The organism is Arthrobacter sp. UNCCL28 (assembly GCF_900102805.1).
In the GTDB taxonomy this organism is placed as follows: domain Bacteria; phylum Actinomycetota; class Actinomycetes; order Actinomycetales; family Micrococcaceae; genus Arthrobacter; species Arthrobacter nicotinovorans_A.
On sequence record NZ_FMWE01000002.1, the window covers coordinates 178465 to 235468 of the forward strand.

53 protein-coding genes (1 of these 53 cut by a window edge) are annotated in these 57004 nt (G+C 62.8%); 16 read left to right on the forward strand and 37 right to left on the reverse strand.

Annotated features, from left to right (window positions below):
• Positions 1 to 499: 499 nt before the first annotated feature.
• The 3 genes from tyrS to BLQ01_RS05485 all read right to left on the reverse strand — a co-directional run bounded on the left by tyrS (position 500) and on the right by BLQ01_RS05485 (position 4834).
• Positions 500 to 1810, reverse strand: coding sequence for a tyrosine--tRNA ligase (tyrS, locus tag BLQ01_RS05475; RefSeq protein WP_091550522.1), 1311 nt, complete (start codon positions 1808 to 1810; stop codon positions 500 to 502).
• Between the two features lie 37 nt (positions 1811 to 1847).
• Positions 1848 to 4076, reverse strand: a complete 2229-nt coding sequence (locus BLQ01_RS05480) for a HelD family protein (protein WP_091550524.1) — start codon at positions 4074 to 4076, stop codon at positions 1848 to 1850.
• 92 nt (positions 4077 to 4168) lie between these two features.
• Positions 4169 to 4834, reverse strand: a complete 666-nt coding sequence (locus tag BLQ01_RS05485; protein ID WP_091550525.1) for a DNA-3-methyladenine glycosylase — start codon at positions 4832 to 4834, stop codon at positions 4169 to 4171.
• Between the two features lie 83 nt (positions 4835 to 4917).
• Here BLQ01_RS05485 and BLQ01_RS05490 point away from each other — a divergent pair, with 83 nt between their 5' ends.
• Positions 4918 to 6414 carry an AlkA N-terminal domain-containing protein gene (locus BLQ01_RS05490; protein ID WP_091550527.1) on the forward strand — a complete coding sequence of 499 codons (1497 nt, stop codon included), beginning with the start codon at positions 4918 to 4920 and terminating at the stop codon, positions 6412 to 6414.
• A gap of 223 nt (positions 6415 to 6637) precedes the next feature.
• Here BLQ01_RS05490 and BLQ01_RS05495 read toward each other — a convergent pair whose 3' ends face one another.
• From BLQ01_RS05495 to argC, 9 genes are all read right to left on the reverse strand, one after another.
• On the reverse strand, positions 6638 to 7375 hold the full coding sequence (locus BLQ01_RS05495) for a maleylpyruvate isomerase family mycothiol-dependent enzyme (protein ID WP_091550528.1): 738 nt from the start codon (positions 7373 to 7375) through the stop codon (positions 6638 to 6640).
• A 76-nt stretch (positions 7376 to 7451) separates the two neighbouring features.
• Positions 7452 to 8867: an argininosuccinate lyase gene (argH, locus tag BLQ01_RS05500; protein WP_026541619.1), complete on the reverse strand. Its 1416-nt coding sequence runs from the start codon at positions 8865 to 8867 to the stop codon at positions 7452 to 7454.
• Complete coding sequence (locus BLQ01_RS05505) at positions 8867 to 10072, reverse strand: argininosuccinate synthase (protein WP_026541618.1); 1206 nt, start codon at positions 10070 to 10072, stop codon at positions 8867 to 8869. Before BLQ01_RS05505 ends, argH begins: the two co-directional genes overlap by 1 nt.
• A 71-nt stretch (positions 10073 to 10143) precedes the next feature.
• Entirely contained in the window at positions 10144 to 10680 is a 537-nt protein-coding gene (locus tag BLQ01_RS05510) for an arginine repressor (protein WP_011774347.1), read from the reverse strand.
• Positions 10680 to 11684 carry an ornithine carbamoyltransferase gene (argF, locus tag BLQ01_RS05515; protein WP_091550530.1) on the reverse strand — a complete coding sequence of 335 codons (1005 nt, stop codon included), beginning with the start codon at positions 11682 to 11684 and terminating at the stop codon, positions 10680 to 10682. Before argF ends, BLQ01_RS05510 begins: the two co-directional genes overlap by 1 nt.
• Complete coding sequence (locus BLQ01_RS05520; RefSeq protein WP_254779243.1) at positions 11681 to 13021, reverse strand: acetylornithine transaminase; 1341 nt, start codon at positions 13019 to 13021, stop codon at positions 11681 to 11683. Before BLQ01_RS05520 ends, argF begins: the two co-directional genes overlap by 4 nt.
• Complete coding sequence (gene argB, locus BLQ01_RS05525) at positions 13018 to 13977, reverse strand: acetylglutamate kinase (protein ID WP_026547362.1); 960 nt, start codon at positions 13975 to 13977, stop codon at positions 13018 to 13020. Before argB ends, BLQ01_RS05520 begins: the two co-directional genes overlap by 4 nt.
• Positions 13978 to 13987: 10 nt before the next feature.
• The gene (argJ, locus tag BLQ01_RS05530) at positions 13988 to 15154 is read right to left on the reverse strand and encodes a bifunctional glutamate N-acetyltransferase/amino-acid acetyltransferase ArgJ (protein ID WP_091550531.1); all 1167 of its coding nucleotides are present in this window, start codon (positions 15152 to 15154) and stop codon (positions 13988 to 13990) included.
• Positions 15151 to 16182, reverse strand: coding sequence for an N-acetyl-gamma-glutamyl-phosphate reductase (argC, locus tag BLQ01_RS05535; protein ID WP_091550533.1), 1032 nt, complete (start codon positions 16180 to 16182; stop codon positions 15151 to 15153). Before argC ends, argJ begins: the two co-directional genes overlap by 4 nt.
• A gap of 167 nt (positions 16183 to 16349) precedes the next feature.
• Between argC and BLQ01_RS05540 the strand changes: the two genes are divergently transcribed.
• From BLQ01_RS05540 to BLQ01_RS05555, 4 genes are all read left to right on the forward strand, one after another.
• Positions 16350 to 17438: a fatty acid desaturase family protein gene (locus BLQ01_RS05540; protein WP_091550534.1), complete on the forward strand. Its 1089-nt coding sequence runs from the start codon at positions 16350 to 16352 to the stop codon at positions 17436 to 17438.
• 85 nt (positions 17439 to 17523) lie between these two features.
• The gene (locus BLQ01_RS05545; protein ID WP_026547358.1) at positions 17524 to 18489 is read left to right on the forward strand and encodes a quinone oxidoreductase family protein; all 966 of its coding nucleotides are present in this window, start codon (positions 17524 to 17526) and stop codon (positions 18487 to 18489) included.
• Between the two features lie 118 nt (positions 18490 to 18607).
• Positions 18608 to 22564 (forward strand): Pls/PosA family non-ribosomal peptide synthetase, encoded by a 3957-nt coding sequence (locus BLQ01_RS05550; protein WP_175493358.1) that lies wholly within the window; start codon positions 18608 to 18610, stop codon positions 22562 to 22564.
• Between the two features lie 11 nt (positions 22565 to 22575).
• The gene (locus BLQ01_RS05555) at positions 22576 to 23919 is read left to right on the forward strand and encodes a M1 family metallopeptidase (protein WP_091550536.1); all 1344 of its coding nucleotides are present in this window, start codon (positions 22576 to 22578) and stop codon (positions 23917 to 23919) included.
• Here BLQ01_RS05555 and BLQ01_RS05560 read toward each other — a convergent pair.
• The 3 genes from BLQ01_RS05560 to BLQ01_RS22065 all read right to left on the reverse strand — a co-directional run bounded on the left by BLQ01_RS05560 (position 23916) and on the right by BLQ01_RS22065 (position 25804).
• Entirely contained in the window at positions 23916 to 24554 is a 639-nt protein-coding gene (locus tag BLQ01_RS05560; protein WP_091550537.1) for a 4'-phosphopantetheinyl transferase family protein, read from the reverse strand. The genes BLQ01_RS05555 and BLQ01_RS05560 overlap by 4 nt on opposite strands.
• A 212-nt stretch (positions 24555 to 24766) precedes the next feature.
• Entirely contained in the window at positions 24767 to 25231 is a 465-nt protein-coding gene (locus BLQ01_RS05565; protein WP_091550539.1) for a barstar family protein, read from the reverse strand.
• Between the two features lie 150 nt (positions 25232 to 25381).
• A complete protein-coding gene (locus BLQ01_RS22065) occupies positions 25382 to 25804 on the reverse strand; it encodes a hypothetical protein (RefSeq protein WP_139183443.1) in 423 nt (140 codons plus the stop codon).
• A 635-nt stretch (positions 25805 to 26439) separates the two neighbouring features.
• On the opposite strand from BLQ01_RS22065, the gene BLQ01_RS05575 reads away from it, so the two are divergent.
• Positions 26440 to 26967: a DUF4265 domain-containing protein gene (locus BLQ01_RS05575; RefSeq protein ID WP_139183444.1), complete on the forward strand. Its 528-nt coding sequence runs from the start codon at positions 26440 to 26442 to the stop codon at positions 26965 to 26967.
• Positions 26968 to 27047: 80 nt separating this feature from the next.
• Positions 27048 to 27428, forward strand: a complete 381-nt coding sequence (locus BLQ01_RS05580) for a hypothetical protein (RefSeq protein ID WP_139183445.1) — start codon at positions 27048 to 27050, stop codon at positions 27426 to 27428.
• Positions 27429 to 27464: 36 nt separating this feature from the next.
• Here BLQ01_RS05580 and BLQ01_RS05585 read toward each other — a convergent pair whose 3' ends face one another.
• Both BLQ01_RS05585 and BLQ01_RS05590 read right to left on the reverse strand, forming a co-directional pair.
• Positions 27465 to 27956 (reverse strand): hypothetical protein, encoded by a 492-nt coding sequence (locus tag BLQ01_RS05585; RefSeq protein WP_139183446.1) that lies wholly within the window; start codon positions 27954 to 27956, stop codon positions 27465 to 27467.
• Positions 27957 to 28209: 253 nt separating this feature from the next.
• Entirely contained in the window at positions 28210 to 28488 is a 279-nt protein-coding gene (locus BLQ01_RS05590; RefSeq protein WP_026547351.1) for a hypothetical protein, read from the reverse strand.
• 340 nt (positions 28489 to 28828) lie between these two features.
• On the opposite strand from BLQ01_RS05590, the gene BLQ01_RS05595 reads away from it, so the two are divergent.
• The 3 genes from BLQ01_RS05595 to BLQ01_RS05605 are packed head-to-tail and all read left to right on the forward strand — an operon-like array spanning position 28829 to position 31731.
• Positions 28829 to 30847, forward strand: a complete 2019-nt coding sequence (locus BLQ01_RS05595) for an alpha/beta hydrolase (protein WP_091550545.1) — start codon at positions 28829 to 28831, stop codon at positions 30845 to 30847.
• Complete coding sequence (locus BLQ01_RS05600) at positions 30844 to 31365, forward strand: hypothetical protein (RefSeq protein WP_026547349.1); 522 nt, start codon at positions 30844 to 30846, stop codon at positions 31363 to 31365. The genes BLQ01_RS05595 and BLQ01_RS05600 overlap by 4 nt, the downstream gene beginning before the upstream one ends.
• Before the next feature lie 6 nt (positions 31366 to 31371).
• Complete coding sequence (locus BLQ01_RS05605) at positions 31372 to 31731, forward strand: hypothetical protein (protein WP_026541601.1); 360 nt, start codon at positions 31372 to 31374, stop codon at positions 31729 to 31731.
• Between the two features lie 528 nt (positions 31732 to 32259).
• Here the strand turns inward: BLQ01_RS05605 and BLQ01_RS05610 are convergent.
• From BLQ01_RS05610 to pheS, 3 genes are all read right to left on the reverse strand, one after another.
• Positions 32260 to 33126, reverse strand: coding sequence for a trypsin-like serine peptidase (locus BLQ01_RS05610; RefSeq protein WP_026547347.1), 867 nt, complete (start codon positions 33124 to 33126; stop codon positions 32260 to 32262).
• A gap of 179 nt (positions 33127 to 33305) precedes the next feature.
• Entirely contained in the window at positions 33306 to 35849 is a 2544-nt protein-coding gene (pheT, locus tag BLQ01_RS05615) for a phenylalanine--tRNA ligase subunit beta (RefSeq protein WP_091550546.1), read from the reverse strand.
• Positions 35850 to 35851: 2 nt separating this feature from the next.
• Positions 35852 to 36913, reverse strand: a complete 1062-nt coding sequence (gene pheS / locus BLQ01_RS05620) for a phenylalanine--tRNA ligase subunit alpha (RefSeq protein WP_026541598.1) — start codon at positions 36911 to 36913, stop codon at positions 35852 to 35854.
• Positions 36914 to 37213: 300 nt separating this feature from the next.
• Between pheS and BLQ01_RS05625 the strand changes: the two genes are divergently transcribed.
• Positions 37214 to 37663 carry a hypothetical protein gene (locus BLQ01_RS05625; RefSeq protein ID WP_026541597.1) on the forward strand — a complete coding sequence of 150 codons (450 nt, stop codon included), beginning with the start codon at positions 37214 to 37216 and terminating at the stop codon, positions 37661 to 37663.
• On the forward strand, positions 37660 to 38289 hold the full coding sequence (locus BLQ01_RS05630) for an SIMPL domain-containing protein (protein WP_091550548.1): 630 nt from the start codon (positions 37660 to 37662) through the stop codon (positions 38287 to 38289). Before BLQ01_RS05625 ends, BLQ01_RS05630 begins: the two co-directional genes overlap by 4 nt.
• Here BLQ01_RS05630 and pcp read toward each other — a convergent pair.
• Entirely contained in the window at positions 38286 to 38927 is a 642-nt protein-coding gene (gene pcp, locus BLQ01_RS05635) for a pyroglutamyl-peptidase I (protein WP_091550550.1), read from the reverse strand. The genes BLQ01_RS05630 and pcp overlap by 4 nt on opposite strands.
• Positions 38928 to 39017: 90 nt before the next feature.
• Between pcp and BLQ01_RS05640 the strand changes: the two genes are divergently transcribed.
• Complete coding sequence (locus BLQ01_RS05640; RefSeq protein ID WP_091550552.1) at positions 39018 to 40100, forward strand: Rv2578c family radical SAM protein; 1083 nt, start codon at positions 39018 to 39020, stop codon at positions 40098 to 40100.
• A gap of 60 nt (positions 40101 to 40160) precedes the next feature.
• Here the strand turns inward: BLQ01_RS05640 and BLQ01_RS05645 are convergent, their stop codons facing one another.
• Positions 40161 to 40595 carry a (deoxy)nucleoside triphosphate pyrophosphohydrolase gene (locus tag BLQ01_RS05645; RefSeq protein WP_091550553.1) on the reverse strand — a complete coding sequence of 145 codons (435 nt, stop codon included), beginning with the start codon at positions 40593 to 40595 and terminating at the stop codon, positions 40161 to 40163.
• A gap of 133 nt (positions 40596 to 40728) precedes the next feature.
• On the opposite strand from BLQ01_RS05645, the gene BLQ01_RS05650 reads away from it, so the two are divergent.
• Positions 40729 to 41937 (forward strand): MFS transporter, encoded by a 1209-nt coding sequence (locus BLQ01_RS05650; protein WP_026547341.1) that lies wholly within the window; start codon positions 40729 to 40731, stop codon positions 41935 to 41937.
• An 88-nt stretch (positions 41938 to 42025) separates the two neighbouring features.
• Here BLQ01_RS05650 and BLQ01_RS05655 read toward each other — a convergent pair whose 3' ends face one another.
• The 5 genes from BLQ01_RS05655 to infC all read right to left on the reverse strand — a co-directional run bounded on the left by BLQ01_RS05655 (position 42026) and on the right by infC (position 46212).
• Positions 42026 to 42955, reverse strand: a complete 930-nt coding sequence (locus BLQ01_RS05655) for a cation diffusion facilitator family transporter (RefSeq protein WP_026547340.1) — start codon at positions 42953 to 42955, stop codon at positions 42026 to 42028.
• Between the two features lie 100 nt (positions 42956 to 43055).
• Entirely contained in the window at positions 43056 to 43967 is a 912-nt protein-coding gene (locus BLQ01_RS05660; RefSeq protein WP_026541590.1) for a TrmH family RNA methyltransferase, read from the reverse strand.
• A 26-nt stretch (positions 43968 to 43993) separates the two neighbouring features.
• Positions 43994 to 44668, reverse strand: coding sequence for a 50S ribosomal protein L20, sunset domain variant (rplT, locus tag BLQ01_RS05665; RefSeq protein ID WP_091550554.1), 675 nt, complete (start codon positions 44666 to 44668; stop codon positions 43994 to 43996).
• Positions 44669 to 44787: 119 nt separating this feature from the next.
• Positions 44788 to 44982, reverse strand: coding sequence for a 50S ribosomal protein L35 (gene rpmI / locus BLQ01_RS05670; RefSeq protein ID WP_011774324.1), 195 nt, complete (start codon positions 44980 to 44982; stop codon positions 44788 to 44790).
• Positions 44983 to 45099: 117 nt separating this feature from the next.
• Positions 45100 to 46212: a translation initiation factor IF-3 gene (gene infC, locus BLQ01_RS05675; protein WP_091550556.1), complete on the reverse strand. Its 1113-nt coding sequence runs from the start codon at positions 46210 to 46212 to the stop codon at positions 45100 to 45102.
• Between the two features lie 394 nt (positions 46213 to 46606).
• On the opposite strand from infC, the gene BLQ01_RS05680 reads away from it, so the two are divergent.
• Positions 46607 to 47002: a DUF1844 domain-containing protein gene (locus tag BLQ01_RS05680; RefSeq protein ID WP_091551129.1), complete on the forward strand. Its 396-nt coding sequence runs from the start codon at positions 46607 to 46609 to the stop codon at positions 47000 to 47002.
• Between the two features lie 181 nt (positions 47003 to 47183).
• On the opposite strand, the gene BLQ01_RS05685 is transcribed toward BLQ01_RS05680, so the two are convergent.
• The 8 genes from BLQ01_RS05685 to BLQ01_RS05715 all read right to left on the reverse strand — a co-directional run bounded on the left by BLQ01_RS05685 (position 47184) and on the right by BLQ01_RS05715 (position 53380).
• Positions 47184 to 48488: an MFS transporter gene (locus BLQ01_RS05685; protein WP_026541586.1), complete on the reverse strand. Its 1305-nt coding sequence runs from the start codon at positions 48486 to 48488 to the stop codon at positions 47184 to 47186.
• Between the two features lie 49 nt (positions 48489 to 48537).
• Complete coding sequence (locus tag BLQ01_RS05690) at positions 48538 to 49452, reverse strand: SseB family protein (RefSeq protein ID WP_026541585.1); 915 nt, start codon at positions 49450 to 49452, stop codon at positions 48538 to 48540.
• A complete protein-coding gene (gene priA, locus BLQ01_RS05695; protein ID WP_026541584.1) occupies positions 49452 to 50195 on the reverse strand; it encodes a bifunctional 1-(5-phosphoribosyl)-5-((5-phosphoribosylamino)methylideneamino)imidazole-4-carboxamide isomerase/phosphoribosylanthranilate isomerase PriA in 744 nt (247 codons plus the stop codon). Before priA ends, BLQ01_RS05690 begins: the two co-directional genes overlap by 1 nt.
• 48 nt (positions 50196 to 50243) lie before the next feature.
• Positions 50244 to 50402 (reverse strand): hypothetical protein, encoded by a 159-nt coding sequence (locus BLQ01_RS22295; protein ID WP_167332884.1) that lies wholly within the window; start codon positions 50400 to 50402, stop codon positions 50244 to 50246.
• A complete protein-coding gene (hisH, locus tag BLQ01_RS05700) occupies positions 50403 to 51155 on the reverse strand; it encodes an imidazole glycerol phosphate synthase subunit HisH (protein WP_091550557.1) in 753 nt (250 codons plus the stop codon).
• Complete coding sequence (gene hisB / locus BLQ01_RS05705) at positions 51152 to 51778, reverse strand: imidazoleglycerol-phosphate dehydratase HisB (RefSeq protein WP_026541582.1); 627 nt, start codon at positions 51776 to 51778, stop codon at positions 51152 to 51154. The genes hisH and hisB overlap by 4 nt, the downstream gene beginning before the upstream one ends.
• A gap of 46 nt (positions 51779 to 51824) precedes the next feature.
• The gene (locus BLQ01_RS05710; RefSeq protein WP_091550559.1) at positions 51825 to 52943 is read right to left on the reverse strand and encodes a histidinol-phosphate transaminase; all 1119 of its coding nucleotides are present in this window, start codon (positions 52941 to 52943) and stop codon (positions 51825 to 51827) included.
• A 77-nt stretch (positions 52944 to 53020) separates the two neighbouring features.
• The gene (locus BLQ01_RS05715; protein ID WP_026541580.1) at positions 53021 to 53380 is read right to left on the reverse strand and encodes a LysM peptidoglycan-binding domain-containing protein; all 360 of its coding nucleotides are present in this window, start codon (positions 53378 to 53380) and stop codon (positions 53021 to 53023) included.
• Positions 53381 to 53739: 359 nt separating this feature from the next.
• Between BLQ01_RS05715 and lexA the strand changes: the two genes are divergently transcribed.
• Positions 53740 to 54483 (forward strand): transcriptional repressor LexA, encoded by a 744-nt coding sequence (gene lexA / locus BLQ01_RS05720; RefSeq protein WP_026541579.1) that lies wholly within the window; start codon positions 53740 to 53742, stop codon positions 54481 to 54483.
• On the opposite strand, the gene BLQ01_RS05725 is transcribed toward lexA, so the two are convergent.
• Positions 54480 to 56540: an ATP-dependent DNA helicase gene (locus BLQ01_RS05725; RefSeq protein ID WP_091550560.1), complete on the reverse strand. Its 2061-nt coding sequence runs from the start codon at positions 56538 to 56540 to the stop codon at positions 54480 to 54482. The genes lexA and BLQ01_RS05725 overlap by 4 nt on opposite strands.
• Positions 56533 to 57004, reverse strand: partial view of a GTPase HflX gene (hflX, locus tag BLQ01_RS05730; RefSeq protein WP_026541577.1) — the 3' end only. It continues 1091 nt past the right edge of the window; only the last 472 of its 1563 coding nucleotides appear in the window; its start codon lies off the right edge, out of view; the stop codon is at positions 56533 to 56535. The genes BLQ01_RS05725 and hflX overlap by 8 nt, the downstream gene beginning before the upstream one ends.

The window sequence follows — 57004 nt, forward strand, 5'->3', positions numbered from 1 at the left end:
GGAAGGGGCAGGGGGCATTCGGCAGCGCGCGCCCAAAGGAAGAACGACCAAGCGCACCCCAGAATGTCCCACCCGACCAGCCGCCAACCCAACCCAACCCAGGGGACGTGAGAGAGCACCCGGCCCCAACCCAGGGGACGTGAGAGAGGACCCGCACCCGCAACCCGGGGGATGTGAGAGAGGATCCACCCCAAACCCGGGGGACGTGAGAGAGGATCCGCCCACAACCCCGGGGAAGTGCGAGAGCGTTGGGAAGGGGCGGCGGTCGTCCGGCAGCGCGCGTCAAAGCGACGAAGGAGCAGCGCGCCGAGGACGACGCCGCCCCTCCAACACCCACTCCCGCCCCTCCAGCAGTCACACAGCAACCACACCCACCCGCCACTCCCCCGCCCCAACCAACTGCACTCCCCGGCGCTTCCCAACAAACGCCGGCAAACACGGAAAGGGCCGGCAACCCATGTGGTCGCCGGCCCTTTCGAACTGGATGTGTAATGAAGGCCTAGGCCGAAACCTCAATGGTCGCGAGGTTCTTCTTGCCACGACGGAGCAGCAGGTAGCGTCCGTGAAGCAATTGGTCCTGGCCAATAACTGCCTCGGGGTCGGAGACCTTGGTGTTGTTGACGTACGCGCCGCCTTCACCCACGGTCCGGCGGGCAGCGGACTTGCTGTCGGACAGTCCCGAAGCCACCAAAAGATCAATAATGCCCAGGCCATCTGCGGCAACGGTCGCGGACGGAAGCTCTGCCGTTGCGGCTTCGAGGGTTCGCTCATCAAGGACGCCGAGGTCGCCGTTGCCGAAAAGCGCGGCTGAGGCAGCGATGACCTTCTCGGTGGCGTCGACTCCATGGACCAGCGATGTGACCTCGAAAGCAAGCTTCTTCTGGCCTTCACGGGCAAACGGACGCTCCGCCACAGCTTCCCCGAGAGCCTCAATCTCAGCCCGCGAAAGGAACGTGAAGACCTTCAGGCGGTCCACGACGTCCGCGTCGGCCGTATTCAGCCAGAACTGGTAGAACGTGTACGGGCTGCACATGTCCGGGTCCAGCCAGATGGCGTTGCCTTCGCTCTTGCCGAACTTGGTGCCGTCGGAGTTGGTGATCAGCGGCGTACCCAGGGCGTGGACGCTCTTGCCCTCCACCTTGCGGATGAGTTCGGTTCCGCTGGTCAGGTTGCCCCACTGGTCCGAACCACCGGTCTGCAGCGCACAGCCGTAGTCACGGAACAGTTGGAGGTAATCCATGCCCTGCAGGATCTGGTAGCTGAACTCGGTGTAGCTGATGCCTTCGTCAGAGTTCAGGCGCGACGCAACAGCATCCTTGCGGAGCATGGTGCCCACGCGGAAGTGCTTGCCGATCTCACGCAGGAAATCGATGGCGCTCAGGGGCGCGGTCCAGTCCAGGTTGTTCACCATGCGGGCGGAGTTCTCGCCCTCGAAACTCAGGAAGCGGCGCACCTGGCCCTGCAGGTACCCGACCCACTCGGCAACGGTGTCCTTGGTGTTCAAGGTGCGTTCCGCCGTCGGGCGTGGGTCGCCGATCAGGCCGGTGGACCCACCCACCAGACCCAACGGCTTGTGGCCTGCCAACTGCAGCCGCCGCATCACCAGCAACTGCACCAAGTTGCCCAGGTGCAGGGACGGCGCGGTGGGATCGAAGCCACAGTAATACGTGATCGGGTCCCCGGCGAGCAGCTTTTCCAGTTCCGTTTCATCAGTGGAAACGTGGACCAGGCCGCGCCATTTGAGCTCCTGCCAGACGTTGGCAAAGGCGGGATCGTTGTGCTGGGACTCGAGGTTGTTTACGTGTGACACGAGATCTAAGTTAGCAGGATTGAAGGGGCCCGTTTTCCTAGCGCTCGATGCCCGCTGGTACCGGAGCGGCAGCAATGAGGCGCAAACGCTGCGTGGCACGCGTCATGGCGACATAGAGGTCGCCCACCTTGCCGTGCTCATGGTTGAGCATCGCAGCTGGTTCCAGCACCACCACACCGTCGAATTCCAGGCCCTTGGCTTCCTTGGGGCTGATGACCACGATGTCCTGCTCGTAGCTGCCGGCACCTGTCCCGATGCGGCGCCCGTAGACCTCCCGCAGTGCAGCGGTGGCTTGGGGCAGCAGAGGTCCGTCGGCGATAACAGCCAGCAGGCCGCCGTCGATCGCTTCCACTTCCTCGGGCAGGACCTCCACGAGGTGCGAGACGATTCCCTCGGCATCAACGCGGTCCACAATGGGTGACCATTTGCCTTCACGAACAGCCTTGGGGGCTGAGACCACCAAGCCTGCACGGTTGGCCATGCGGACGGCGGCTTCGGCAATCTGGGAGGGCGTACGGTAGTTGACCGTGAGCTCTTCGAGCGTCCAGCGGTCACCGAACGACGCCGCCAGCGCACTTTGCCACGAATTGGCACCTGCCGCGGCGCTCGTCTGGGCGATGTCGCCCACAATCGTGAAGGATTTCAAAGGACAGCGTCGAACGAGCAGCCGCCATTGCATCGGTGAGAGTTCCTGGGCCTCGTCAACCACAATGTGGCCGAATGCCCACGAACGGTCGCTCGTGGCACGCTCTGCGGCCGTCAGCCGGGCTTCGCGTTCCTGGTTCTGGTCGGCGAGTTCTTCAGCCGAGACCAGAACGTCCACGCCCATGGCTTCCATGTTGGCCAGGGTCTGCTTGGCATTGGCAATGTCCCGGGCGCGGTCAGCTTCCTGCTGCGCCAGCCCCCGGCCGGCCGCCGGATCCAGCTCGCCCAGGAGTTCAGCCGCCTCATCCAGCAGGGGAACGTCCGCTTCGGTCCACGGCGCATCCACCGGCCGCTGCAGCAGGGCACGCTGGGCTGGCGTCAGGTGGGGCGTGCACGCTTCGAGAATGGCCGGCTTGCTGAAGAGTTCGGAGATGAGTTTCTCCGGCGTCATCGGCATCCAGCACAAGTTCAGCGCAATACGCACATCCCTTGCCGAGCGGACGTCCTCGGCCAGGTAGGCACGATCGGCGTTGTTGCCGATGTTTGCCTCCTCAACGAGGTCGGTCAGCTGCTCCGTGAGTTCGCGCAGGAGGATCTTGATGAACGTCAGGCGGGCTTCGTTGTGGGGCTTGCCGGTAGCACGTGCCTTCTCGCGGGCCCGCCGGACCTGGCGGACAGTGAGCGTCAGCTTGCGGGAATCAACCTCGAGTATGCGGTCCTCGGCGGGCGTCCGCTGGCGGTTCGCGACCGCGTTCGCCACCACCTTCGCCATGTCCAGTTTGCCTTTGAGGGCCGCGATGTCGGCATCGTCCTCGGGGATGGCGTTGATGCCCGGCATCAGGCGGCCGAGGCTTGCCATGACCACGCCCGTTTCACCGAGGGATGGAAGCACGCGCTCGATGTAATGCATGAAGGAGGACGAGGGTCCCACGAGCAAAACACCGGCACTCTTGAGCCGTTCGCGGTGTGTGTACAGCAGATAGGCAGCGCGGTGCAGGGCAACAGCGGTCTTGCCTGTACCGGGACCACCTTGGACCACCAGGGCGCCGGAAATGGAGGAACGGATAATCCGGTCCTGTTCGGACTGAATGGTTCCGACGATGTCAGACATCCGGCCGGTGCGTTTGGAGTTCAGCGCAGCGAGCAACGCGCCTTCACCCTGAAGGGAGTCGTTGTCCGCGAGCATTCCCGCATCCAGGACATCATCCTCAATGGCCTTGACGTCACGCCCCTGCAGGATCAGGTGACGACGACGACGCACACCCTGCCGGTCGAACGCGGTGGCCTGGTAAAAGTGCCCTGCCTCCGGCGCACGCCAGTCCACCATCAACCGTTGGAGATCGGCTGTGGAAAGACCGATGCGGCCGATGTATTGGGCTTCACCCGAATCAAGGTCCAGGCGGCCGAAGACCAAGCGGTCGTCGACGGCGTCGAGCTGGGCCAGGCGGTCCTCGTACAGGGCCGCGAACGCGTCACGTTCTGAAACGTTCTGCATGGTTCCCACCGCGCCGGCCTTGCGCACCTGCGCCAGCTGGGCGCGCTTTTCTGCGCGCAGCTCATCGAGCCGGGCATACAGCCCGGCCACATATTCCTGCTCGTGGACCAAATCAGCGTCGTGCATCGAACCGTAACCCCTATCGCAAAAGACAGACCGTCCATTCTACAGCGATTTTGGTAAACGTGGGGGGTACATGTCATGTGGTGGGACGCGTACTAAGGAACGATCCGATTTCTGGGCCGTGCTGCCTTGTATCGGGACACCGTGGGATCGTCCTCAATCCAAAACCGCCACGGATAATCGGTGCTTCCCCCTGGACCCGCTACTCCTACCCGAGGCCCGCTGGCGACAGCAGGTGCGGGCGTCGCGGGCAACCACAGGCTGAACGGTGAGGCGAGCGCGTCACGGCCGGTGTCCGCCGTCGTGAGTCCCAAAGCGGAGGCGAGCCGCGCTGGTCCGCTGGCGAGGTCTTTGTGCGATTTGGAAGCCGGGCGTCGGATAGCGGCGAGCCCTTCGCCTTCCACGATTTCTCCAGCGCGCAAGAGCAGTGCCGAGGGTGAACCGTCAGGGCCGCAGACGATGTTGGCGCAGTAGTGCATGCCGTAAGTGAAGTAGACATAAAGGAATCCGGGCGGCCCGAACATGGGTGCGTTACGGGCTGTGGGACCACCGAAAGTGTGGGAACCGGGATCGGGATGCTCTGAATCGCGCGGGCCCATATACGCCTCGACCTCTGTGAGCCTGACCGCGACGGGGCCGGCTTCCGAGTCGTGGGTGAGTACTGCGCCAAGTATCAGCGGGGCGATTTCGCGAGGATCGCCCTCGAGGAACCTTCGCACCTCCAGTGGATCGGTGACTTCGTTATTGGTGGACGAATTCATGAGCAGACCCTAGCAAGAAAACACCGAACGGCCATGTCCGATTTCCGCTAGCAGCGGTTCCTTGCGGCTGGCAGGATGAAGCTATGGATTTCTGGCAGCGCTACCGGGCGATCGACGCCCGCGACACCCGCTTTGACGGTCAATTCTTCACGGCTGTCAGTTCCACCGGCATCTACTGCCGCCCGTCGTGCCCTGCCCGCACACCCAAAGCGGCGAACGTCACCTTCTACGAGACATCCGCCGCTGCCCACGAAGCCGGATACCGCGCCTGCAAACGGTGCTTGCCTGAAGCCGTCCCGGGTACGCCCGCGTGGAACCTCCGCTCCGACGTCGCCGGCAGGGCCATGCGCCTGATCAACGATGGCGTGATCACCCGTGAAGGGGTGGACGGCTTGGCGCACCGCTTGGGCTACTCTGCCCGGCAACTCAACCGTATCCTCAGCAACGAACTCGGCGCCGGCCCCCTCTCACTGGCACGGGCCAGCAGGGCACAAACGGCCAGGACTCTTCTGGTCTCCACCACCATGCTCCTGGCAGACGTCGCGTTCGCCTCCGGATTCAACAGTGTTCGGCAATTCAACGACACCATCGGCGAAGTATTCGCGATGACCCCAACGGCGTTGCGCGCCACGGGTGCGAAGTCCGGCAGCCGTCGGGGTACTGTGGCGCCCTCAGGCATTGCCCCTGGCGCCTTGACACTCAGCCTGCCCTACAGGGAGCCCTTCGACCCCGGTATTTTCGACTTCCTCGCAGTTCGTGCAATCCCGGGAATAGAGTTGCCGGGAACAGGACCGGACGGAAGCAGAAGCTATGGAAGGACGCTCCGGCTAGCGGGCGGCTCTGCTTCTTTCAGCGTGAAGTACAGTCCCACCGCTGCTGGCAAGCCACTGCAGCTGACAGCCTCGGCAGTGGATCTCCACGATCTGCCTGCCCTGCTAAGCCGGGTCCGCCGTTTGTTCGATCTGGACGCCGATCCGCAGGCTGTTGACGCCACCTTGGCCTTGGACCCACGGCTGATGGACAGCGTTCAGGCAATCCCCGGTATCCGCGTCCCCGGTGCCGTGGACCCCCAGGAACTGCTTATCCGGGCCATGATCGGGCAGCAGATCACTGTGGCCGCAGCCAGAACTGCCCTCACTCAGTTGTCCGCGGCGGGTTCCCCGGCCGGAAATGGATCCCCCGGCTTGGAGCGCATGTTTCCAACCGCGGCTGAGCTTGCCAGCCATGGCCGCGAACTTCTTCGCGGACCTCAGCGACGGATCGACTCCATAGTCGCGGCAGCCGAGGCGATGGCTGTGGGCGCCCTGGATTTCGGCTACGGGGACGACGTCATCAGCCTCGAACAAAAGCTGCTCCCCCTGCCGGGCGTGGGGCCATGGACTGTTGGCTATGTGGCAATGCGTGTCCTGGGCGCGCCGGACGTTTTCCTGGCGAACGACGCCGCGATCCGGAACGGCTTGAAGGCTCTGCCGGCAGGCACTGGACTCAGCGCGGACTTCAGGGAGGTCAGCCCATGGCGTTCGTACGCCACCATGCATTTGTGGCGCGCGGCGTCAACGGCGCGGCCCGGAAGCAAATAAACACGTGGGACGTGAAAGAGCGTCCGGCCCACACCCCGGGGATGTGAGCGAGCGTCCGGCCCACACCCCGGGGACGTGAGCGAGCGTCCGGGAAACACCCCGGGGATGTGAGCGAGCGTCCGGCCCAGACCCCGGGGGACGTGAAAGAGCGTCCGGCCCACACCCCGGGGATGTGAAAGAGCGTCCGGCCCACACCCCGGGGAGGTGAGCGAGCGTCCGGGCTTTAGCGGGCGGCGGGTTGGGGTGACGGCCAGGGCAGAAGTTCCGGCAGGTCCACTCCGTCGGCTGCTGCGGTGGCGCGGAGGCTGCCCAGGCTGGGTTCCCTGCCCGCAAGCCACGCGGCGATGTCGGTCAGCATGCCGGTGATGGCGATTGAAGTGCCGCCTGTGCCAATGCTGAGCTGGGGCAGGCCTGTTGGTTGCAGGACGAACTTATAGGTTTCCGGAACGCGTGCAGCGAGGAACCCGATGAGGTGTTCGCAGAAGGGCCGGCTCCACGTCTCGGGCCCGTATCCCAACCCCAGGTCCGAGGCATGGATAGTGAGCTCCCGCCAAAGGGCCAGGCCACCATCGAACACTGTTCCGTCCCTGTAAGCGATGCGGGCCTGCCAGTCCTCGGGGGCCAAGGAATCGAACGCGGCGATCACTGCCTCCACCGCAGTGGTGACGGACTCCGTGTGCTGGGCCAGGCTGTGCCCGGCGGTAAGTTCGATTGCCTTGTTCCGGCCGTCCATGCCGCCGTCGTACAGTTCGATACTTTCACCGCGTCGCGCATACTCAAGTTGCCGTGCCATGGCTTTGGATATTCCGGCCACGTGGGCCAGGACGTGGCCCCGGGTCCAGCCGGGCAGTTCCGACGGTTCAGCGACGGACGAGTCGTCCAGTTTGGTGAGGAGGCGGGTGAGGGTGCCGGCGGCTTTGTGAAGCTCGGCGGGCAGCGCCTCGGGGGTGATCTGAGTCATAGCGCCATGCTAACGCACGCTTAAACGCCTGTGGGACAGCACGTGACGTGCCATCCCACAGGTCATGCAGATACAACTAGCCGGCGTAGGAACGCGCTGCGTCCAGTTCCGCTTCGAGTGCCGTCAGTTGGCGCTCGACGGCGGCTGGTGCCGTCCCGCCCTGCGAGTTGCGGCTGTTGAGCGAACCTTCCGTGCTGAGGACACTGCGGACCTCGGGAGTCAAGTGCTCCGAGATCGTTGAGTACTCCTCGTCGGTCAGGTCCCACAGCTCAACGCCACGGCCTTCGGCCTGCTTGACGGCAGCGCCGGAGAGCTCGTGGGCCTCGCGGAAGGGGACGCCCTGGCGGACCAGCCACTCAGCGATGTCCGTTGCCAGTGCGAAGCCCTGGGGTGCCAGGGATTCCATGCGTTCGGTGTTGAACTTCAACGTGGCAATCATGCCGGACACGGCCGGAAGCAAAAGCTCCAGGGTGTCGGCGGCGTCGAAGACCGGTTCCTTGTCCTCTTGCAGGTCTCGGTTGTACGCGAGCGGCAATCCCTTGAGCGTTGCCAGCAGCCCGGTCAGGTTGCCGATCAGGCGCCCTGCCTTGCCGCGGGCAAGCTCGGCAACGTCCGGGTTCTTCTTCTGCGGCATGATCGAGGACCCCGTGGAATACGAGTCATGCAGCGTGACGAAGGAGAATTCCTTGGTTGCCCAGAAGATGACTTCCTCGGAGATCCGGGACAGGTCCACACCGATCATGGAACAAACCCAGGCGAACTCGGCGAAGACGTCGCGGGAGGCGGTGCCATCGATCGAGTTGTGCACAGCCGAGAAGAAACCGAGATCGGCGGCGACGGCCTCGGGATCCAGTCCCAGGGAGGAGCCAGCCAGGGCACCTGAACCATACGGCGAAACACCGGCCCGCTTATCCCAGTCCTGGAGACGCTGCACGTCGCGCAGCAATGCCCACGCGTGAGCCAGGAGGTGGTGGCTGAGCAACACCGGCTGGGCGTGCTGCAAGTGTGTCCGGCCCGGCATGGCAACGCCCTGGTGGGCCTTTGCCTGCTCTACGAGGGCATCGATGGTGGCTAGGACGCCACCGGCAATGATCCGGGCGTGGTCACGCAGGAACATCCGGCCAAGCGTTGCCACTTGGTCGTTGCGGGAACGGCCGGCGCGGAGCTTGCCGCCCAGCTGGGTTCCGGCACGTTCGATCAGACCACGCTCCAAGGAACCGTGAACGTCCTCGTCGCTCTCGGCCGGCAGGTAGGCGCCGCTTGCGACGTCCTCGTCCAGCTGGGTGAGGGCTGCAAGCATGCCCTCGAGCTCGGCGTCGTCCAACAGTCCGGCCTTGGCCAGCACGCGGGCGTGAGCCTTGGAACCTGCGATGTCGTAGCGGGCCAACCGCCAGTCAAAGTGGGTGGACTTGCTCAGTGCGGCCAGCGCATCCGCAGGGCCGCCGGCGAACCGGCCGCCCCACAGTGCACCTTCGTTTGTTGCGGACGTCATTACTGCCCTGCGACGCGCAGGTCGCGGCCGGAGGCAACCTTGGAGGACATGCCCCACAGCTCGATGAAGCCACGTGCCATGGACTGATCGAAAGTATCGCCGGTGTCGTAGGTGGCGAGATCGAAGTCGTACAGCGAGGTCTCGGAGCGACGACCGTTGACGATCGCCTGGCCACCGTGGAGGACCATGCGGATGTCACCGGAAACGTACTGCTGCGTGTCCTCGATGAAAGCGTCCAAGGAGCGCTTCAGCGGGGAGAACCACTGGCCGTCGTAGACCAGCTCGGACCAGCGCTGGCCAACAGTTGCCTTGAAGCGGGCCTGCTCGCGCTCGATGGTGATGTCCTCGAGGTGCTTGTGCGCGGTGATCAGTGCCATGGCACCCGGGGCTTCGTAGATTTCGCGGGACTTGATGCCCACGAGGCGGTCCTCGACCACGTCGATGCGGCCAACGCCTTGGGCGCCTGCACGGCGGTTCAGTTCCTGGATGGCCTGCAGCGGGGTGACTTTGACGCCGTCGATCGCTACCGGAACGCCGGCCTGGAAGGAAATGGTGACCTCATCCGGTGCCGGCGGGAATTCCGGGGTGGCGGTGTAGTCGTAGATGTCCTTGGTGGGCGCGTTCCAGATGTCCTCGAGGTAGCCGGTCTCGACGGCGCGTCCCCAGACGTTCTGGTCGATCGAGTACGGGTTCTTCTTGGTGGTCTCGATCGGCAGTCCCTTTTCCTCGGCGAAGGCGATGGCCTTGTCGCGGGTCAGGGCGAGGTCGCGAACCGGTGCGATGCACTTCAGGTCCGGGCCGAGGGTCTGGATGCCGACTTCAAAGCGGACCTGGTCGTTGCCCTTGCCGGTGCAACCGTGGGCAACGGTGGTGGCGCCGAATTCGCGTGCAGCTTTCACGAGGTGCTTCACAATGACCGGGCGGGAGATGGCCGAAACCAGCGGGTAGTGGCCCTGGTAGAGGGCGTTGGCCTTCAGCGTGGGCATGGCGTACTCGTTGGCAAACTCATCACGGGCGTCGGCCACGTAAGCCTCGACGGCGCCGCAACCGAGGGCGCGTTGGCGGATGGTCTCCAGGGACTCACCGCCCTGTCCGACGTCGACGGCCACAGCGATGACCTCGGCGCCGGTGGCTTCACCGATCCAGCCGATGGCTACGGACGTATCAAGGCCACCGGAGTAGGCCAGAACAATGCGCTCAGTCACGAGAGTGCTCCTTTGTTGTTGCTTGGTTCATTCGAATCAATGCTGTGTGAATCAATGCTGAAAAAGATCAATCAGTTGCCAGGCCCGGCTTCTTCGGCCATGCGCAGGAAACGCGCCGCCAGTTCGGCCCCACCGTCGGGGTCGCGGGCGACCAACAGCAAAGTGTCGTCGCCTGCGATCGTACCCAATACAGAGGGCATCACCGAGTGGTCCACGGCCAGTGCCAGGAAGTTCGCAGCTCCGGGCGGGGTGCGGAGCACCACGATGTTGCCCGAGGCCTCCGCCGTCACCAGGAGTTCTCCGCAAAGCCGGGTCAACCGCGCATCCAGGATTTCCTGGGTGACGCCGCTCTTGGCATTGCGGTCCCCGCCCTCCCCCGGAACGGCGTAAACCAACGCGCCTTCCTTTCCGCGGACCCGGACTGCGCCCAGTTCCACGAGGTCCCTGGACAACGTGGCCTGGGTGACCTGGACGCCGTCGTCCGCCAGCAGGGCTGCAAGCTCTGCCTGGGAACGCACGGACTCACCCGTCAGGATCGCGGTGATGCGCGCCTGACGGGCAGTCTTGGTGGCCGGGCTGGCACCCGGCACGGAGGGATTGGTGGACACTAGAACGTGCTCTCTCCGGTGCCTTCAACAGGTGCCAGGCCCTCAACAAAAGCCAGTCCGGAGCGGTGCATCAACCAGGCCATGAGCGCCTTCTGGGCGTGGAGGCGGTTTTCCGCCTCATCCCAGACAATCGACTGCGGGCCGTCGACGACGCCGGCTGAAATTTCGTAGCCCCGGTAAGCGGGGAGGCAGTGGAGCACGACGGCGTCCGGCGCGGCTTGCGCCATGGCGGCCTCGTCCACGGAGTACTCACGGAAGAGGTTCATGCGGGCTTCTTTTTCGGATTCCTGCCCCATGGAAACCCAGGTGTCCGTTGCCACGACGTCGGCGCCTTTGAGGGCTTCGGCGGCATCGCTGGTGATCAACACCGACCCGCCCGTCTCGGCAGCGCGCTGTTCCGCTGCAGCCACGATCTCTGCTGCAGGCAGGTACCCTTCCGGGCCGGAGATGCGAACGTGCATTCCGGCTGTGACACCGGCAAGCAGGTACGAGTTGGCCATATTGTTCGCGGCATCACCCAGATAGGCCATGCTCAAGCCGGCCAGTTCGCCCTTGTGTTCCTTCACGGCCAGGAGGTCGGCCAGGAGCTGGCAGGGGTGGTAGTCGTCGCACAGGGCGTTGATGACGGGCACTTTGGAGTTTTCCGCCATCGCTACCAGGCCCGAGTGGGCACCCGTCCGCCACACAATGGTGGAAACCATGCGCTCCAGGACCTTCGCGGTGTCCTCCACGGATTCCTTGTGCCCGATCTGCGCCTCGCCAGGGTTGATGATCAGTGCGTTCCCGCCCATATCCGCAATACCGGTGGCGAATGAAACACGCGTGCGGGTGGAGGTCTTATCGAAGATGACGGCGACGGTCTTGCGGCCGTTTCCCTCCGCGGCGAAGGGCTGGACGCTGTAGGGCGCTGCCTTCATCCGGGCGGCGAGGTCCAGGACCTCTGCCTGCTCGGCCGGGCTCAGGTCCGTGTCCTTGAGGAAGTGACGGGTGGTTGACGTGCTCACTGTGCATCCTTAGCAGTCTGGGCGATGGCCGTGGCGATCAGGGTGGGAAGGGCGGAGACGAAACGCTCGGCCTGCTCGATGGTCAGGATCAGCGGAGGGGCCAGACGGATGGTCCGCGGCCCCGGGCTGTTGATGATGAAACCGGCGTCCAATCCTGCAGTAACCATGGCAGGGGCGATGTCGGCGTTCACATCGAAGCCGATCAGCAGGCCCTCACCACGGACCTCGGTCACGGCCTCAATGGCTGCCAGTCCTTGGCGCAGGTACTCCCCGACTGTGACTACGTTCTGCAGGACCCCCTGGCTTTCAATGGCGTGCAGGGTGGCAAGTGCCGCGGCGGTAGCCACCGGATTCCCACCGAATGTGGTGCCGTGCTGCCCGGCGGTGAGCAGGGCCGACGTCGTACTTCCGAAAGTGATCAGCGCCCCTACCGGGAAGCCGCCACCGAGGCCCTTGGCGAGCGTGACAGCATCGGGCACGATGCCTGCCTCTTCGCTGGCAAGCCACTTGCCGGTACGGCCAATGCCCGTCTGGACCTCATCGAGGATCAACAGTGCGCCGGCAGCCGTAGTAGCTTCGCGTGCAGCCTGCAGGTATTCGGCGCTGAGCGGGCGAACACCCGCTTCGCCCTGGATGGGTTCCAGGAAGACAGCGGCGGTTGAATCGTCGACGGCGGCACGCAGGGCTTCGATGTCACCGAACGGAATGTGGACCACACCGCCGGGCAGTGGCTCGAACGGCGCGCGGTAGGCCTCTTTGGCCGTGAGCGCCAGCGCACCCATGGTCCGTCCGTGGAAGGCGCCCTCCAAAGCAATGATCTTGGTCCGCTTTCCTCCGGAGTTGTTCCGGCGGGCCAGCTTGAACGCAGCTTCGTTGGCCTCGGTGCCGGAGTTGGCAAAGAAGACCTTGGAACCCTCCGGAGCCTTGCTGAGGGCCAGGAGCTTTTCGGCCAAAGCGATCTGCGTGGGGCTCGTGAAGAAGTTCGAGACATGGCCGAGTGTGGCCAACTGGCTCGAAATCACGGACGTGACGAACGGATGTGCGTGGCCCAGGGCATTCACGGCGATGCCGCCCAGGAGATCCAGGTATTCCTTGCCGTCGGCATCCCAGACGAGGCACCCGGCGCCACGGACCAGGACACGCTGCGGAGTACCAAAGACACCCATCAGCGAGGACGAGTAACGGGCAAGCCAATCAGCGCCAGAGCTCTGGGAAACGAGGGTGGTTGCGGCAGCCTCCGCAGCGATGGGGGCCCCGCCCGCTTCGCGGTGCCCGACCACGCCCGGCCCCCCATCGCTGCTGCGGCTTTCGGCGGTATGGCTCAGTTCGGTGCTCATGCGTTCACTTCCTCGTCGGGTACTACTTGGGTGCCGATGCCCGCCGTCGTGAAAGTTTCCAGCAGCATCGAGTGCGGCAGACGGCCGTCCACGATGTGCGCGCGCTCCACGCCCTCATCGATGGCTTTAAGGCAAGCAGCCATTTTGGGGATCATGCCGGACTCCAGGCGAGGAAGCATCTCGCGGAGCTCTGATGCTGTCAGCGACGAGATCAGCGACGATTTGTCCGGCCAGTTGGCATACAGGCCTTCGACGTCGGTGAGGATAACCAGTTTGGTGGCACCCAAGGCCGACGCGACGGCGGCGGCTGCGGTGTCGGCGTTGACGTTCAGGACTTGGCCGGTGGTGGGACCGGAGCCGGCGCCGTCGTCGAGAATTTCAGGGGCGACGGTGGAAATCACGGGGATGCGGCCGGCGTCGAGAATGTCCTTGATACCTGCGGGATCGACGCCCACTACTTCGCCTACAAGGCCCAGGTCCACTTCTTCGCCATCCACAACAGTGCCCGTGCGGACGGCACGCAGCAGCCCGCCATCTTCCCCGGACATGCCCACGGCATAGGGGCCGTGGGAGTTGATGAGGCCGACGAGTTCGCGGCCTACCTGGCCGGTGAGGACCATCCGCACTACGTCCATGGCCTCAGGCGTGGTGACACGCAAGCCACCTTTGAACTCGGATTCAATCCCGAGGCGTCCGAGCATGGAGTTGATCTGGGGTCCACCACCGTGGACCACCACGGGGTGGATGCCCACGTGATGAAGGAACACAATATCCTCAGCGAAGGCACGGCGGAGGTCGTCGTTGACCATGGCGTTGCCGCCGTACTTGATCACCATGGTGGTGCCGGCAAATCGCTGGATCCACGGCAGGGCCTCGATCAGGGTGCCGGCTTTATCCTGGGCTGATTTGGCTGATACGTGGCTCGTGGAGGTCGTTTCGCGGGTATGCGCAGTCATCGTCATGGGCTCAGCTCGAGTAGGCACTGTTTTCATGCACGTAATCGTGCGTGAGGTCATTGGTCCAAATCGTGGCCTCGGCGTCTCCGGCTTGCAGGTCGATTTCGACCAGCACTTCGCGCGGCTCCAGGTCCACCAGGTTCCGGTCATCGCCGATTGCACCGTTGCGGCAGATTTGGACACCGTTCATGGCAACGTTCAACTGGTCCGCCTCGAACGCAGCATCCGTGGTTCCTACTGCCGAGAGCACCCGGCCCCAGTTGGGGTCCTTGCCGAAAATGGCTGCCTTAAACAGGTTGGAACGGGCCACGCTGCGGCTGACGATTTCGGCGTCGCGTTCGCTGGCCGCGTTGAATGTGCGGATGGCGATGTCATGGCTGGCGCCTTCGGCATCGCCGATGAGCTTGCGCGCCAGTTCGGCGCAGACCTGGGTGACGGCTTCGCTCAGTTGCGCGGCAGACGGCAGCGCTTCAGAAGCTCCCGAGGCCATCAGCACTACGGTGTCGTTGGTGGACATACAGCCATCAGAGTCCGCGCGGTCAAAGGTGACCCGGGTGGCATCGCGGAGTACGACGTCGAGCTCATCGGCAGGAACCTCGGCGTCGGTGGTGAGAACGACCAACATGGTGGCAAGGCCCGGCGCGAGCATGCCGGCGCCCTTGGCGATGCCGCCCACGGTGAACTGCTTGCCCTCCGCGTCCTTGCCCGTGAAGACCGCTTCCTTGGAGACGCTGTCCGTGGTCATGATGGCAGTTGCCGCTGCTGAGCCGCCGTCCTCGGACAGCTCACCGAAGGCCGCCTCGACGCCCGGGATGATCTTGTCCATGGGCAACTGCTCACCGATCAGGCCCGTGGAGCACACCACGACGTCGGAAGCTGAGACTCCCAGCACGGCCGCCACTTTCTCGGCCGTTGCATGGGTGTTCTGGAAGCCCTGCGGGCCGGTGCAGGCGTTGGCCCCACCGGAGTTCAGGACCACGGCGTCCACCCGGCCATCGCTGACTACCTGGCGGGACCAGTGAACGGGTGCAGCGGCGACCCGGTTGGATGTAAAGACCGCAGCGGCAGCCTTGGAGGGGCCGTCGTTGACTACGAGGGCCAGGTCCGGGTTACCGGAGGCCTTGATACCGGCTTTGATGCCGGATGCGCGGAATCCCTTGGGTGCGGTAATGGTCACGGTGCAACTCCCTGGAGGTTCAGGCCGGCGGTTTCATCCAGGCCGAGGGCAATGTTCATGGACTGCACGGCTCCGCCGGCGGTCCCCTTGGTGAGGTTGTCGATGGCACACGTCACGATGACCCGGCCTGTGTGCTGGTCATAGGCAAGTTGCATCACGGCGTGGTTGGAGCCCTGTACCGACTTGGTGGCAGGCCATTGGCCTTCAGGCAGAAGGTGGACAAACGGCTCGTCGTCGTAGGCGTCCGCCCAGGCTTGGCGGAGCTCGGTTTCAGTAACACCTTGGGCAACCTTCGCTGTGGCTGTGGTCAGGATGCCCCGACTCATGGGAGCCAGCGTTGGAGTGAAGGAAACCGTGACAGGTTCCCCTGCAGCGTTGGACAGCCCCTGTTCAATTTCAGGGGTGTGCCGGTGTCCGCCGCCAACACCGTAGGGGCTCATGGATCCCATGACCTCGGCGCCGATCAGGTTGACCTTGGCAGCCTTTCCGGCACCCGATGTCCCTGAAGCGGAGACAATGACGACGTCGTCCGCCAGGAGGAGATTGTTGGCAAACCCGGGCGTCAAGGCGAGCAGCGCCGACGTCGGGTAGCAGCCGGGAACGGCGATGCGCGTAGCACCTTTGAGGGCTTCCCGCTGGCCGGGAAGTTCAGGCAAGCCATAAGGCCACGTGCCGGCATGGGCCGAGCCGTAGAACTTTTCCCAGGCAGCCGCGTCCTGCAATCGGTGGTCCGCACCGGCGTCGATGACTATGGTTCCCTCGGGCAACTGCGCCGCGATCTCAGCCGAGGCGCCATGGGGAAGGGCGAGGAACACGACGTCGTGGCCCGAAAGGTTCTCCACGGTGGTGTCTTCGAGAATCCTGCTGGCCAAACCATGGAGATGCGGCTGCAGCTCCCCTAGTCTTGAACCGGCGTTGCTGTGTGCGGTGATGGCACCAATGGTGACGTTGGGGTGGCCCGCGAGCAGGCGCAGCACTTCTCCTCCGGCGTAGCCGCTGGCACCGGAGACGGCAACAGAAATAGTCATGACTCCACTGTACAGCAAGAATATTCATGCCGTCCGATATTTATGCATGCAATTGTGAGCAGTCTCATTATTTTGGAGATAAGCCGTATGCTTAGTGGAGGGTGATCCAGACCGTGCAGTCCGAACGTCGGCTGCAGCGTTGCCCGTTAGCGATACGGGGCACATTTATGTCACCCACGTCCACCGCTGAGCGCCCCAAAGCTCGCGCAATTCAACCAAACCCCGTCGTCCAGAGCTACTCAGAGCTCCTCAAGAGTGTTAAGGCCGCCGGACTTCTCGAGCGCCGCACCGGCTTCTACATTTGGGTCTTCGTGGCCCTGGTCCTGCTGATGGCCGGCACCTGGCTCGGCTTCGCACTCATCGGAGATTCCTGGTACCAGCTGCTGATTGCCGCAGCCGTAGGCATCCTGTGCACGCAACTGAGCTTCCTGGCCCACGAGGCCGGGCACAAGCAGATCTTCGCTTCCCGGCGCGCCAATGACTGGTCAGCCCGTCTCCTGGCCACCGGCGTGGCCGGCATCAGCTACTCCTGGTGGGAACAGAAGCATGGAGCCCACCACAACCACCCCAATGTCATCTCCAAGGACCCGGACATCCGGAACAACGCCCTGGTGTTCCACGAGGACGCCGCCGCGGAACGCAAGGGCCGCCTGGCCTTCCTCACCAAGAAGCAAGGCTGGTTCTTCTTCCCGCTCCTGACGCTGCTGGGCTTGAGCCTGCAGTTCGATTCCCTTCGCTTTGTCTTCGGCAAGCAAAACGTGCGCCACCGCTGGGTTGAAACGCCTATCCTCGTGGCCAGGCTCGCCGCCCTCCCGGCCCTCGCCTTCACGTTCCTGCCCATCGGTATGGCGTTCGCCTTCCTGGGCGTGCAGATCATGGTTTACGGCTTTTACATGGGCGCCTCATTCGCCCCGAACCACAAGGGCATGCCGGTCCTCCCCAAGGACAGCCGCGTGGACTTCCTGAACCGCCAGATCCTGACCTCGCGCAACATCTCCGGTGGCCTCTTCATGGACTTCCTCCTGGGTGGACTCAACCGTCAGGTGGAGCACCACTTGTTCCCGGACATGGCCCGCCCGCACTTGTTCAAGGCCACCAAGATTGTGCGTGAGTTCTGCGCCAAACACTCCATCTCCTACACGGAGACCACGTTGATGCAGTCCTACGGGATCGTGGTCAGGTACCTCAATGAGGTAGGCCTGGCGGCAGGCCGTGGCTTCGACTGCCCGGTGGCTTCGACGCACGGACGCTTCTAGGCGTTCCACAAGGGAAGCCCCAACTTCCCTAGGATGGAATCTGAAACCGGGCACCGGAAGGACCGTCCCGGAGTGAGGAGCCACCATGACGCACGCCATCGTTGCACAGCAGCCCGGAGGACCCGAGGTCCTCGAGTTCGCCTCCGTGGAACCACCAACTCCTGGCCCCGGCCAGCTGCTGATCAAGGTCGCAGCTGCCGGGGTCAACTTCATTGAGACCTATCAGCGCAGCGGTATTTACACAGTGGAGTACCCCTTCACTCCCGGCGCTGAAGCAGCAGGCACCGTCGAGGCCGTCGGCGACGGAGTCGAGGAATTTTCCGTGGGCGACCGCATCGCTACGGCCGAGGGGTCAAGGACCTACGCGGAGTACGCCCTGGTGGACGCAGGCAAGGCGCTTCCGGTCCCGGACGGCGTCGACGACCACACCGCCGCAGCCCTGCCGCTGCAAGGAATCACCGCCCATTACCTGATGAACTCATCGTTCCGGGTAGAGCCGGGCCACACCGTCCTGCTTCATGCAGGTGCCGGTGGTGTGGGCCTGCTGTTGACCCAACTGTTGAAGGCCCGTGGCGCCCGGGTGATCACTACCGTCTCTTCGGACGAAAAAGCGGATCTGTCCACTCTGGCCGGTGCCGATGAGGTGCTCCGCTACGACGGGTTCGCCGACAAGGTCCGCGAACTTACCGACGGAGAAGGCGTCAACGTGGTGTACGACGGCGTCGGCAAGGACACGTTCGATGATTCCTTGAAGAGCCTGCGCATCCGCGGGGCCATGGTGCTTTTCGGTGCAGCCTCCGGCCCTGTGCCGCCTTTCGATCCCCAGCGCCTTAATGCGGCCGGATCGCTGACCCTGACCAGGCCCACCATGGCGCACTTCGTTCAGAACGCACAGGAACGCCGGTGGCGCTCAGCTGAAATTTTCGACGCCGCTGCCAACGGCACGCTCGCTGTCAGGGTGGGCGCAACGTACCCGCTCGCGGAGGCTGCCCAGGCACATAGGGACCTTGAGGGCCGCCGCACCACTGGCAAGGTCCTGCTGGTTCCATAATTACCGGTGCCCGGCCCCCAACGGCGAATGACGTGCAGGAAAACTGTGGATCAACAAAGTGTGTCGAGGAGGAAACGGCGGACACCTTTTGTTCATCTTTCTGCGGAAAGCTGACGTCGTGAGCACAGAACATTCCTTGGGGGCCGGGCATACCCCTGCCTTGACCACGTATCGCCCCCAGCTACCGGGAGGCGCTGCCGCCCCTGCCGAGCGCACCCTCATTGACATCCTGGAAGAAACTGCCTCGTCATTTCCCGAGGCCTCGGCGCTCGATGACGGCCACAAGTCCCTGAGCTACACCGAACTGCTCAAGGCAGTCCGGGCCTTTGCCGCCCGACTCAATGCAGCGGGCCTGGGGCGGGGCGACAAGGTCGGCATCCGGATTCCCTCCGGCACCAACGAGCTTTACATCGCCATCCTGGGAATTCTCATGGCTGGCGCGGCCTATGTTCCTGTTGATGCGGACGACCCCGAAGAGCGCGCCCGCCTGGTGTTTGGCGAAGCCAAGGTCGGTGCCATCATCGCCGCGGGATTGGAGATCGAACTTTTGGGTGCCGCCCGGGAGCCCGCCTCCATGCCGTCCACGCCCGGCCTGGATGACGATTCCTGGATCATCTTCACTTCCGGTTCCACTGGAACTCCCAAGGGGGTTGCGGTCAAACATCGTTCCTCGGCAGCGTTCGTGGACGCAGAGGCCCGGATCTTCCTCCAGGCCGAACCGATCGGTCCGCAGGACCGGGTACTGGCCGGGCTCTCGGTCGCCTTTGATGCATCCTGCGAAGAAATGTGGCTTGCCTGGCGCCACGGCGCCTGCCTGGTACCGGCGCCGCGTGCCTTGGTACGTACCGGCATGGACTTGGGGCCCTGGCTCATCAACCACGGCATTACCGTCGTTTCAACCGTGCCCACCCTCGCTGCGCTGTGGCCTGCCGAGGCGCTTGAAAACGTCCGTCTCCTCATCTTCGGCGGCGAAGCCTGCCCGCCCGAACTGGCCGAGCGCCTCGCCGTGGACGGCCGGGAGGTGTGGAATACGTACGGACCTACCGAAGCAACCGTTGTTGCCTGCGCTGCCCCGTTGGGCGGGCCCGGACCCGTGCGTATCGGGCTGCCGCTGGATGGCTGGGACCTGGCCGTCGTCGATCCCCAAGGCGTCCCGGTGGCAGAAGGTGAGATCGGCGAACTGATCATCGGGGGTGTGGGACTGGCCCGCTACCTCGATCCCGCCAAGGACGCCGAGAAGTACGCGCCCATGACGACGCTGGGATGGGACCGGGCCTACCGCTCCGGTGACCTGGTGCGATTCGAAGCCGAGGGCCTGATCTTCATGGGCAGGGCCGACGAACAGGTCAAGCTGGGTGGGCGCCGGATCGAACTGGGCGAAGTGGATGCGGCTCTTCAGTCATTGCCCGGCGTGGCCGGGGCCGCGGCAGCAGTGCAGACAACGGCTGCCGGCAACCAGATCCTCGTCGGATATCTGGCCCCCGTTGAAGGCCATGAATTGTCCATGGAGGAAGCACGCCGACTTCTGGGCGAAAGCCTTCCGGCCGCCTTGATCCCCCTGCTGACCGTCGTGGATTCGCTCCCCACCAAGACCAGCGGCAAAGTGGACCGCCATGCACTCCCCTGGCCGCTGGCCGGAGCCGGTGCCACCGAGGCAGGCAACGCCCCGCTGAATCTTCCCGATGACGCCCGCTGGGTGGTGGAGCAGTGGGAGTCTGTACTTGGCAGTCCCGTCAGTTCGCTCGACGCCGACTTCTTCGCCTACGGCGGTGGGTCCTTGGCTGCGGCGCAACTCGTTTCCGCCCTCCGCGTCCGCTATCCCACCATCACTGTGGCGGACATCTATGCCACGCCGCGCGTGGGCGCGTTGATCGACGCCGCCCGGCAGTCACTTCCCGACGGCGGCGTGCCGGGGCCCGCTGCTGAGCGCACCGTCCGTCCCACGGCGCTGAAGTCGCAGATTTTCCAGGTCCTGATGGGCGTGCCCCTGCACATCCTGGTGGGCATGCGTTGGCTCACCTACCTCATGGCCGCCAACAGGCTGCTGTCAGACTTCGCCGGCTTTGCCGCCGCACCGGTGGTCTCGTGGTGGTGGATCGCAGCATCATGGCTGGTTTTCGTCAGCCCTCTGGGCCGGATGGCGATCTCCGTGGTTGCAGCCAGGGTGCTGCTTGGAAGGATCCAGCCCGGCACCTACCCTCGTTCCGGCAAAACCCATCTCCGATTGTGGCTTGCCGAGCAAATACAAGACCTCTCGGGTGCCATCGGTCTGGCCAGTGCTCCCTTCGTCCCCTATTACGCACGGGCCCTCGGCGCCAAGATCGGCAAAGACGTCCACCTGCATTCGCTGCCGCCTGTCACCGGGCTGCTCTCCTTGGGCAGCGGGGCGAACATTGAGCCCGAGGTGGACCTTTCAGGCTGGTGGGTTGACGGTGACTCCGTCCACATCGGCCAGATCCATGTGGGAGCCGGTGCAGTAGTGGGCGCCCGAAGCACCCTGATGCCGGGGGCCACCATTGGCGCAGGCGCCCATGTCGATGCCGGATCTGCCGTGCTGGGCAAGGTGAAGGCCGGACATCTTGTTGCCGGCTCCCCTGCGGAACGCCGCGGTAAGGCCAAGCACGAATGGCCGGACACCATCAGCCGGCGGCCGGTGGTCGACAGGCTCTGGTTCTCCGCTTTTGCCAGCGCTTCGGCTTTGCTGGCGCTTATCCCCTATATCTCGGCGTTCGTTGGTGCCCTGGTGGTTCTGGCGTTCATCCAGGGCCACGAGTCGTTGGAAACAGCGCTTCCACAGATTGCCCTCGCCGTTCCCCTGGCGGCCTTGGTGTGGTTCTTCGGCAACCTTGTACTCATCTTGATTGTTGCCAGGCTTCTCGGTTTGGGTTTGAAGGAGGGGTACTACCGGGTGCGCAGCCGGATCGGTTGGCAGGTGTGGGCCACAGAGCGACTCCTGGACATGGCGCGAGACCTCCTCTTCCCGGTCTACGCGAGTCTCTTCACGCCTCTCTGGCTACGACTCCTCGGGGCCAAGGTAGGCAAAAACGTGGAAGCTTCCACGGTGCTCCTTGTTCCAAAGATGACCACCATCGGGGACGGAGCCTTCCTTGCCGACGACACCATGGTGGCCTCGTACGAACTTGGTGGCGGCTGGATGAAAATCGCGCCGGCCAAGATCGGCAAGCGCTCCTTCCTGGGCAACTCAGGAATGACCGCCGCAGGGCGTAACGTCCCCAAAAACTCCCTCGTTGCCGTGCTGTCCGCCACGCCGGCCAAGGCAAAGTCCGGCACCTCGTGGCTTGGCAGCCCGCCCGTCAGGCTGCGCCGCACCGCCGTCGATGCTGACCAGACCCGCACGTTCCGCCCGGCACTGAAACTGAAGATCGCCAGGGCGTTGTGGGAACTGTGCCGCCTGATACCGGTCATCCTCACTGTGGCAATCGCCGTCAGCGTGATGCTGGTTCTGGATTGGATTGCACGAGGATGGGGTTACTGGATCGCAGCAGTCCTGGGTGGCGTGGTGATGCTCGCAGCAGGAGCCGTGGCAGCGCTCAGCTCCGTCCTCGCCAAGTGGGTTCTGGTGGGAACCATCCGTGCAGGCGAACACCCCCTGTGGAGCTCGTTTATCTGGCGTAACGAGGTGGTGGACACCTTCATCGAGATGGTGAGCGCACCCTGGTTTGCCCGCTCTGCCGCCGGAACTCCGGCCTTGGTGTGGTGGCTTCGCGGCCTCGGCGCCAAGATCGGCCGTGGAACCTGGTGCGAGAGCTACTGGCTGCCCGAAGCTGACCTCGTGACCCTGGGAGAGAACTCCACCGTCAACCGTGGTTGTGTTGTCCAGACGCACCTGTTCCACGACCGCGTGATGAGCCTGGATACAGTGACGCTCGGCAACGGAGCCACCATGGGTCCGCACGGCGTCATCCTCCCTGCCGCCAGCATCGGCGACGGCGGAACTGTTGGTCCGGCGTCGTTGGTAATGCGCGGTGAGACGGTCCCTGCCGGAACGTATTGGATGGGCAACCCAGTGAGCCCGTGGGTGGGCCCGTCAGCACAAGCGCCGCGCCTGAAGTAGATTGGACGGATATGGCCGCACCAATCCCCACCCCCAAAACCGACGCCGACCCCTACACTTTGGACCACGGCAGCACCAGCTATCGTGTGGACCGGTACGAGTTGGACCTCGATGTCCGGCTGGGCAGCAACAAGCTGATCGGCAAAGCGGTCCTGCGATGCACTGCCTTGGAATCCACGCCCCAGATCGTCCTGGATTTGGTGGGCCTGCGGGCAAGCAAAGTTCAGTTGGACGGCAAGAAGCTCCAGAAGTTCAGCCATCGGGCAGAGCATCTGGTACTTGCCCCCGCGTCCCCGCTCAAGGCAGGTCAGCAGTTCTCCTTGGAGATCCGCTATGACGGCAATCCCCAGCCGCGGCGCGGCCTGTGGGGTGACGTGGGGTGGGAAGAACTGAACGACGGCGTCCTGGTGGCCGGCCAGCCCAATGGCGCGGCGTCCTGGTTCCCCTGCAACGACCATCCCCGCTTCAAGTCCAGCTTCCTCATCTCCGTGACCACCGACGACAACTACCGACCGGTGTGCAACGGCACCTTGATCTCCCACTCCCGCAAGTCCAGCAGGGAGACCTGGGTCTACGAACAAGCTGAACCCATGGCCACCTACCTTGCTACCGTGCAAATCGGCCGGTACGTCAAGGTTCCCTTGCACGTTGACGACACCCACCACCGGGTGCCGCAGTTCGTAGCAGTCACTCCGGAAATGGCCGTCGACGCCCTCCAGGGACTCCGACGCCAGCCGGACATGATGCGTACCTTCGAGGATTGCTTCGGTCCGTATCCGTATGCCGACTACACCTCGGTGGTGACTGAAGACGAGCTGGAAATCCCGTTGGAAGCCCAAACTGTCTCCATCTTCGGCCGCAACCATATGCGCGATTCCTGGGATGCCCAGCGCCTGATCGCCCACGAGTTGTCCCATCAGTGGTTCGGCAACTCACTGACCGTGAGCAGCTGGAAAGACATCTGGCTGCATGAAGGATTCGCCTGCTACGCGGAGTGGCTGTGGTCCGAGGAATCCCGGACCATGACCGTTGCTGCGCGGGCAACGGCTGCGTGGAAAAGGCTCGACGCCGGCCCGCAGGACTTGTTGGTGGGCGATCCCGGTCCCGAGTTGATGTTCGATGACCGCGTCTACAAGCGCGGAGCCCTGGCCGTCCATGCCGTACGGATCGCGGCCGGCAACGAGGCGTTCTTCGGATTCCTGCAGCATTGGACGGCCACCAACCGTCACAGCTCGGTGTCAACGGAGGCGTTTATTGAGGCTGCGGATTCATTCATTCCGGGCTTTGATGCTGGGTCGATCCTCCGGCCATGGCTTTACGAGGCTGCGCTTCCGGCGCTGCCTTCCGCGCGTTAGCCGAGGGCAAGAGCGGCGACTAACCCCTCAGGCAGTTCTTTTTCGGTGACGTCGCTCAGGCCGGGCAGATCCAGCACATCCAGCTCCGCGGGGTTGCGCCTCAGGCCTTCCCCTGTCATCTTCAGCCACGCCTCTTTGCGTGCCCACAGGCGGGCGCGCTGACTATTTCGCTGCTGGTCCTGGATGGTCAATAGGAAGCGTTTTTCGTTTGCGGTCAGCGCGACGTCGTCGAATCCTTCGAAGGCTGCCTTGTCAGTCGATTCAAGGTCCACCCCCAGCCGGAGCTCTTCGGGAGGATGCACGACGCCGGCCAGCAGCACCCAGCCCGACGCTCTGGAGGCGCTGAGCGCCAGAGGTGCGGGGCCGCCGTCGAGCATGAACCCTGGGCGACCATGGTCCTGGGCGGGGCCGCACTGCGGGCAGTGATATTCGGGGACGAGTCGGCGGGACTCCACTCCCAGGAGCGTCGCAGCAAAGTGCAGTGCAGCAATCCGGCCGGCCACGAACTCGTCACGGTCTGCGGGGTTGGCGTAGCGAAGGGCGCGCTCGAGGGCCAGCTGGCCGAGCAGTTCAATCGCGTTTCCTGCGCCGGGCGTCTCATCGAGCCTCCACAGGTCAAGCACCGGATTCTGCATCACGCCCTCCTCTCACGGCTAAGTCCCCAGCCCAATGTCGCAACAGCTACGGGTGGATTTCCCCTTCTGTGAGGCTTCAAACGACTCTGCCATCGTCCCGTGTCCATGCCCAAATCGGGTAACTGCAGGACTCTCGCTGCCGAGGCAACCATGGGATACGAAAATACGCAATGTTGAGTACGGATTGCACGGCCACCATTTCCTGCTCCTTTTCAGTAGCGCCAGCGGAGATCGACGGCACCTTCAACCAGCACAGTGTTGAAGGGAATGTCAGCGTGTCCGCGCTCATATCCCAGACCGACGGTTGTGGACCATGCCTTTCCAACATCTTGAACAGCCCGAAGGTACGTCTGCTGCTCTGCACTTTCTCTGGAAAGCACCAACTCAGCGTTGCTGATGATGGTCAAATATCGTCGTGCAGGGAGCCACTCCAAGTCTTTCAGGCACTCGTCAAAGGCGCTCCAGTTCCCACCGAAGTAGTCCGGAAATGAAAAATTCTGCTTGTACTCTGCGAAGAGCTGATCCAGGGTGAGCATTTTGGATCCATCCAGGTCGACAACCAGAACGTCAACTCCTCTGAGCGCCTGGCGCACGAACTGAGCCTGCTCCAGGGTTGCCGCATGAACCCAAGGGGCGGTCTCGCTCGTCACTGAATCGACAACGTATGCCCCGTCCATCCGCCTATTCTCCACGAATTTTTGGACGCTCCGCCGCAGCGAGGAATCGACCAACATTCGACCGCCCTAACACCGGAGCTCCCACACAGACGAGAAGCATCTCCCTGTCCGGCATTCTTGGTGGCGGCCAGGTCAGTCCACGAGCCCGACTCAGGCTCGCTGTTCCCGGACAGGATCCAGGGGTGTTTGGGGGTCTGCTCGAACCGGGAACCAGTCCAGTGTTTCGAGGTCGGGGTGCCGCCGGAGGGTCTCGATCAGTTCTTTGCTGCCGAAGACCTTGGATCCCAGCAGGTCCCAGTCTGTCCAAACAGCCCACGCCCGGTCCTCCGGCCACCAAAACTCAGGCGTGTGGTTGGGAAGAGTTGGTTCCAGCAGTGCCGGCAGGAGCGCTTCGAGTTCGAAGGAGACGATCTGCCGTCGCCTGATTCCATCGGCACCGACCACGACGCCCAATATGTCGTCCGCGTATCGGTCCGCAGCGGCGAAGATTCCATGCACCCGCTGAGTTTTTGTCGCGGATTGGAGCAGGGGTAGAAGCGCTTCCAGCTCCACTTGACCAATGGTCCCGCTCATGGGTTGGTACACAAAGTCAGCACCAGGCAGAATAAGCCCAGCCTCATCCCACCCCACCATCGCGTCCCATCGGAAACATGGAGGAACTTCCAACCCCCGGAACGCCCCTCGCAGCGGAACGCCTTTGATATTGGCCACTTCGCTCCACCTGATCCTGACGAACTCAGACGGCGGAGCCACAAGGTAGATCGGGCCTTTATCCTCCTCAGCGAGCAGACCCGGATCAACACCAAGGGGACATACGTATTGATTGTGGAGAATCCAGACACTGTCGTCGCAACCAGGTGGAAGGACGGCCGTCTCCGCTGCGTTGACGACGTCTTCGCCTAGCCACGACAATTCCTCCTCAAACCCTTTGGTTGACCAACGGGCAGGCAAAGGGCTTCTAGGCTGCTCAGACATGCGCGACCCCGGAGGCAGGACAGTATCCTCGGTATTCATGAGCAGAACCTACCATCAGGCATCCCAGAGGCCATCCCCTCAGCCGCGTTACCTGGTAGGTGTGAGATGCAACTACCCGCTTGCGCTTGATCTCAGCGAGGAGACCCCGGTCAATTCGCCCCAGTGTATTCGTTCCGCACGAGGGCGCCCGCGCCGTTGGCTGATTGCTTACCTTTGTTCGATAGTCTCAGCGGGTGACTGACTATCGGCAACATCCCGGCGTCGTGGTGCATTGGCACCACGGCTCATTCCAGCCGCTTCCCGAAGCCCTGGACGCGCCTGACACCATCTGGTTTGCGCTGCCTCCGGAACCGAACACCGAGCAAATGTGGGAAGGACTTCGCGGCCGAGTTGAAGCAGGGGGCACAGCCACTGTTCTGGCAGTGCCGGCATATCTCTACGACATCAACTTTGGCGACCACGTGAACGTCATGCGCTCGGCAGAGGACGCCGTCGTTGCCACAGGACTCGATCACGACGAATCGAACTTCACCTTCCGTATCATGCTGAAATCGGATGACCCCGATGCATGGCTACCGTTGGCCACTGAACTCGCCCAGCTCGGCTGCATCCTTGATGTCATGTCTCCGCGGTTCTTCGCCGTGTCCTGCAGCGAAGCTTTGTCACAGGTTGTCGCCGACAAGCTGTTTACCCTGCAGAACAACGACGAACTTCACTATGAAACCGGCAGGACGAAACTGCCGGAGCCCAAACAGGCGTAGCTTCCGGGCTGCTGGCTTTCTTCTCCGCGCTGGTACAGGCGCCGGAAAGCTTGCCTAAGTTCCTGGCAACAAACTAAGGAGTGATCATCAGAAACCTTCGACTCATGCGGCGGATCTACGCCGAGTGGCCCCAGCCGGCCAAAGCACTGATGCTCTGTTTTCCTGCGTTCTTCATTCTGTCCTTCATCCTGGCGGCCTTGAAGTTTCCGTTCTGGGCCGTTTTGGTCCCCATCACCTTGGCCGGAGTGTCAGTGTTTTCTCTAGGATTCTGCATCTTCAGAGACATCAAGAACACCGCCACAACATGGTCCCGTCTCTACAGAGAAAGCAAGAACATCGCCCCGGACGGTTTCACGATTGCTGACGTACCGACCATCAAAGGCATGGGATTCATGTACATGCTGATGGGAGCCATGTTCGTTGCCGGCTCGCTCTGGACCGTCTTCACAACAGCACGATGATCACGCCTGATCAGTCCCCCGCACCAAGCGTGCCCTTCACAGACGGGAAGCATCTCCACGTCCCCGCATCCGTGCCGGCGGCCACTGCACGTCATACTGGACCGGCCACCTGCCTGACTTTGGTTCAGGCACGCCTCCCTCGCGTCGCCTGGTCAGCGCTTCCCGGTCTTGGAGGGCCCAGAACGCAAATAACCACGTGAACAGCCCGAACACAACGGGCACCAGCAACCTCGCCCATTCACCGTTGGACACTGCTCCAACAACGGACAGAAAGACCAGCGCGACAGTCACAGAGCCTAGAAGGGAAGCGAAGGTCATCATGGATCCGTTGGCAGCAACGACCCCCGGATGTACGAACGTAATCTCATCGAACCGATAACTGTGCAGGTCGCCGTCCTTAGTCCATGCAAGGACCCGCTCCTGGCCCTCAGCCACAGCGCGGTTATGCCAGCGCTTGGCCCCTTCATCGATCTCGTCCCTCAGGTCCACGTCTTCAACGCGAGGCCTGAACCCCTCCGGCTCCGTCAACCTGCCCCCCTTCAACTGACGCACTACCTTGGCCACAAGAAGACACCCAGGAATACCAACCCTGCCATTGCCGGAATAGCAGCCGCTACCTTCGACAGAACGAGTTGGTACTCGTACGTCTTGAACTGCGTGCCCTTAGGCAGCCAGCCCAACCATCAACACCGGATCGTGCCATCAAGTTGCGCATCAGATACAGCACCAAGCCGCTGAGTACGAGGAAGGCGCCGAGGAGCCCTAAGAATGGATCGCCCATCTACTCCCCTGCCCATGGGGGCCTGAAAATGAGCGTCAGCACCACAATCAGCAGACCACCGACGATCAGCACTGAGCAGAAGAACACTCCGAGCATCTCGAAACCCCTGACCCGCTCCTCATCTGCTTCCGTGTCGGCTTTATGGTGAGGTTCGGGTTCAGTGTGCTCCCCTTTTCGGCCCAGCATTTCTGAGGTGATCCAACGCTGCCGACGCGCGATCCACTTCCTGAACGGCAGCCACACCAAGCCGATCCCTATGAAGACCAGACCCAGCGCCATGTTTCCCCCCCAAGTCCTTGTCGTATCACCATCCTAGAAGCGCAGCGCCCTTCCACGGCACGCGCCGCGCACCAATAGGTCCTCCATGCTTTTTCCGAACTGCAGTTGGCCATAGCTGGCGCTGTTCGCGCCGCTCCTTGAGACACCCCGGTGAGTTCAGAGAAGGAGTCGGAGACCGCAGGCGGGATCGCCTATCAGATCAGCTGGTCACTTGAAGGACCTGAACACAACCTATTCCGCGGTCAGGAACCCATCCTGTCGGCCGGCGCAATGAACTGGCAACTGCGCAAATACCGGTTATGCTAGTCGTTGGATTTATTGTTCTTGTTTGGGGGCGGGCATGGGAATTGCTTTTGATGACGGCGCGGCCGACGCGCTGATCACTGCCGCGAACTCCGCCGACGAGGTTCTGCGTGACGAGGGAGGCTTCCTGTACGGGGCCGTGGAGCAGGCAGTGCAGGACTTCAACGGGGGCTATGGGCGTCTGTTCCGGGACGCCTGCGCCATCAGGTCCGATGATCGCGGCAAGCTTGCAGGTGTCCTCGCGGCTCTGGCCGAGGACGTCGGCGAGGCCAAGCACAGGGCACAGCAAGAGAAAGCCCGGCAAAAGAACATGGAAGCCTGGCAGCAACGCGACAACATCCGCAAACAGCACCTGCTCTCCGGTGACATCGCCGAAGCATCAGTGACAGTTGCCACCATGGTCCTGGACCCGATGCCCGAGAGCACGCCGGTCCCTGCACCGGCTGTTTCAGCGGTGTTTTCGCCGCGGGACCGGCCCCGGTTCGCCGGCGGACCAGGAACCGGAACCACCTCGGCTGACCCGGACAAGCTCCGCGGCTTCGCATCAGTGTCCCGGACGGCCACGAACACCCTGAACTCACACTCTGTCGCAGTCCGGAACGCCTGGAGCAGCTTCACAGCATCGTGTTCCTGGGTGACCATCGAAACTGAATCTTTTGTTGCTGGTTTTGAGCGGCTGCTCGCCGCCAACGCAGCAGACGCCGATTGGATAGAGCAGGTCGCCACCGCATTCGAAACAGCAGGCAGCGGCTCTATCGAGGACAGCATGCTCAACAGGCTCTTCATCCAGTACGCAGCACCAAACCAAGTGGGCTTGAACGACATCGGAACCATGAGTGCAGCGCAACTGAAGGTTTGGCTCGGTAATGGTGGCACCGCCAGGCTTCGGGAACTCCTGACCCAACCAGCACTGGACCCCGTAGCCACAGCCACGTGGTGGTCTGGCCTCGGCCACTCCGTCGAACCTGCCACCGGGAAAGTTACCGTCGGCGAAGAACAGCACCTTCTGATCGGTGCACTTCCGGACGTTATCGGTAACCTGAATGGTGTCACCGCGACCGCCCGTGACCTTGCCAACCGCAAAAAGTTGCTGCAGATGCACGACTACTTGAAGAAGTACCGCAACGAGCACGGCGGAGACGTTGATGAAGGCTCCCAGGAAGGCATGGTCAACAAAATCTGGGAATCGCTCTACGACAGCGAGGGCAAGGAGAAAACCGATCGTCTGGATCCATCCGCCGTCCGGCAACTGATCAGCTTCGTCCCTTATGGACTCAAACAAGGATCAGACACCGGGTATGGCGCGTCCATCTCTGTTGGAGACCTTGACGCCGCCAAGCACATCAGTTATCAGATCCCCGGATTGGATACCACCATTGACCATGACATGGCTTCAAAGACCAAGCAGGCCTATGATCAACGAGCCGAACAACGTGACCTTGCTGTTCCGAACGGAATTGACCCGGCTCGTCTTGCTGTCGTGGCCTGGATTGGTGTTGAACCAGCGAAGGACCTCGGTGTCTTCAGCAACGACCAGGCCAAAGTCGTTGGGGCTGCCCTTCGCAACGATGTGACAGGGGTCAACGCTGTTCATCAGAACCTTGACAACACGGCCATGATAACAGCCGTCGGGCACTCCATGGGTTCCCTGGGAGTCATGGAAGCAGCAAAAGCTGGGCTACCGGTCGATAACCTTGTCCTCGTCGGTGACGTTGGTGCCCCTGATAACGTGTCCTCCGTGAACAACCTCCATCTGAATCCCGGCGGCACTGTTTACCGGGGAACCTACACCGTGGACTACACATCAGTGATCGGGCATGGTGCGGGATGGTACCGAAAATACACCACTGACCCAGGGTTCGGCGCCGTCACCTTCGGCACTGACGGTTTCACAGCGCCGGATGGCACCATCGAGCCCCCGACGAAAACCCATGACGGACAAACCGGCGGCAAAGACGGCATCTACGGATACTTCGACAAGTCAACCGAGTCAAGCATTAACCAAGCCAAGATCTCCCTCGGCCTGGACGATCAACTCACGAATGCGACACGATGACCGCCACACACCGCAGCCGGCACAGGCGCGTCCTTCCCGCTGCGGCGATCATTCTTCTCACCCTGGCAGGGTGCGGGACAACCCCCAGCACCAATTCTCCTACCAGCGCTGTGGAGCAGACCATGGACCCGGAACAAGCACGTGCAGAGTACTTCGAACTCTTCAACAAGATTCAAGCCCTCGCCCCCGGCGACTGGGGTGTCGCGCCGCCCTCCGAATTTCAAGGCGACGCTTGCCGGCTCCCGGACGGGACTGACGGCACCCAATTCTCAGTCAATACAAGCCGCAGCCCACTGAGCCGAGAGGAAATGGATGCTCTCCACGAGAAGGTCAGGGCCGAGTTCGAGACCACCGGCTTCACTGTCCGGCAATCAACTGACGGAGGAGAGAACTTCGTCAGAAGAACTAGCGTCTTCGGACCCGAAAAGTTCGTCATGGGAATCACCACCGGCAAATACGGCATCGCCCTCAGCGGAAATACCCGTTGCGTTCCAGACCCGGAAGGCGAATTTCGCTAGGAAGCCATGACCACAATGCTCCGCCGCCGGTACTGGCGCGTCCTTCCCGCCGCGGCAATGCTTCTTCTCACTCTTGCAGGGTGCGCGGCAACGCCGAGCACCAATTCACCTACCAGCACCGCGGAGAAGGCCATGGACCCGGAAGAAGCCCGAACAGAGTACCTTGAACTCTTCAACAAGATTCAAGCTCTCGCCCCGGGCGACTGGACGAAAGTCACACCAGACAAAGCAGGGTGGGTCTGTGATCGTTCCCTCGGCACGGAAGGCACTCAGGTGTCTTTCGATACCAGTAGGAGTCCGCTGAGCCGGGAAGAAATGGACGCTTTGCACGACAAGGTCAAGACCTTGTCGTGCCACCGGATTTAATCTGAGGCAGGAAATTGATGAAGGTCCGAACTTTGTCCGACACACCGTGGTCCTCGGGCCTGACAAGTTCTCTATGGCGTTCGGTACGGGCAAGTACGGTATCACCCTCAGCGGGAATACACGCTGCTTTGCCGACCAGGAAGGCAAATTCCGCTAAGAAAGGTTGTCACCGAACGGCCCTGTGTTCCGAGGCGGCTGCGAGATCCCGTCCATATGCAGATCCAATCCTGGCTCAGGCACAGGAGTCGCCCGCTGTAACCAATCACCGTCAATACCGTGCATCAGATGGGTTTGTAACATTCGGCCGGAGTACTTGCTACTAACAGGGGCGGGTCGTGCCTAGGCCAAGAACGTGGTCAGCCAAGGGAAGGTCGCCCGCGGGCCAATCCACACACCAGTTACCCCATAGAGAACTTTGTCCCCTGCAAAATGTAGCTTGTGCTTGGCGGGCTCCTATTCGCCAAAGCACGTGTTCCCCGCAGCCGTGAATCTGCTGCGGGGAACACTCGCTGGATTAACCCAAGTGGGCTACTTCACCGACGTCAGGTAGTTCGCCAGCGTGGGCGTGATACGGGTACCCGAGTTGGAGCTTCCGCCGTTGGTGTGGATGGCCATGATGGTGTTGGAGCTGTTGTAGACGGGTGCACCGCTCTGCCCGCCGTAAGTGTCCATCTTGTAGTAGACCTTCTCAGTGGTGGTGGTCTCGATGGGGCCGGTCATGGACCACATGGTGCCGAAAGCCTTGTCGCCCGGGTAACCACGAACGGTCACATTGGTGCCATTCAGGCTGGCGGTGGTGCCGGTGTAATTCAACCAGCCAGTGGTGTTGCCGATGGTGCAGTCGAGCTTGATGACACCCCAGTCAGCGTTGGTATTGGCAGAATCGATCCATCGCTGATCGGTGTAGATCTTCGTAGCACCACAGGTGCCATAGGGGTCTGTTGAGCCGTTCCGGCCTGGAGCTACTTTGACGCCCCAGGAGTAGTCGGCCTCGGAACCCGTTCCACCCTCATGGACACAGTGACCCGCCGTCAGCACTGTGTCGTCGGAAATCAACGCACCGGAGCAGATGTAGCCGCCGTTGAACTCGATCTGGACTATTGAACGGTTGGGAGCAGCCGTCGTGTTGGTGATACGTACCCGGCCATCAGCACCGATGACTGAATCTGTGGAAGCGCCACCGTTCTTTGAAGGTGCGGCAATCGTGTACTTGTCGGCCAAAGGTGAAGCCGCAGATCCTGAAACCTGCGACCGGTCCACCGTGTGCGATACAGGCTGGACCTCGGCGGAGGCTGTTTGCGGCGTCGACTCTGACGCTGTTGCGGCTCCACCAAGCGAGGACGTCAAAGCCATCACTGCAGCTCCAACCAGCAAAGCAACGTTGTGCTTTTTCATGGGTACCTTTCAAGGGACGGCTCTTAGCGAACCGTGCAAGGGATGTGATACACATGTTTCACATGTGCATGACAAAACTGTCATACACATGTGAATGTTCTGTCAAGATGCTGGGAGCTCAATCTCAGAAAGAAAATCCCCGGGACCACCAGGTCCCGGGGATTCACTTGATAGTGGGGCTAGCGCTGGACTGCGCCGAACCGTTCGGCTGCAACGGCAACAGCGGCGGCTCGAGCCTCAGAAGCTTCATCGGCCGTCAGGGTACGGTCGTCGGCGCGGAAACGGAGGCCGAAGGCCAGCGACTTCCTGCCTTCCTCGATCCCGGGGCCAACGTAGACGTCGAACAATGCGACGTCCTCGAGGAGTTCCCCAGCACCTTCGCGCAGTGCCGAGAGGACCTGATCTGCCGGTACGTCCTGAGGGACAACCAGAGCAACGTCCTGCGTCGCCACCGGGAATCCGGAGATGTGCTTGGCCACGATCACATCAGCCGCAGCCTCGAATAATGCTTCCACATTGATCTCGAGCGCCACTGAACGTGCAGGCATATCGTGTGCAGCCAGCAGCTTCGGGTGAAGCTCACCTGCGTATCCAACAACATCTCCGTTGCGCAGCGCGAGCTGGGCTGCGCGGCCCGGGTGGAAGGCCTGGTGACTGCCCTGGCTGACCACCAGTTCAACACCGAGCACGTCGGCAATAAGGCGGGCAACATCCAAGGCATCAGCCCAGTCCCACGCACGGGGTGCGTGCATGGCCGCGGCAGGAGAATCATGGCCGGTGAAAACAGCGGCGATGTGCAGCGGCTGGTGCGGGACGCCGTCGTACAGTGCATCCAGAACCTCATCCGAAGGCTTGACGCCCAGCGGCGGAATGGAATCCGTGCCCAGCGTTTCGCCCGGGAGGAAGACCGAACCTGCTTCATAAAGAGCCAGGTCGCGGAAGCCGCGCGAGTGGTTGCGACGGGCAACCTCGATCAAGCCCGGGAGGATGGACGTGCGAAGGAAACCTTGCTCTTCGCTGATCGGGTTTGCCAGCTTCAACGCCGGACGCGCTGCTCCTTCAGCAGCAACACCAAACGTGTCGTTGGCTGCCTTGGAAACGAACGGGTAGGACAGCACCTCGGTGAGGCCGGCATCGGCCAGTGCCTGAACAACGCGGCGCTTCTGCTGCTGGCTGCGGCTCAGGCCACGGCCCGGGGGCGCCACGGGAAGGGTGGATGGGATGTTGTCGTATCCCACCAGCCGGGCGATTTCCTCGGAGAGGTCCTCCTTGGTTTCAAGGTCGTTGCGCCAGCTGGGAGCAGTCACCAAGTAGCCGTTGGCGGTCTTCTCCACGGCGGCCCCCAGATCCACCAGCGACGTGGTGATCTGCTCTTCAGTGAAGTTGATACCAATCCGTGCCGCGGCAAATTCTGCCGGCAGCTCGATGGTGACAGCGTCAGGGGCGGTTCCGACGTCGGTACCGGCCTCATCTGCCGTGCCCCCGGCGAGCTCCACCAACAGGTCCACGACGCGCTGCGCGGCAATGTTGGCGATGTGCCAGTCAACCCCGCGCTCAAAGCGCTTGGAGGCTTCGGACGGCAGCTTGTGGCGGCGGCGTGAACGGGCGATCGACACTTCATCGAAGTGTGCGGCTTCCACCAGGATGTTGGTGGTGGAATCGGACACCTCGGTGTGGGCACCACCCATCACGCCGGCGATGCCGATGGCGCCGGAGTCATCGGTGATCAGCAGGTCCTCGACGTCGAGCGTGCGCACCTTGTCATCGAGGGTGGTGATCTTCTCCCCCGCGACGGCACGACGCACCACGATGTCGCCTGCGAGCTTATCGAGGTCGTAGCAGTGGTTCGGCTGGCCGAGCTCAAGCATGACGTAGTTGGAGATATCAACCGGCAGCGAAATGGACCGCACGCCGGCCAGTCGGAGTCGCGCGGACATCCACGGCGGCGTGGGACGGGAAGCGTCCACACCACGTACCGTGCGGGCAACAAAGCGGTCGCAGCCGGGCTTGCCGTAAATGGGAGCGTCGTCGTTGAGCTTGACGCCGTAGCCGCCCTGCAGGGTTGCTGGAGCCGAGACCTTGGACGCCGGATCCACGAAGGTGGTTCCAGTGGCGTGCGCGTACTCGCGGGCCACGCCACGGATGGAGAATGCGTAGCCGCGATCCGGGGTGACGTTGATTTCTGCTGCCTGGTCGTAGAGACCCAGCAGTTCCATGGCGTCGGTGCCGATTTCAGGGTCCAGGCCGATGCTTGAGAGGACCAGGATGCCGTCGTGGTCATCGCCGATTCCCAGCTCGCGGACAGAAGCGATCATGCCCGCAGACAGGTGGCCGTAGGTCTTACGTGCAGAGATCTGGAAGTTTCCAGGCAGCACTGCACCGGGGAGGGTGACAACCACTTTGTCGCCCTCAACAAAGTTGTGCGCACCGCAGATGATGCCCTGAACGCCGGAAGGATCGATGCCCTTGCCGGTGAGGGTCTGTTCCTGCCCCTCCGGAACCACCCGGACCTGGCACCAGTTGATGGTCTTGCCATTGGTCTGCGGTTCCTTGACCAGGCTCAGGACCTGGCCCACCACGACGGGGCCGGTGAGCTCGTCCGTGGGACGGTGGACTTCTTCTTCTTCAAAACCGACCTTGACCAGGTCAGCCATGACGTCTTCGGCCGTAGCATCGGCCGGAACCTGCGCGAATTCACGCAGCCAGGAAAGTGGGATACGCACTGTTAGATCTCCATCCCGAAGTGCTCGCTGAAACGTACGTCGCCTTCGATCATGTCGCGCATGTCGCCAACCTCGTTGCGGAACATGAGCGTGCGCTCGATGCCCATGCCGAAAGCAAAACCTGAATAGATGTCCGGATCGATCCCGGCTGCCCGGAGGACGTTGGGGTTGACCATGCCGCAGCCACCCCACTCGATCCAGCGGGGACCGCCCTTGGCACCCGGGTGCCAGATGTCCAGTTCCGCGGAAGGCTCGGTGAACGGAAAGTAGTTGGGGCGCAGGCGGATGGAGGCTTCGTCGCCGAACATCTGGCGGGCGAAGTGCTCCAACGTGCCGCGCAGGTCGGCCATGCTGAGGTTCTTGTCGATCGCAAGACCCTCGAACTGGTGGAAGACCGGCGTGTGCGTGGCGTCGAGTTCGTCCGTGCGGAACACCTTGCCCGGGCACAGCACGTAGATGGGAACTTCGCGTTCCAGCATCGAGCGGACCTGCACAGGCGAGGTGTGCGTGCGCATGAGCAGGTGGGCCTCAGGGGGCTCCACGAAGAATGTGTCCTGCATTTCGCGGGCAGGGTGGTCCGGCTTGAAGTTCAAGGCATCGAAGTTGAACCACTCGGACTCGACCTCGGGCCCTTCGGCGATTTCCCAGCCCATGCCGACAAAGATGTCCGAGACGCGGTCCTGCAGGGTGGACAGCGGGTGGCGTGCACCTGCCCGGCGTCGACGCGGAGCGGCGGTGACATCCACGGTTTCTTCGACCAGGATGCGGGCGTCGTTCTCGGCCTCGAGAACCTCTGTCCGGGCTGCGAGCGCCTGGTTGACGCGGCCACGGGAGGACCCCATGAGCTTGCCGGCCGCAGCCTTGTGCTCCTTGGCGAGCCCACCGATTTCACGGTTGGCAAGGCTCAGCGGCGACTTCTCACCGGTGTGGGCGAGGCGGACCGCCTTGAGTTCTTCGAGGGAGGAAGCGGCTGCTATTGCAGCAACGGCGTCCTCGACGGCAGCGGTGATGGCGGCTTCATCCAGCGGGTTCGGGATGGCAGCGCCTGGCAAAGTGTCAGTCATCTACTGTTCTTAGCTACGAGTAGGGAGCGGCCGGCAAGGCAGGCCTGCAAAACGAAAGGGCAGTGCTCGCCGCGGACGGCAGGCACTACCCTTCAGTCTAGTTGAACGTCGCGGACGGGATTTAACCCACCTACCCGCGTCCCGCAATGTGAACGGCACGACGGCGGCGCCCACCGCGGGTGCCAGGGCATGCCGCCGGCGGGCGGAGCCATGGCGGCGTTGGCGAGCCACCGCCGTCGCTTGCTGATTCCCCGCAACGGGAGCGCGACGTGCAATGCCAGCGGGTCTAGCATTGGCCCCATGACACCCGCGCAACGGCTCAGGCAGCTGGCCAACGTCGTGAATCTGTCCACCCCATTGGGACTGGTGGTCGCCCTCGCGTCCCGAACCACGGTGTCGCGCGGACCGCGTGGGCTCCTGATCGCGGCCGGTTACGGCTGGAAGCTCCCCCACGCGGGGGCATTCACGCTGGGCAACGTCATTCTCTACCGGGCACCCCACGGAATTGCCGGCAGCAATGCGGTTCTGCTGGGCCACGAGGAGCGGCACAGCACCCAATACGCGTACTGCCTGGGCTTACCGTTCGTTGCCCTCTACGGAATCGCCGCGGGTTGGTCCATGCTCCGCAGCGGCAACCCGGCGTCGAGGAATTTCTTTGAACGCCAGGCCGGGCTCGCGGCGGGCGGATACATTGACAGTGACCACCATCGGCAGGACGCCCCTGCCGTCAAGGGAAACGAGGCTTCATGAAGCGAACCATCACCGTTACCGGCACTGCGAGCGCCAAAGCGGTTCCGGATCTCGTCACACTGACCCTGGGCGTTGAAACGCGCAGGGCCAGTCCCGGGCAGGCTTATGGCGACGCCGGCAAGGCGGCAGGTGCTGTTGCGGCGAGCTTGCGGGATGCCGGCGTGACTGACGCCGACCTGCGGACCAGCGGACTGAATCTTCGGGCCGACCTTCTCTGGGTGGAGGGTCAAGGGCAGAAGGTCGCAGCATATGTTGCATCCACAAACCTGCAGGTGGGCATCCGTTCGCACGCTGATGCTCCGGCGGCCATTGCAGCCGCTGTTGCGGCCGGCGGTGACGACATCAGGATCAATGGACTTGAACAAGGCTTTGCCGATGCAACCCTGGTGAACGCGCAAGCGCAGGAAGCGGCCTGGAAGGACGCCCTGGCACGCGCCGAACAGTACGCAGCCCTGGCTTCCGCCCGCTTGGGGCAGGTCAAGTCCATATCCCAGGAACCGGTACATGGAGCCCCCATACCACTGGGCGGGATGGTCAGGGCATCGTTCTCCGCTGAGGCGCTGCCGGTCGAAGCCGGGGAGTCTGCTGTCTCGGCCAGCGTTACCGTGGAATGGGAGCTCCTCTAGTGGATACTGCCAGCACTCAAGGCAGCATCCACCTTTGTCCCTAAGGCGGTCCGGACCACGACGGCGAGTCCCTCCGCCGCGGCTTCCAGGGACATGCTTGGGGTTCCGCTTTCGGGGGATACCTGGTCCGGAAGATACGGAATGTGCACGAAACCTCCGCGGACGTCAGGGGTCGATGCGAGCAGGTGCATCAAGGCGTAGAAAACGTGGTTGCACACGTACGTACCTGCGGACTGGGATACCTCGCCTTTGATTCCTGCGATCTGGAGGTCCCGCAGCGCGGCCTTGATGGGCAAGGTGGAGAAGTACGCTGCGGGGCCGCCCGGGACGATTTCCTCGTCCACAGGCTTTTGGCCTTTGTTGTCGGGGATCCGGGCATCATCGCAGTTGATGGCAACCCGTTCCAGGGATATCCGGCCCCGGCCGCCGGCCAAGCCTACACAGACCACAAGGTCCGGGTTGATGGTGCCAACTGCTTCGCTCAGTGCCGTGGCCGACTCACCAAAGACGCAGGGCAGCTCGCGGGCTTCGACCTCGATCCCCTCAGCGCGGAGGATGTCCTGCGCGCGGCGGACGGCATGCCAGGAAGGATTGACATCGTCCTGGCCGAACGGTTCAAAACCAGTCAGCAGAATCATGGGGCAACCTTAGCAACGCCCGCTTAGGTATTGGAGACTTCAGGCGCTGGGTCCTTGACATCCATTCGAACATACCTTCGAATAGAGACCATGAGATGGGACGCACAAGCACTGTCACCTACCCGTGGACCGGCGTCCGACGACGGCGGCACTTCAGCTCCAGGCCCTGCCCCGGCCATGGATGCGCTACTGCCGCTGGCCGGGCTGGTGCGTTCCATCTCGACACCCGAATTCTCCGGAGTCACCTTTCATGAGGTCACCGCAAAGTCAGTGCTCAACAAGGTGCCTTCGGGTTCGGCCATGCCGTTTGAGTGGACCGTCAACCCTTACCGTGGCTGCAGCCACGCGTGTGTCTACTGCTTCGCCCGCAAGAGCCATACGTATTTGGAGTTCGACGCCGGCCGGGACTTTGATTCCCAAGTGGTAGTAAAGGTCAATGCCGCCGATGTATTGCGGAGGGAACTCGCCAAGCCGTCGTGGGGACGGCATCAAGTTGCTTTGGGAACCAACACGGATCCCTACCAGCGGGCCGAAGGTCGCTACGCCCTGATGCCCGGGATCATCCGTGCGCTTGCGGACTCGGGCACACCGTTTTCCATCCTGACCAAGGGCACCCTGCTGGCAAGGGACATCCCCCTGCTCAAGCACGCTGCCACCATGGTCCCTGTGGACCTGGGCATTTCGCTCGCGATGACCAATGAGGATCTCGCCGAACTGGTCGAACCCGGCACGCCCTCACCCCGGGCACGGCTCAAGCTCATCTCACGGCTCAGGGATGCCGGATTGGGATGCGGCGTCATGGCGATGCCCATCCTGCCTTGGCTGACCGACTCTGACGAAGCCCTTGATTCCTTGTTCAGCGAACTCGCCAAGGCCGGCGCCACCGGAGTCACCGCAGGCGCCCTTTACCTGAAGCCGGGAACGCGGGAGTGGTACATGAAGTGGCTGGCCGGCCAGCACCCCGAACTGGTCGGAAAGTACCGCCGCCTCTACGGACAGGGCTCTTACGTCTCCAAGGAATACAGCACCTGGTTGACCGGCCGGATCACCCACTTCAAAGCAAAGTACGGCTACAGCAGGACCTCCGGATTCAGCCATCGCAATGCCCGCCCCCAAGCTGCCGAAAACCATCCAGGCAGTGTTTCCCTCCCCGGGCAGCAGCCACTGTTCTAAGCTGGTCGAACCGCCTGGTCCTTGCCGTCTCACCTCCCTCAGCGCCAACCAGCGGTGCTGCTAGACGGCCGCAGCCACCCGGTCCAGCAGCGCCCGAACAATGGGAAAGTCGGCCGGGATCCACTCCAGGCCGAGCGCTTGGTCATCATCCTCCACCGAAACCCAACGGAGTTCGTCGTGGTCTTGCAACGGCGCAGGCTCACCGGCGACAAGTTCCGCGAACCAAACACGCATGGCGGCCCGTTCATTGAGGGCCCACCCTTCGGGCCGGCCTGACTCCAGTTCCAGCCCGAGCCGGACCTCAATGCCCAACTCTTCGGCGAGTTCACGATGCAGGGCGGCCTCGGCAGTTTCGCCGGCTTCTACCTTTCCTCCAGGAAATTCCCACATTCCGGCGAACTGCGGGGGTGCTGAGCGGCGGGCAGCAAGAAGGCGCGTAGGTGCTTCCACGGAGTCGACGATCGCGGCTCCAACAACGTTTATCAGTGCAGTCACTCCCCCAGTCTAGGGTGGGTCACTTGATGGGCATGATCACATTCGGAGGCCAAGGACAAGCCGCGGCACTAAGCTTGTTATCGGATTTTCTCCAGATTCCCCAGCCGCAAGGCACACCGTAAGAAACAGGGTTATGACTACCACCACGTCCCCGCCGACCGCCGCCAAAGCAACAAGGCGCCACCTTGGCCTGGCCATCCTTGCACTGGCCATGGGAGGTTTTGCCATCGGTACCACTGAGTTCGCCATGATGGGCCTCCTGAAGGAAGTGGAGGAGGGACTCGGCATCAGCACCCCCGAGGCAGGAAACCTGATTTCGGCCTACGCCCTGGGGGTGGTGATCGGCGCGCCGATCTTCGCCGCCTTTGGAGCCAAGCTCCCCAAAAAGCACCTCGCCTTGGGACTCATGCTGTTCCTGTCCTTGGCCAACCTGACATCCTTCGTCGCACCGGACTACGGCTTCATGCTGCTCTCCCGCTTCGCTTCAGGGCTTCCGCACGGAGCCTTCTTCGGCGTAGCAGCCGTCATCGCTGCCGGCCTGGTTGCTCCCACCAAACGCGGGTGGGCGATCTCCATGGTGATGGCCGGCCTCACGGTATCCAATGTCATTGGCGTACCGCTGGCCACCTGGGTGGGACAGACATTCGGGTGGCGGCTGCTCTTCATCATTGTGGGCGCCATCGGGTTGCTGACGGTGGCCATGGTGTGGAAATTCGTACCCTTCGAAGCAGCCCACCCGGATGCCAGCATCCGACGCGAACTCGGCGCCCTCAAGCGCCTCCAAGTATGGCTGGCCCTGCTGATCGGCATCATTGGTTTCGGCGGCTTCTTTGCCGTCTACACCTACATCGCGCACACCATGACCTCGGTGGCCGGAATCCCCGAGAGCCTCATTCCCGCCGTGGTGGCCCTCTATGGCCTCGGCATGGTGGCAGGCAACATCGTGGGCGGACGCATCGCGGACAAATCCGTCATGGGAACCATCTACTGGGTGATGCCGGGGATCGCAGTGGCCCTGGTGGTCTACGCCATCGCGGCGCATTGGGCCTGGGCGGCATTCATCATGGCCTTCGTCGTTGGAGGCGTCGGTTCGATGCTGACACCCGCACTGCAGACCCGCCTGCTGGATGCTGCCCCTGGCGCTGCTTCCCTGGCGTCCTCGCTGAACCACTCTGCCCTCAACATTGCCAACGCCCTCGGAGCCTTCCTGGGCGGCACCGTGATCGCATGGGGATGGGGATATGTGGCCCCGGCACTGGTGGGCGCCGTGCTCGCCATACTGGGCCTCGGCGTGGCCCTGATCAGCGGCATGGTGGAACGCAAAAGGCCTCTTGTCAGCTGAGGCAAACAGCAGCACCGCCCGGAACATGGGCCAATGAAGAGGGGCTCCGCTTTGCGCGGAGCCCCTCTTCATTGCCCTGCGGTCTGCGTCAGCCCAGCCCAGGTGCCTGAACGCGTACGATGTCCGGCTCCAAATAGATGACCCGCGCAATGGGCACTGCTGCGCGGATCCGCTGTTCGGCGTCGTCGATTCCCTTGGCAATCTCCTGCCCCGTCTCAGAGGCTCCCATGGAGATCTTGGCCGCCACCAGCAGTTCCTCCGGGCCCAAGTGCAACGTCTTGAGGTGGATGATGCGGGTTCCGTCCGCTTCCAACGCTTCAGTAATACGTTGGACGTCCTCTTTGGTAGCCGACTCCCCCAGCAACAGGGACTTTGTTTCCACCGCAAGTATCACCGCAATAGCCACCAGCAGGAGTCCGATCATGGCTGTACCCAGGGCATCCCAGACACCATTTCCGGTAACCAGCGTCATGCTCACACCGAACAACGCGAAGAGCAAGCCAAGGAGCGCGCCGAAATCCTCCAGGAGGATGACAGGAAGTTCCGGCTGCTTGGCGTTGCGGACAAACTTCACCCATGACTGCTTGCCGCGGATGTGGTTCGATTCGATAATCGCCGTGCGGAACGAGAACGACTCAGCCAGGATGGCACCGACCAGGACAGCCAGCGGCACCCACCAAAAGTCTCCCTCGATGCCATGGGGGTGCTGGAACTTCTCCCAGGCCTCATACAGGGCGAACAGGCCACCGACGCTGAACAACACGATCGAGACGATGAAAGCGTAGATGTACCGTTCGCGGCCGTAACCGAATGGATGTTCCGGGCTCGCCGCGCGCTTGGCACGCTTACCGCCCACCAGCAGAAGAAGCTGGTTGCCGGAGTCCGCCACCGAGTGGATGGCTTCGGCAAGCATGGACGATGATGCCGTCAAAAAGAACGCAATAAATTTCAGGACAGCAATGGTCAGATTGGCAGCCAGAGCCGCCACAATCGCTTTGGTACCGCCACCTGCAGCCACGAAAGCTTCACCTCTTCGGGTTTGGGAAGGAATGTCATGAGCCAAGAAGAGTCGTCATCGTCTGATCCCGCATGCATTACCGTACCCGGGGAGGCGGTCTTTAGACATTCCCCACTGTGACACCCTGCTGGGAACGTGCACTGGCGTAGAGGCATACTGTCGCCGCCGTTCCCAGGTTCAAACTCTCAGCCGCTCCGTAAACGGGGACAGCCACCCGGTGGTCGGCAAGTGCCAGTTCATCATCCGACAAACCCTGCGCCTCATTGCCGAACAGCCACGCTGTAGGGGCTTCGAGGGCATACTCAGAGGCAACGGAACCGTTTCCAAGCCTTCGGGCAGCATTTTCGTCCTGGAGCTTGTCCAGGTTGACGGTCCCGTAGCCATCAGCGGCCAGGATGCCAATACCCCGCTCACGGCAACGCTCCACGAGGTCCTCCACATCGGCGCCGAGCACCACTGGAAGGTGGAACAGCGAACCGGCTGTGGACCGGACGGCCTTGGGGTTGTAAATATCCACGCTGGAACCTGTCAGCACCACGGCATCGGCGCCTGCGGCATCGGCAGCACGAAGGACAGTACCGGCATTGCCGGGGTCCCGGACCTGGCACATGACCGCGATCAGGCGCGGGCCGGCGTCGAGTACTGATTCAAGGGTGACGTCCACAAAGCTGCACACAGCCACAATCCCCTGCGGATTGACTGTATCTGCCATGGCTGCCAGGACTTCGTCACTGGCCAGCCGGAGAGGAGTACCCAGGGCGAGCTCGGCGAGTTCCGGTAGACGGTCCAGGCACGCTTCGCTGGCAAAGACTTCATGCACGACGGCGGAACCTCCCGCCGCGGCACGCTCGCGGTGCAGGCTCAACGCCTCACGCACCGCTTGCGGACCCTCGGCCAGGAAGCGCCCGCGTTTTAAACGCGCCGGGCGCCCGGCAAGCTTGGCGACGTCCCTCACCCGATCTGCACGGGGGTTGGTCATCGGAAAGTCTTGCGGGCGCCCGGTTTGGTTCATATAAAGAACTTTAGTGGCAGTTGCGACTAGTTCTTGATCTGCTGGCGTGCTTCGCCACCTGCAGGCTCGAAGCCGGCAGCCTTTGCAGCCTCAACGGTGGAGAACCAGTATTCAGCAGCGGTGGTGTTGTACCAGGTGGAACCCGGAACGTGGTACTTCTTGGACTCGGCGTTGCCCTTGATGGCGTAGCCTTCCGGAGCCTCGTCGCCATCAGCGGCAACTGCGCCATCGATGGCCGGCTTTTCGGAAACGACAGCCTTGACGGCCGTTGCCGTCGCAGCAGCCGGAGCAACCTTTGCAACCTTCGGAGCAGCCTCGGCCTTGGCGGCCGGAGCGGACGTGTCAGCCGGAAGTGCAGCCTTTGCAACGTTCACCAGAGCGGCGAAAGCGTTGGCGTCAGAGACGGCCAGCTCGGCCAGCATACGGCGGTCAACCTCAACCTCAGCGGCCTTCAGGCCCTGGATGAGACGGTTGTAGGTGAGGCCGTTGGCGCGGGATGCAGCGTTGATACGCTGGATCCAGAGGCGACGGAAGTCACCCTTCTTCTTACGGCGGTCACCGTAGCTGTACACAAACGAGTGCAGCAGCTGCTCTTTGGCCTTGCGGTACAGGCGCGAACGCTGACCGCGGTAACCCTTGGCGCGTTCGAGGACAACCCGGCGCTTCTTGTGGGCGTTTACCGCCCGCTTCACACGTGCCACGTGCGTACTCCTTCAGAAATCTTTATCCCAAGCTGCTACTGCCGGAAACCCGGCCGGCCTGAGAAGGCTTTTGGTGTAGTCGGCCACTGCCGGATGGCAGTAACCAAAGAACTTGGAACTTAGACGCCGAGCATCTTCTTGATGACCTTGGCATCGCCCTTGAAGACGAGCTTGTCGCCGGCGAGACGACGGGTCAGCCTGGAGGACTTGTGCTCCAGGTAGTGACGGCGGTTGGCCTGCTGGCGCTTCAGCTTGCCGGTACCGGTCAGCTTGAAGCGCTTCTTAGCACCGCTGTGGGTCTTCATCTTCGGCATGGGAACCGATCTCCTTACGTATCCACGGACGAGTCCGCGATTCTTTCGCGCAGCCGGCCCGCGAGGGCCGGCGTGCTGGTTGCTTGCCGGTGGAGGCGGGGCCTCCGCGGCGTTGAACTAGTTGGTCTTGCGTGACGCAGGCTTCGGCGCGGCCTTGGGGGCCGCGGGCCGAGCTGCCGGCTTGGGAGCTGCCGGCTTGGCCATGGGCTTCGGAGCCGCAGGAACTGCAGGCTTCGGAGCGGCCGGGACCACAGGCTTCGGAGTTTCAACCGGGGCAGCCTTCGCTGCCGGAGCCTTCTCAGCCGGAGCCTTTTGGGCCGGAGCCTTTTGGGCCGGAGCAGCCTTTGCAGGTGCTGCCTTGGCCGGTTCAGCCTTGGGAGCCGGAGCTTCCTTGACTACGGGTGCTTCTTCAACAACGGGTGCCGGAGCTTCCTCTGCAACAGGAGCTTCCTCGGCTGGCGTTGCCTCTTCAGCTGCCGGGGCTTCTTCAACAACCGGAGCCTCTTGGACTTCGGCTGCTTCAACCTCAGGAGCCTCGGGAGTTTCCTGCGTGGTCTCCTCTTCGCCAACCAGCAGGCCGGCCGGAAGAAGGTCGCCCAAGCTCTGGGTCAGCGGAGCCTGGTCACCGTCGGTGTCCACGCGTCCGGAAGCCTTGGCCTCGTTCTGGGCCTTGGCTTCTGCACGCTGTGCCGCGCGGCGGGCTTCTGCCTTGGCTTCGGCCTTGTTCTTCAGCGGACCGATCACCATGACCATGTTGCGGCCATCGATGCGCGGGCTGGACTCTACTATGCCAACCTCGGCAACATCTTCGGCAAACTTCTGGAGAAGGCGGATGCCCATCTCGGGACGCTGCTGCTCACGGCCACGGAACTGGATCATGGCCTTGACCTTGTCACCTGCACCGAGGAACCGAAGGGCGTGACCGCGCTTGGTTTCGTAGTCGTGCTTGTCGATCTTGAGGCGGAAGCGAATTTCCTTCAGAACCGTGTTGGTCTGGTTCTTGCGGGCTTCGCGGGCCTTAACTGCAGCCTCGTACTTGTACTTGCCGAAGTCCATCAACTTGCAAACAGGAGGCTTAGCCTGCGGGGCAACTTCAACGAGATCGAGATCGGATTCGGCAGCAAGACGCAGGGCGTCCTCGATGCGGACAATTCCTACCTGTTCGCCGGCAGGGCCGACCAACCGCACCTCGGGGACGCGGATACGCTCATTGATTCTTGGCTCGCTAATGTTAAAGCTCCTGTGGTTGTGGTGAGTTCACCGGCAAATAGAGAAGGCCCCCAATTGCTGGCGCAATCGAAGGCCTCGAAGATCGGCTGCACTGCCCCTACAGGGAGTACGCACTTCGGGTGGCTGTGCCACCCAAGTGTCCGACCAGGTACCCGGCAACCTCTTGTCCCCGAAGGGATCATGTCCCTGAAGGGAAACGGCTGACGCGGGTGGGAGAGAACTCCGCTTGCAAACTGAAAGACAATTCTACAGAAACAACCCGCCAAGTGCACATTGCACGCGGCGGGACCATTACTGCTGATGTTGGCCCTGAACTTCTGGCCATAAACATCTGGCCGTGAACATCCGGGCCATGAATAACGACTTCCAGTCGGTCTGTGACAAGCTTACCAGTATGAGCACTGAAGACAGCAATTCCCGCAACTCCTACAGCGACGCCGCGCCTGCCACCGATTCCGGTGTTTCCCAGCAGATCCGCGACATCGCTGAAGTACCGGCCGTGGAAGTCATCACCACTGGCGCCGTTCACTTGATGAGCGCAGCTGCGGTGAAGGTAGGCCTGGCGGACGACCCCAACGCAGAGGACCTCAAGGACCTCGACGAAGCCCGCAAGCTGATCACAGCCCTGGCCGGCCTCGTGTCGGCGGCTGCCCCGGAGATCGGGTCCCAGCACGCTGGTCCGTTGCGCGACGGCCTTCGCTCACTGCAATTGGCATTCCGCGAAGCCTCGCTCATCCCGGACGCCCCGGGCAAGGGCCCGGGCGAGAAGTTCACCGGACCGGTTAACTAGCCCCCAACTCCCCCAGGAATCAACGACGGCGGGTCGACCACATGTGGTCGACCCGCCGTCGTGCGTTCCCGGCTTGTCCGGCTTTGTCGGCTGTCTGGTTCGCTCGGCGCGCCCGGTTCTTCCGGTTCCTCCGGTTCTTCCGGTTCTTCCGGTTTGTCCGTTTGGACCGCAGTTGATGCGATTAGACGCGGGCGGCCCGGCGGCGCAAGGAGGTCAGGAGCAGACCCGCGACGCAGAGCAGGACACCTGCCGAACCGATGGCCGCAAAGCCGGCGGAAGGGCCAACCGTGTCGATGAAGACGCCGGCCAAAGGAGCGCCAAGGGCGACGCCTGCCGTGAGGGCAGAGCCATACCAGCCCATGGCCTCGCCGCGGCGTTCCTCATCGACGAGGTCGGCCACCTTTTCCGAGGACGCTGACAAGACGGGCGCGCAGAGCAGGCCCGGCAAAAGCGACAGGAAGGCCAACGTCCAGGTGTCCTGGGCAAAGCCCATGGGAATGGTCAGTGCGGCCATTCCCAACAGGAGCAGCATGGGCGAAATGGAACGCTTCATGGAGCCGTAAATCAGCCCGCCGACCACCGATGATGCGCACCAGAAAAAGAACACGATGCCGATCTGGTTCTCATGCCCGCCACGTTCCAACAGGCCAACGATGCTGACATCCGAGCCACTGAGCACCATGCCCGATCCCGCCGCCACCGCGAAAAGCGCAGCCACGGAGGCAGTGAACCAGGTGAAATTCCTGGCAACCCGGCTTTTGAGCGCTGCACTGCGCGACGTTGGAGACGTCATCTCGGAGGCCGCTTCCTGAACGTGCGCCGGCGCGGAAGCCACCATCGCCGCCTCCGCGGCAGCGAGGTCCGCCGCAGCACGGTCCGCGGACTCCTCCGGAGTGCAGGCGGTTTCACTTCGAGTCGGCGGGTTGAACCACATGAGGAACAAGCCAGCCACCGACACCGAGATGCCTACCGCTGTCAGACCGATCGCCGAGAAACCGGCCGTGGCCACAATGGCGCCAACGGCAGGTCCAATCATGAAGACAAGTTCCGTGGCAATGGAATCCAGGGCGAAGGCAGACCGGCGCTGTTCGCCCTCAACCATGACGCCCAACGACTGACGCACGACACTGAAGATCGGCAGGGTAAAGAGCCCGCCGACAAAAACCAATGGCAGAAGCCACTCGTAGGAAACGTGCGGGACGATGGACCAGATCACGGTCTCGGAGACCACGGAAGGAATCAGGGCCTTCCTCAGGCCCACCGTGTCAACCCTTCGGCCCCGCCACGGCGCGCCCACGGCAATGCCAATGGTCATGACAGCGGCGGCCGCGCCCGCGGCGGCGTATCCCTGGTTCAGGGTCAAGACGATGTGCAAGGTCAGCAGAACGCCTGCTGCAGAGTGCGGAATACGCGCGATCATGCCCACCACCAGCAAGCGCCGGACAGGGCGGATGGACAGCATCTCTTTGTAGAGAGCGAAATTCACTGGCTAAAACCTCTTGTTCCCCCGGGGCAGGCCGGGGAACCGGCTGCCGTTAGTGCGGCCCAGGCTCCTGTGCTGCACGCTGCAATTTCACTTCAATGGAGTCAACGCCCTCTGCGAAGGAATCCATCCGCGCCCATGCCTCGTTAAGTTGGGCAACCAGCGCTTGGACAGCCACCGCATCGAGGCCATCTTCGAGATAGAGCACCACGCGCAACTCCGGACCGGAGCCGCCGCCGGACACGGTGCGGCCATCGGCTGTCAACGACGCTACGCCTGCGCCGGGTTGCGTCTGGAGCCGGCGGACCGTCCGGAAAGTTGACACTGTTGAAGCGAGAGCAGACTCCAGTTGATCATCAAGGTATGACGGCGTCCAGTCCCGCTGCTGGGCGAGGGCCCACAGGGCAGGGCGCCGGACCACGAACGTGAAGTCCGAGCCGGGATCCACAACAAGCAACTGCGCGCCTTCAGAGACTGCTGAGAGCGCAGCGCGAGCCGCATAAACCGCCACGGGACGGGCTTCGCCGTGCCAGGCTTCCAGTGCTGCAGCAGAAGTGAATACGGGCATCGCCTTGCGACCGTCAGGCGCCTTGAGTGTGACCAACGCCATATCAGCCTGCTTGTCGGCGTGCAGCCCCTCGACGCCCTCAGCTTCCTCAGCCAACTGCGCAACGACCGGAACGAATACCCGTGCAGTCGCCAGCGAGGCAACAACGTCGGCCTCGGTACCGGCACCTTGGATCAGCGAGGCGATGGCGGTGAGGTAGCCGGCGTCGGCCGTTCCGTCGTCGTCCTCAAAGTTGTGGATCCTGGCATCGTCCCCACTAAGGCTCCTGCCCGCCCACGGCTGCCCGGCCGAGTCGGTTGCTCCCCCGGCACCGGCCAATGCGGCAGCAATGTGGCCTGGCAAGTGCCGGCTTCCGGAACCTGCCTGGTTACCTTGCCGGTGTCCGGCGTCGTGGGGCATCAGCGACGACCGGCAACGTCCAGGGCCTCGGGCAGCGTGAAGGCACCGGCGTACAGAGCCTTGCCCACAATCGCGCCCTCAACGCCCAGCGGCACCAGTTCACGCAGCACCCTGAGGTCCTCAAGGCTGGAAATCCCACCGGAGGCCACAACGGGCTTGCCGGTCTTCTCCACCATTTGACGCAGCAGTTCCACATTGGGCCCCTGCAAGGTTCCGTCCTTGGTGACGTCCGTGACTACATAACGTGCGCAGCCGGCATCCTCGAGGCGGGCCAGGACCTCCCAAAGGTCGCCACCCTCCTTGGTCCAGCCGCGCCCGGCCAGGGTGGTACCGCGGACATCGAGTCCGACGGCGATCTTGTCACCAAAGCGGTCGATGGCCCTGCGGGTCCATTCCGGGTTCTCCAGCGCTGCCGTGCCAAGATTCACGCGTGCGACGCCCAGTTCAAGGGCGCGGTCCAACGACTCGTCATCACGCAATCCTCCGGACAGTTCCACCTTCACGTTCAGCTGCTTCACCACCTCACTGATGAGGCCGGCGTTGTTGCCACGGCCGAAAGCGGCATCGAGGTCAACCATGTGAACCCATTCAGCGCCGGCATTCTGCCAGTTCAGGGCTGCTTCCAGAGGTGTTCCGTAGCTGGTTTCCGAGCCGGCCTCCCCTTGGAGGAGGCGGACCGCCTGGCCGTCAACGATGTCGACGGCGGGCAGGAGTTCCAGCACGGGCTGGGCGGAGGTGGTCATGTGGGTCCTTGGAGTTCGAGGTTCGACGCGGTCTGGTTGATGCCCGGTTCAGTTACCGGGCAGCGTCAAGAGGTAGGCGGCCAGCAGGGACATCCCTGCCAGCGCGTAAAAGGCAATGGAAACCCAGCGCGGTTTCTTCTGCTGGTGGAAGGAAATGCCGCCTCCCACCAGCACGCCGGCGAGGCCCATGAGGACAACAGACCACATCTAGGCGGCACCGCTTCCGCTGGCTTCGGCCGCTGGAGTTGCCGGCTTTTTCAGGCCGTCCACCCAGTTCCTCAGCAGGCGCGCACCGGCATCGCCGGACTTCTCCGGGTGGAACTGCGTTGCGCATAACGGGCCATTTTCGACGGCGGCGATGAAGCGTGCGCCGTGCTCTGACCATGTCACCTTGGGCGGAGCCATGCGCGGTTGGACAACATCGAAATTCCACTCCTGCACACCGTACGAGTGCACGAAATAGAAACGCTCGTCCTCGACGCCGGCAAAAAGCCTGGAACCTTCCGGGACATCCACGGTGTTCCAGCCCATGTGCGGGACAACGGGTGCCGGGAGGAGTTCCACCTTGCCCGGCCACTCGGCCATGCCTTCGGATTCGGTGCCGTGTTCCACCCCGGCTTCGAAAAGGACCTGCAAACCAACGCAAATGGCAAGTACCGGGCGGCCACCGGCAACCCGGCGACCGATCATGCGGATGCCGTCTACTGCTTTGAGTTCCTTCATGACGGTTTCGAAGGCGCCGACACCGGGGACCACCAGGCCGTCGGCATTGAGTACGTCTTCGGGTTTGGAACTGAGCACGACATGAGCCCCTGCACGTTCCAAGGCCCTGACAGCCGAACGAACGTTGCCGGAACCGTAGTCGAGCACCGTGACAGTGGGCTTGCCTTCCGGCGACGTGGGCTTGACCGAAGCGATGGTGTCGGCCACTGCCCCGTCTTTGAGTACCTGACCGCTCACAACGCCCCCTTGGTGGAGGGAATGCCCTCGACCCTGGGATCGGATTCCACCGCGGCACGGAGCGCCCGGGCAAAGGCTTTGAACTGGGCTTCCACGATATGGTGGGGATCGCGGCCGGCGAGAACGTTCATGTGCAGGCAAATCCCTGCGTGCAGCGTAATGGCCTCAAAAACGTGGCGGGTCAACGAACCGGTGAAGTGACCACCAATCAAGTGGTACTCCTGGCCGGCAGGTTCTCCGCCGTGAACCAGGTACGGCCGGCCCGAGACGTCCACCACGGCGTGCGCCAGGGCTTCATCCAAAGGAACGGTGGCTTCGCCGAAGCGGCGGATCCCGGCCTTGTTGCCCAAGGCTGTGCGCAGCACCTCACCGAACGTGATGGCCACATCTTCCACCGTGTGGTGGGCATCGATGTGGGTATCGCCGGTGGCTTTGACGGTCATGTCAATCAGCGAGTGCTTGCACAGTGCCGTGAGCATGTGGTCATAAAACGGCACGGAGGTGCTGATGTCCGAGACACCGGTCCCATCCAGGTTGATCTCCACCAAGACTGAGGATTCGCTGGTGGTGCGCTCCATGCGCGCGGTGCGGGCAGCGGACGGCGTGGCGCCGGTTTCGCTCATTGGGATGTCCTTATACACGAAGAGTGGATGGGTTCAACATACAAGTTTAGGCGGGCTGTGACGCCTGCCCGTCCAACAGCGCTTCCAGCGCCTGGAGGAACGCCGTGGTTTCCGGCTCTGTTCCGGCCGTAACCCGCAAGTGGCCGGGAATGCCGACGTCGCGGATCAGGACCCCCGCATCAAGCAGGCCCTGCCAGATCGCATGCGGGTTCTCGAGCCCACCGAAGAAAACGTAGTTGGAGTCCGAGGCCGCAGGCTTCAAGCCCATGCGCAGGAGTTCGGTCACAATCCGGTCGCGTTGGATCTTAATGTCCTCGACGTCGGCCATGAGGGCTTCGCGGTGATTGAGCGCGGCGAGGGCGGTCGCCTGCGTGACAGCCGAGAGGTGGTACGGGAGGCGGACCAACCTGATGGCATCCGTGACCTCCGGCGCCGCGGCCATGTAACCCAGCCGGGCACCCGCAAGGGCAAACGCCTTGCTCATGGTGCGGGAAACGATCAAACGCTCGCGTCCAGGCAGCAGGGTCAGTGCGCTCGGCGTATTGTCGTGCGCGAACTCGTGGTACGCCTCATCAACAATCACTATGGCCCGGCTGGCTTCGCCGGCGTCGTAAACAGCCTCAACGACATCAAGGCCCAGCCCTGTGCCGGTTGGATTGTTGGGAGAGCAGAGGAACACAATGTTGGCTCCTGTTTCACGGACCTGGGCGGCAGCCGAAGCTGCATCGAGCCCATAGTCCTCGGCCCGGACCCCCTGGACGTACTCTGTATCCGTGCCGCTGGCCAGCAACGGGTACATGGAGTATGTGGGCGGGAATCCCAGCGCCTTCCGGCCAGGTCCGCCAAATGCCTGGAGGATCTGCTGCAACACCTCATTGGAACCGTTGGCTGCCCAGATGTTGCCGGGAGTGAGACCGTGGCCAAGGTATTCGGCCAACGATTCCCGGAGTTCAGTGAACTCCCTGTCCGGGTAGCGGTTGAGCCCGGTGGCGGCAGCAGCTACAGCTTCCGTGATGGCCGCCTGAACATCCGCAGGGACTCCATGGGTGTTTTCGTTGACGTTGAGCAAAATGGGAACATCAAGCTGCGGCGCGCCATAGGGGCTCAGTCCACGCAGGTTGGTCCGGAGGGGTAGTCGGTCAAGTCGCTCAAGCTGGTCACTCACCACCCCAGTTTAAGGGGCTGGGTGGACTGGCCACTAACTGTGACGCCGAACCCCGGCGGGTGCCGGGACGGAATTCGCTAGCTGGCGGGTACAAACAGCTGCTGGCCAGGCTGGATGCGGCCACCGCGGAGGTCGTTCAACTGGATGATCTCGGCGATGACATCGCGCGGATCCCGCTCAGGAGCGGCAGCCCCGGCGATGCCCCACAGTGACTGACCCGGCTGGACCGTTACCGTTACCGCAACAGGTGGCCGAAGCTGCGCCTGCGAATCAGATGCCTTTGCAGGAGAGGTGATGAAACCAGCAAGGCTCAGCAGCGCAGCCACCAGCAGCATCGCAGGGATGCCGAAGAAGACGATCCGTCCCCGTCGGGTCAGACGCAGGCGCGTCGGCGCCTGGGTGGTACGGAAATCAGCGAACGTAGTGATTGCGGACATGAGCTGAGCCCTTCTGAGCTATTGCCGTGCGCCGGATCCCGGTACATGGCTGCCAATTCTTTGGTGTTCCCCTGCGTGTCACGGCTTGTCCGAACACTTCGTTCGAACACATCGTTCGAACATCGGGCCTCAACAGCAGGTTTATAGAACACATATTCGAACCTTGCTATGACATTTTTAGCACTTATCAACGAACGGTGTCGAGACTCGCTAGAACAAATGTTTGATAAACGCCTGTGGCTGCCCTACGTTTGAGTGAAGAAACAGCACTGTTTCAGTGGAACAGGAGGGTCTGACATTTTTGGCAGACCCTTTCGTCCCCGGGCACACTCCGGGCGGAATGAAAGGCATTGGCGAACATGGCAGCGAAAGCCACCGGCGGCGGGGCACCCCTGCGGAGCCAGCAGCCTCAAAAGAGTCCCAAAAGCCTGACCGTCCGGCAGAAGAAGATCCTGGAAACCATCCAGCGATCAGTCAACGACAACGGGTATCCGCCCAGCATGCGCGAGATCGGTGACACTGTAGGGCTCGCGAGCCTGTCGAGCGTGACTCACCAGCTCTCCCAGCTGGAAAAACTTGGTTATCTCCGCCGCGATCCCAAACGTCCCAGGGCCATGGAAGTCCTGATGCCCCTTACCCTCGATGGCGGACCCATCCCGGGAGTGGAAGCGCCGGCAACTCTGCGCAGCACGGGTGGCTTTGCCGTGACGGAGCTTGCCAGCGCCAGCGATACTGCCATGGTGCCCTTGGTTGGCCGCATTGCTGCCGGCGGCCCCATTTTGGCTGACCAGACTGTGGAGGACGTGCTTCCCCTGCCCCGGCAGCTCGTCGGGCATGGCGAGCTGTTCATGCTGAAGGTGGCCGGCGATTCGATGATCGACGCTGCTATCTGCGACGGCGACTGGGTTGTGGTCCGCCGGCAGAACGACGCCATTAATGGAGACATCGTCGCCGCCCTGCTGGACGACGAAGCAACCGTCAAAACCTTCCGCCAGCGCGATGGCCATACGTGGCTTCTTCCCCAAAACACCCAGTACGAACCCATTTTGGGCGACCAAGCCACCATCATGGGCAAGGTCGTATCGGTCCTGCGCTCCCTCTAGGAGGCCTTGGCGGAGCCCAAACGCTCCAGCACGCCCCGAACCACTGCGCGGTCCGTCGTAGCCCAGAAGGGCGGCAGTGCAGCCCGGAGGAAGCCTCCGTAGCGCTCCGTCGAGAGCCTGGAGTCCAGGACAGCCACAACCCCTTTGTCGCCGGTGGACCGGATAAGCCGGCCTGCTCCTTGAGCCAGGCGGATAGCGGCATGAGTAGCTGACACGGCCATGAAACCGTTGCCGCCGGACTGCGCCACAGCGCGTGAGCGGGCAGTCATCAGGGGGTCATCGGGCCGCGGGAAGGGAATGCGGTCAATGACCACCAGGCGGCATGAACCACCCGGGACATCCACGCCCTGCCACAAGGACATCGTGCCGAAGAGGCAGGTATCGGGTTCATCGGCAAACTGCTTGACCAAGGCTGCCATGGTGGATTCGCCCTGGCAGAGGATATTGACATCAAGTCGGAGCCGCATGGCATCGGCAGCTTCCTCGGCGGCACGTCGCGAGGAGAAAAGGCACAACGCTCCCCCGCCGGAGGCACGGATGAGGTCTTCCAACTCATCCAGGGCATCAGGTGAGGTTCCGCGGCCTGGCTTGGGCAGGTGCTTGGCCACGTACAACACCCCTTGTTTGGGGTAGTCGAAGGGTGATCCGACGTCGATCCCCGTCCAGCTCGGTGCACCATCGCCGATCAACCCCAGGCCTCCGGCTGCCGGCTCAAAAGCCGAACCGATGGCCAGGGTCGCGGAGGTGAGCACCACCGTGTGGCCCGCAAACAAGCCTTCCCTCAACCTGCCTGCAACGCTCAACGGAGCGATGTTGATAAGCGCAGGGGCGGTCTCGTCGGGTTGGGAGTACCCCTGGCTGGGGTCAAAGGTGCTGTTCCGCGAGAACCATACGACTTCCCGGTTCTCCTTGGCGGCCAGCATGCGCTCACACAGCTCCAGGATGAGCATGAGCCTTGAGCGGGCCAGTTGCCGGCCGCCGTCGACCGCGTTTGAAGAGTCGGTCTTCGAATCCGACAATGCCGCGCGCGTGGCCTCCCGCAACTGATCCAGGCAATCGAGCTGTTCGTCGTTGAGTCCGCTGGGCAGAAGTCCATTGGGAACGCCCGCTATGGCCATGTCCAGGCGATCGGCCGCGGCATTGAGCGCGTCCACCGTGATGGCGGTGTGCTTGCGGGCACTTGACGCCGCTGCGTGGACCATCGCCACGGACAGCTGGCCGGAGACCGCGCCGGTGACGCGGTCCTGCAGTTCGTGCGCCTCGTCAACCACCACGACGTCATACTCAGGCAGCACAGCGAGCCCCTCAAAGGCGCTGACGGCCAGCATGGCGTGGTTGGTAACCACGACGTCGGCCTCACCGGCCCGTGAGCGCGCCAGCTCGCTGAAGCACTCTTCGGCCAGCGGACACTTCTGCGCGCCGAGGCACTCCATGGAGGTGACAGAGACCTGTCTCCAGGCACGGTCCGTGACGCCCGGCATAAGCTCGTCACGATCGCCTGTAGCGGTCTTCTCCGCCCATTCCCGGAGCCGGACCACTTCCTTGCCCAACTGGGATTGCGGCCCACCCATGGATGCAGCAAAGTGCGGGACGCTGGTGTCCTCGCCCAAAGAGAAGAGCTGCCCTTCGGAAGGCTCCTCACTGGGAAACCCGCCTTCAAGTTTTTGCCGGCAGACGTAGTTGGCCCTGCCCTTGACCAATGCCACCTTGACGGGCCGCTCAAGGGCGGGGGTAATGTTCTCCAGCAGCCGCGGCAGGTCACGGCCCACAATCTGGGTTTGGAGTGCCAAGGTGGCGGTGGACACCAGAGTCGGTTTGGCGCTGTCCATTGAATGCGCGATCAACGGGATCAGGTACGCCAACGACTTACCTGTGCCCGTTCCCGCCTGGACCAGCAGGTGTTCCCCGGTTTCAATGGCCCTGGCAACGTGTTTGGCCATCTCGTGCTGGCCGGCACGGCTCTGACCACCCATGCCGGCAACAGCCCGGTCCAACAACTCGAGGGTGGTTTTCTCCCCCAATGACTCAGCGGCGTCCGCCGCCACCTTCTCAACCATTAGTAACGAACGGCTCCAGTTCGGCTGCCAGGCCTTCGCGGACCATGACAACTACGCGGGTCCCGTTTTCCTCGTGCTCCAAGGTCAGGATCTCCGAGTCGGAGCTGTGCAGTTTACTGATCATTTCGCCGCGATCGTAGGGAATGAGCAGTTCCAGCCGAACTCCAGGCCGGGGAATGGATTGACTGATGTCTTCCAACAACTCAGCGATGCCCTGGCCTGTACGCGTGGAAACCACCGCGTGCCGGGGTTCCTTCTGCTTGAGCCGCTCCACGACGAAGGGATCCGCAACGTCAACCTTGTTCAGCACAATGATCTCGGGCACCTTGCGGGCGTCGACCTCCGTGAAGACGGAGCGGACGGCAGCGATCTGGCCTTCCGGATCAGGATGCGAGGCATCCACCACATGCAGGATCAAATCTGCGTCGGCCACTTCTTCCAGGGTGGAACGGAAAGCCTCGATC

Excerpts from the sequence above, each read along its gene's own strand:
- BLQ01_RS05480 (WP_091550524.1), bottom strand. The coding sequence starts at position 4,076 with ATGCACGACGCTGATTTGGTCCACGAGCAGGAATATGTGGCCGGGCTG.
- BLQ01_RS05485 (WP_091550525.1), bottom strand. The coding sequence starts at position 4,834 with ATGAATTCGTCCACCAATAACGAAGTCACCGATCCACTGGAGGTGCGA.
- BLQ01_RS05490 (WP_091550527.1), top strand. The coding sequence starts at position 4,918 with ATGGATTTCTGGCAGCGCTACCGGGCGATCGACGCCCGCGACACCCGC.
- BLQ01_RS05495 (WP_091550528.1), bottom strand. The coding sequence starts at position 7,375 with ATGACTCAGATCACCCCCGAGGCGCTGCCCGCCGAGCTTCACAAAGCC.
- argH (WP_026541619.1), bottom strand. The coding sequence starts at position 8,867 with ATGACGTCCGCAACAAACGAAGGTGCACTGTGGGGCGGCCGGTTCGCC.
- BLQ01_RS05520 (WP_254779243.1), bottom strand. The coding sequence starts at position 13,021 with ATGAGCACCGAACTGAGCCATACCGCCGAAAGCCGCAGCAGCGATGGG.
- argB (WP_026547362.1), bottom strand. The coding sequence starts at position 13,977 with ATGACTGCGCATACCCGCGAAACGACCTCCACGAGCCACGTATCAGCC.
- argC (WP_091550533.1), bottom strand. The coding sequence starts at position 16,182 with ATGACTATTTCTGTTGCCGTCTCCGGTGCCAGCGGCTACGCCGGAGGA.
- BLQ01_RS05540 (WP_091550534.1), top strand. The coding sequence starts at position 16,350 with ATGTCACCCACGTCCACCGCTGAGCGCCCCAAAGCTCGCGCAATTCAA.
- BLQ01_RS05545 (WP_026547358.1), top strand. The coding sequence starts at position 17,524 with ATGACGCACGCCATCGTTGCACAGCAGCCCGGAGGACCCGAGGTCCTC.
- BLQ01_RS05555 (WP_091550536.1), top strand. The coding sequence starts at position 22,576 with ATGGCCGCACCAATCCCCACCCCCAAAACCGACGCCGACCCCTACACT.
- BLQ01_RS05560 (WP_091550537.1), bottom strand. The coding sequence starts at position 24,554 with ATGCAGAATCCGGTGCTTGACCTGTGGAGGCTCGATGAGACGCCCGGC.
- BLQ01_RS05565 (WP_091550539.1), bottom strand. The coding sequence starts at position 25,231 with ATGGACGGGGCATACGTTGTCGATTCAGTGACGAGCGAGACCGCCCCT.
- BLQ01_RS22065 (WP_139183443.1), bottom strand. The coding sequence starts at position 25,804 with ATGAGCGGGACCATTGGTCAAGTGGAGCTGGAAGCGCTTCTACCCCTG.
- BLQ01_RS05590 (WP_026547351.1), bottom strand. The coding sequence starts at position 28,488 with ATGGCGCTGGGTCTGGTCTTCATAGGGATCGGCTTGGTGTGGCTGCCG.
- BLQ01_RS05595 (WP_091550545.1), top strand. The coding sequence starts at position 28,829 with ATGGGAATTGCTTTTGATGACGGCGCGGCCGACGCGCTGATCACTGCC.
- BLQ01_RS05600 (WP_026547349.1), top strand. The coding sequence starts at position 30,844 with ATGACCGCCACACACCGCAGCCGGCACAGGCGCGTCCTTCCCGCTGCG.
- BLQ01_RS05605 (WP_026541601.1), top strand. The coding sequence starts at position 31,372 with ATGACCACAATGCTCCGCCGCCGGTACTGGCGCGTCCTTCCCGCCGCG.
- BLQ01_RS05610 (WP_026547347.1), bottom strand. The coding sequence starts at position 33,126 with ATGAAAAAGCACAACGTTGCTTTGCTGGTTGGAGCTGCAGTGATGGCT.
- pheS (WP_026541598.1), bottom strand. The coding sequence starts at position 36,913 with ATGACTGACACTTTGCCAGGCGCTGCCATCCCGAACCCGCTGGATGAA.
- BLQ01_RS05625 (WP_026541597.1), top strand. The coding sequence starts at position 37,214 with ATGACACCCGCGCAACGGCTCAGGCAGCTGGCCAACGTCGTGAATCTG.
- BLQ01_RS05630 (WP_091550548.1), top strand. The coding sequence starts at position 37,660 with ATGAAGCGAACCATCACCGTTACCGGCACTGCGAGCGCCAAAGCGGTT.
- pcp (WP_091550550.1), bottom strand. The coding sequence starts at position 38,927 with ATGATTCTGCTGACTGGTTTTGAACCGTTCGGCCAGGACGATGTCAAT.
- BLQ01_RS05640 (WP_091550552.1), top strand. The coding sequence starts at position 39,018 with ATGAGATGGGACGCACAAGCACTGTCACCTACCCGTGGACCGGCGTCC.
- BLQ01_RS05650 (WP_026547341.1), top strand. The coding sequence starts at position 40,729 with ATGACTACCACCACGTCCCCGCCGACCGCCGCCAAAGCAACAAGGCGC.
- BLQ01_RS05660 (WP_026541590.1), bottom strand. The coding sequence starts at position 43,967 with ATGAACCAAACCGGGCGCCCGCAAGACTTTCCGATGACCAACCCCCGT.
- rpmI (WP_011774324.1), bottom strand. The coding sequence starts at position 44,982 with ATGCCGAAGATGAAGACCCACAGCGGTGCTAAGAAGCGCTTCAAGCTG.
- BLQ01_RS05680 (WP_091551129.1), top strand. The coding sequence starts at position 46,607 with ATGAGCACTGAAGACAGCAATTCCCGCAACTCCTACAGCGACGCCGCG.
- BLQ01_RS05690 (WP_026541585.1), bottom strand. The coding sequence starts at position 49,452 with ATGCCCCACGACGCCGGACACCGGCAAGGTAACCAGGCAGGTTCCGGA.
- priA (WP_026541584.1), bottom strand. The coding sequence starts at position 50,195 with ATGACCACCTCCGCCCAGCCCGTGCTGGAACTCCTGCCCGCCGTCGAC.
- BLQ01_RS22295 (WP_167332884.1), bottom strand. The coding sequence starts at position 50,402 with ATGTGGTCTGTTGTCCTCATGGGCCTCGCCGGCGTGCTGGTGGGAGGC.
- hisB (WP_026541582.1), bottom strand. The coding sequence starts at position 51,778 with ATGAGCGAAACCGGCGCCACGCCGTCCGCTGCCCGCACCGCGCGCATG.
- BLQ01_RS05715 (WP_026541580.1), bottom strand. The coding sequence starts at position 53,380 with ATGTCCGCAATCACTACGTTCGCTGATTTCCGTACCACCCAGGCGCCG.
- lexA (WP_026541579.1), top strand. The coding sequence starts at position 53,740 with ATGGCAGCGAAAGCCACCGGCGGCGGGGCACCCCTGCGGAGCCAGCAG.
- BLQ01_RS05725 (WP_091550560.1), bottom strand. The coding sequence starts at position 56,540 with ATGGTTGAGAAGGTGGCGGCGGACGCCGCTGAGTCATTGGGGGAGAAA.